Raw genomic sequence first — 55,514 nt, 5'->3', positions numbered from 1 at the left:
GACGATGAACGGGCTGCCCTGCCGTACCCGTGCATGTGAAACCCTTGCAGCCGCCACGCTCTACACGACCACGCCGGACATGTTCAGCCCCGACGAGTGGGCCCGTTTCGACCGCACGAGCCGTGCGGCGTATGCGCGCCGTTTCGGCGGCGACTGCTACGGCTACGGCATGTTGGCGGCGGGTCATATCGACGCCGTGGTCGAGGCCAACCTCATGCCGTACGACTATCTCGCCATCGCACCAGTGGTCGAAGCCGCCGGGGGCGTCATGACCGACTGGGAAGGCCGCGCGCTCGGCCTCGATAGTGGCGGTCGCGTCGTCGCCGCGGCCACGCCCGCCTTGCATGCGGCACTCATCGAATCGCTGGCCAGGGACTGATACCGGATGTTTTCCCGCGATCGTCGCCGTTTCCTCCATGCCGCGGGCGCCACCGTCGCCGCCTCGCTGGTCGCACAGGGTTTCCCGGCGGCGATCGCCCAGGCGCTGGCGACGGGTCCCGACCGGCGCACCGGCACGATCGCCGACGTGGGCCACGTGGTGATCCTCATGCAGGAGAATCGCTCGTTCGACCATCACTTCGGCAGCCTGCGCGGCGTGCGTGGCTTCGCCGATCCGCGCGTGCTGGAACTCGGCAATGGCGACCCGGTTTGGCGCCAGCCGGTGACGGCGGCGCGCACGAAATACTGGAAGGCGCGCGGCATCGGCGACGACGTGGGCTGGGTCTACCCGTTCCACCTGGACACGCGCGCCTGCGGCGATCATCACGAGGGCACCGACCACGGCTGGAGCAGCGGCCACGGTGCCTGGAACCTCGGCCGCAACGATCGCTGGATCGAGCAAAAGCAGGACGTGCTGACGATGGCGTACCTGCGCCGCGAGGACGCCGCCTTCCACTACGCGCTCGCCGACGCCTTCACCGTCTGCGACGCGTACCACGCTTCCGCACTCGCCGACACCGCCATCAACCGGATCTACCTCTGGAGCGGCACGGCCGATCCTTCCGGGCGGCTGGGTACGAAGGACAACGGGCCGGGCACCGAGGAACGGCCCGACGCGGATGGCTATACCTGGACCACATATCCGGAAAGGTTGGAGAAGGCGGGCATCAGTTGGCGTGTGTACCAGGGCGGCACCGGCGACCCGGGTTCGCCGACCGACAACTACACGGACAACTCGCTGGAGTTCTTCGCGAAGTACCAAGTGAAGGAAGGCGCCGACCCGAACGGTTCGCTCGTGCGCAACGGCGTGTCGAATCACAGCCTTCGTCAGTTGCGTGACGATGTGTTGCACGACCGCCTGCCCCAGGTGACGTGGATCGTCGCGCCGTACAAGTACAGCGAACATCCCACTTCGTCACCCGCCGATGGCGCGTTCTACATCCGCCGCGTCATCGAGGCGCTGACCGCCAATCCGAAGGTGTGGAGCCGCACGGTACTGTTCCTCAACTACGACGAGAACGACGGCTTCTTCGATCACGTGGTGCCGCCTGCGCCACCACTGGAAAGCGGCGAGGACGGGCAGGGCGTGGTTTCCGACGACCTGCTCGCCGGCCTGGGCGACGAGATCATGGACCTCGACGCCCATCCGCGGATTTCATCGCCGCTCGTGGCAGGCAGCGACCCACGCGGCGAACAGCCGGTCGGCCTCGGCAATCGCGTGCCGATGATCGTGGTCTCGCCGTGGACCCGTGGTGGCTGGGTCTGCTCGGAAACCTTCGATCACACCTCGGTGCTGCGTTTCCTCGAAAAACGCTTCGGCGTCGAGGAACCGAACATCAGTACATGGCGCCGTTCGGTATGCGGCGACCTGACCAGCGCCTTCGACTTCGCCGGCAACGCAGACCAGCGCATGCCGACGCTTGGCCTGCCGGCTGGTTCGAACGGCAAGGCCACGATCACGGTGCCGCGCGAGCAGGCCATGCCCGTGCAGGAGCCGGGCACGCGTCCATCGCGGGCTCTCGGTTATGCATGGACGGTCGAGCATCGCCTGGAAGCGGACAGCAGTCGCATCGTCTTCACCAACAGCGGCCGGCTCGGTGCGGCATTCTTCGTCTACGACGGACTCCAACGCGAAGCCCCGCCACGCCGCTATGCGGTGAGTGCGGGCAAGCGGATCGAAGACCGCTGGGCGCTGGCGAAAGCCGGCGATGGCTACGACCGCCGTATCCACGGTCCGAATGGATACTTCGCCCACTTGCGCGGTTTTGCCGATGACGGGCTGGAAGTGGTCATCGCCGGCAAGTCGGGCACCCGCGGCGTCGACGTGCGCTTGAGCAACCGAGGGGCGAGGAGCGTTACCGCTCGCATCACGGATGCTTATGGCAACACGTCACCCCGCGATCTCGAACTCGTCGCTGGACAGTCGCAGACCGTGCCGCTCGATCTGACGAACAGCGCAGGCTGGTATGACATCGCAGTCACCACGGCCAGCGCGCCACGTTACCTCCGGCGTTTCGCCGGGCACCAAGAAGACGGTAAACCTGCGACAAGCGATCCTGGCCCACACAAGACGTGAATCGTGTGGCGTCCAGGATTCCCTGGGGCTAGCGCATCGTTTCCGCCGCCTTCTCCCCACGCAAGGCGCCAGCGCGACCGGGGGCTTGCGTGAGTGCCGCCTTGAATGCCGCCTGCGCCGGTCCGGGTTGCTTCTGTGCCAGCAGCAGTTCGCCGAGTTGTTCGCGCGCGGGGACGATCGGGCCCGGTGTCACAGGGCGCTTCTCGACCCGGTCTTCCCGTTCGGCGGCATCGGTCATCAGGGCGACGGCGCCCGAGGCGTCGCCGCTGGCTTGCGCGATCCAAGCCTTTACTTCCGAGGCGAGGACGCCGGTCTGCGTGGACCAGTAGTCGTCACCGGAGGTCTTGAGTTGGGCTTCGATCTGGTCGAGGCGGGCCGCCTGGGCACGGGCTTCGTCGGGACGGCCGCTGCGTGCGAGGCCCAGACCTTTCGCCCATACCGCGATGGCGACGACGGAAGGTGGGGCGCCGGCCGGTGGCTCGATCGTGGAGGCTTCGTTCCATCGGCTTTGCTCGACGACTTCGCGAATCGGCATAGCGGTCGCGGGATAGGCGACCCCGAAGTCGTTCATGTCGAGGCCGCGCATGTTTTTCATCTCGCCGATGACCTCGCGCGCTTCCTGATCTCGACCGGTCTGCATGTAGGCATAGACGAGGTAGTCCATGGCGTGCAACTGACCCATGCTGTCGCCGTGCTCGCGCGCCGCCTTTTTCGAGGCGAGGTTGGAGCGGATCGAGTCGTCCCACAGGCCCAACCGCGTGAAGATGTGCGAGGGCATGTGCAAGGCATGCGGTGCCGAAGGCGCGATGTCCGCGTATTTCCTGGCGGCAGGCAGGCCGCGTTGCGCCAGTTCGGCGCTGTCGCAGGCGTGGATCAGGTAGTGCGCGATGCCCGGATGATCCGGATATGTGCGAAACAGCGGGTCGAGGATCGCGATGGCCTGCTTCTGCTTCGCATGCGTCTTGTCGGTCATCGAGGCGTTCGACAGCAGGGCCACGGCATAGAACACCTGCGCCTCGACGTCCTTCGGGTTGTCGCGGGCGACGCCGGCCATCGCCTGTTCGTAGGCAGGGGTGCGTTGCGCGGGTTTGATGTCGCCGCCCTGATAGAGCTGCCCGAGCGCATGGATGTAGGCCCGTTCACGCGGCGACGAGGCCGACGCCAGACGCGCCGCTGTCCTGGCCTCCGCCTGGCCGCGGGCGAAGGTGTCCGCCGGCAGGGCGGGCGTCCACACCGGGTGGAAAAAGACCATCGCGACGCCCCAATGGCCCATGGCGCATTTCGGGTCTTTCGCCACGACACCCTCGAAGGCTTCGCGGGCGGCGGCATAGGCGAACGAGTGGAGGAGGGCGACGGCACGATCGAACGGCTTCTGCACCGAGGCATCGCATGAGATCGGAAACGACACGTTGCCGAGCTTCTCGGGGATACCGTGGTCGTGCATCTCCTGGGCCCGGGCGGCGGATGCCAGGAGCAGCGATACGGCGAGGGCGCGCAGGAAACCGGTCATGCCAGACTCCGTTTACCGGGCGTCGCGTGCCCGCGGGAAAAGTCGGAATGTACGCCTGCCGGGTACCGATGCCCATCGGCAGGATGGCCGATGGCGATCGTGTGGGCCCGGACCCGGACGGCTATACTCACCCGTCAGCCCCATCGAACCCCGCCCCCGTGACCAGCGAACTCTCCTCGATCATCGATTTCATCCGCTACGGCGCCAGCCGTTTCTCGGCCGCCGGCCTGACCTTCGGGCATAGCCACGACAATCCGATCGACGAGGCGACCCACCTGGTCCTGGCCGCGCTGCACCTGCCGCCGGATATCCCGCCGGCCTATGGCGCGGGCAACCTGATCGCCGAGGAGAAAGCGAAGGTGCTGGCGCTGATCGAGCGCCGCGTGTCCGAGCGCGTGCCGGTGGCCTACCTGGTGGGCGAGACCTGGTTCGCCGGGATGAAGTTCAAGAGCGACCGCCGCGCCCTGGTGCCGCGTTCGCCCATCGCCGAGCTGATCGAGAGCCGTTTCACCCCGTGGCTCGACGACCGCCATGTGGAACGTGCGCTTGACCTGTGCACCGGCTCCGGCTGCATCGGCATCGCCATGGCCGAGTACAACCCGGATTGGCAGGTGGACCTCGTCGACGTCAGCGACGACGCCCTCTCGCTGGCCAACGAGAACATCGTGTTCCAGCACGCGGAAGACCGCGTGCGGGCGATCAAGTCGGACCTGTTCGACGGGGTGAAGGGCGAGGTCTACGACCTGATCGTGTCCAACCCGCCGTACGTGACCAACGACGAATACGCCGCGATGCCGACCGAATACAGCCATGAACCGGTCCTCGGCCTGACATCCGGCGATGATGGACTGGACATCACCTTGCGCATCCTCGACGAGGCGGCCGACCACCTCAGCGAAGATGGCCTGCTGATCGTCGAAGTGGGCGACAGCGAGCACGCGCTGGTCAACCTGCTGCCGCGCGTGCCGTTCGTCTGGCTGGAGTTCAAGGTCGGGCAGATGGGCATCTTCGCGCTGGAGCGGCGCGACCTCGTCGAACACGCCGCGGAGATCTCCGCGGCGCGTGCCGCAAGAAACTAAACCTCACCGGAAGTACCGTGTCCTCCAATACGTTCGGCAAGCTCCTCTCCGTCACCACCTTCGGCGAAAGCCACGGCCCGGCGATCGGGTGCGTGGTGGACGGGTGCCCACCCGGGCTCCCGCTCAATGCGGCGGAGTTCCGCGCCGACCTCGATCGGCGCGCCACCGGGCGCTCGCGGCATACCTCGCAGCGTCGCGAGGCGGACGACATCGAGATCCTCTCGGGCGTGTACGAAGGCGAGACCACCGGCACGCCGATCGCCTTGCTGATCCGCAATACGGACGCCCGTTCCAAGGACTACGGCAACATCCTCGATACCTTCCGCCCGGGCCACGCGGATTACACGTACTGGCAGAAGTACGGCATCCGCGATCCTCGCGGCGGCGGCCGGTCCTCGGCGCGGGAAACCACGATGCGCGTGGCTGCCGGCGTCATCGCCAAGAAGTGGCTGGCACAGCGCCATGGCGTGACCGTGCGCGGACACGTGGCCCAGATCGGCGAACTCGTGCCGCGCGGCTTCGACGCCGGCGCGATCGAGGGCAACCCGTTCTTCTGGCCCGACGCCGCGCAGGTGCCGGAGTTGGAGTCGTACATGGATGCCCTGCGCAAGTCGGGGGATTCGGTCGGCGCCAAGGTCACCGTGGTCGCCGATGGCGTGCCGGCCGGATGGGGCGAGCCGATCTACGGCAAGCTCGATGGCGAACTCGCCGCCGCCATGATGTCGATCAACGCGGTGAAGGGCGTCGAGATCGGCGACGGCTTCGCCGCCGTGGCCCAGCGTGGCACGCAGCACCGCGACGAACTCAGTGCCGGCGGTTTCCTTTCCAACCATGCCGGCGGCATCCTCGGCGGCATCGCTTCCGGGCAGCCGGTGGTCGTTTCGATGGCGTTCAAGCCCACGTCCAGCATCCTCGTGCCCGGCCGCAGTGTCGACCGGGCAGGGCAGCCGGCCGAGGTCGTGACCAAGGGCCGCCACGATCCCTGCGTCGGCATCCGCGCCGTGCCCATCGCCGAGGCGATGCTGGCCCTCGTGCTGATGGACCAGGCCCTGCGCCATCGCGCCCAGTGTGGCGACGTGGGCGAGGTGCCGCCGCGTATTCCGGGCACGTTGCAGGCATAGATGATGAGCAAGCCGATCGTCTGGATTTCCCGTCCGTTCTTCCCTGACATCGTCGACCGCCTGCGCCCCTGGTTCGAGGTGCGCGCGGAGACGGAGGAACGTTCCTTTTCATCGACCGAACTGGCCGCTCGCCTGGCCGATGCCGACGCCGCCATCGTCGGCCTGGCCGAGCGCATCGACGCGACGGCGATCGCGTCCGCCCCGCGCCTGCGCTTCGTGGCCAACCTCGGCGTGGGCTACAACAACCTCGACATCGATGCGCTGACCGAAGCCGGCATCGGCGCGTCGAACACGCCGGACGTCCTCAACGAGACCGTGGCCGACTACGCCTGGGCGCTGATGCTCGCGGCGGCCCGCCGGATCGGCGAAGCCGAGCGCTGGCTGCGTGATGGCCAGTGGCATGGTTCGCGCTTCGAAGGCTGGCTGGGCGCCGACGTGCATGGCAAGACCATCGGCATCCTCGGCATGGGCCGGATCGGCCAGGCCATCGCACGGCGTGCCTACGGATTTCAGGCGAAAGTGATCTATCACAACCGTTCCCGGTTGGCGCCGGAGATCGAGCGCGAATACGCGGCGACCTACGTGGACAAGGCCAGCCTGCTGGCCGCGTCGGACCACCTGATCCTCGTGCTGCCGTATACGCCGCAAAGCCACCATGCCATCGGCGGGCCGGAACTCAAGGCGATGAAACCCACGGCCACCCTGGTCAACGTCGCCCGCGGCGGCATCGTCGACGATGCCGCCCTGGCCCGCGCGCTGGCCGACGGCACGATCGCCGCGGCGGCCCTCGACGTGTTCGAGGGCGAGCCGAAGGTCCACCCCGACCTCATGAAACTGCAAAATATCGTGCTCAGTCCGCACATCGCCAGCGCAAGTCGCGACACACGTCGCGATATGGCGGCGCTGGCTGTGGACAATGTGCTGGCGGCGTTCGGGCATGGTCCTGACGCCGGCCGGCCGCCCACGATCCTCAATCCGGGTGTGCTGGCCGACGCCAGCTGAACCTGTTTTCCCACGCCTGACGAAAGCGAAGCATGAGCAAGAAGACGAGTTACAAGGTGGCCATGGTGGGTGCGACCGGCGCGGTCGGCGAGACCCTCCTGTCGATCCTCGCCGAACGGGATTTCCCCGTGAGCGAACTGGTGCCCCTGGCGAGCGAGCGCTCGGCGGGCGGTACGGTCGACTTCAATGGAAAACCTTACGTCGTCCAGGACCTGGCCAAGTACGACTTCGCCGGCGTGGACATCGCTTTCTTCTCGGCCGGTGGTTCCGTGAGCCGCGAACACGCGCCTCGCGCGGCCGCGGCCGGGGCCGTGGTGATCGATAACACCTCCGAGTTCCGCTACCAGGACGACATCCCCCTGGTGGTGTCCGAGGTGAACCCGCACGCCATCGCCGACTATACGGTGCGCGGCATCATCGCCAACCCGAACTGCTCCACGATGCAGATGCTGGTGGCGCTGGCCCCGATTCACCGCGAGGTGGGCATCGAACGCATCAACGTCGCCACCTACCAGTCGGTGTCGGGCGCGGGGCGCAGTGGCATGGACGAGCTGGGCAAGCAGACCGCGCAGATGCTCAACTTCCAGGAAGTGGAGACGGTCAAGTTCCCGAAGCAGATCGCCTTCAACGTGATCCCGCACATCGATGACTTCCAGGCCAATGGCTACACCAAGGAAGAAATGAAGATGGTCTGGGAGACCCGGAAGATCCTCGAGGACCCGTCCATCCAGGTGAACCCGACCGCGGTGCGCGTGCCGGTGTTCTACGGCCACGCCGAGGCCGTGCATATCGAGACCCGCGACAAGATCACCGCCGAGCGCGCGCGCGAACTGCTCGAGCAGGCCCCGGGCGTGGTCGTGCTGGACGAGCGCAAGGCGGGCGGCTATCCCACGCCGGTGGGCGACGCGGCGGGCAAGGACCCGGTGTTCGTCGGCCGCATCCGCGAGGACATCTCGCACGAGCGCGGCCTCGACCTGTGGGTGGTGGCCGATAACATCCGCAAGGGCGCGGCCCTCAACGCCGTGCAGATCGCGGAGATCCTGATCGAGGACTATCTGTAATGAAAGCCTGCGCCGCCGCCTGCCTGCTCGTCCTGCTTTCGCCCCTGGCGCAGGCGGAACAGCGCCCGCCGGCGGCTCCGGCACCCGCCACGACGGCCGCGGCCCACGCGAGGCTCGAGGCCTTGCAGGGCCAGGTGAAGAGCGAGGACGCCCAGGTCCGGCAACTCAAGGCGAAGGTCGACACGCTGGAATCGAATACGCAGGCCGCCCGCCGCGCACTGGAGGAACGCGATCGCAAGATCGCCGAACTCCAGCGCCAGTTGGAGGCGAAACAGGGCCACTGACCGGGGCCGGGACATGTAAGGGGGGCGTGTACGGGCCTCGCGAACGACTTAACGTTGTCGCGTAACTATCCGTACCCGCTATTGTTAGTTGTTGCTGGGGTGCACTACAGTGGCGCCTTCGCGGCCGATCGCCCTCATAGAGGCGCGCCGCCGGCATGGGTTTAGTTCGGGGGAAGCGAGTGATGAACCGTACGTTGAAGCTTTCGATCATGCTGGCGCTCGCCACATGGGGTAGCCAGGCCCTGGCGCAGAACCTGGGTCCGGTCCAGGTCCGCTCCACGATGGACCAGCCGTTGGCGGCGGAAATCCCGCTGACCGGCGTGTCGGGCAACCTCGACAATGTCCATGTCACCCTGGCCTCGGAAGAAGCCTTCACGCGCGCCGGCCTGAATCGCGGCGGCCTGCCCGTGGCCCTGAACTTCGCGGTAGGCAAGAACGCCTCGGGACAGCCGGTGGTCCGTGTCAGCAGCGCCGAGCCGGTGCGCGACACGTATCTCGACTTCCTGGTCGAGGTGTCTTCGGGCGGCAACAAGGTCGTGCGCGAAGTCACCATGCTGCTCGATCCGCCGGGTACGCCGGTGAATTCCGCAGCGGCCACGCCAGCGGCACAGCCGTCGCGCACTTCCGAGGTTCCCTCGCGCGTGCCATCGCGTGCCGAAGCCAAGCCTTCGCGTGCGGAGGCCGCGCCTGCCGCGGCGGCGGCTGGCGATACCTACGGTCCGGTACAGCGTGGCCAGACTCTGTCGACCATCGCCCGCCAGCACGCGGGCGGTGCCGATATGAACCAGATGCTGGTGGCCCTGCACAAGGCCAACCCGGATGCCTTCTACCGCGACAACATGAATGCGCTGAAGACCGGCGCCGTGCTGCGCATTCCCTCCACCGACGACGTGCAGGCACTGTCCGCCTCGTCGGCGCTGGCCGAAGTGCGCCGCCAGAACGAAAGCTGGCGCGCGGGTACCACGCGTGCGCCCTCGGTCGTGGCCGATGCCGCCTCGTCCGCCGCGGGCCAGGGTGAAGCAAAGCCGGCCGCTCCGGCGACCGACCGCCTGGCCATCGTTCCCTCCAAGGAAGGTGGCGACGCGGCTTCCACGCGTGCGGGCAGCAAGGGTGGCACGGGCGATGCGCAGGTCGCGGGCCTCAAGCAGGAACTGGCCACGTCGCAGGAAAGCGTCGCTTCGCTCAAGCAGCAGGGCGAGGAACTGAAGTCGCGCATCGGCGACCTCGAGGAAATCAACACCAAGAACCAGCGCCTGCTGAGTCTCAAGGATTCCGAAATCGCCGAGCTCCAGCGCAAGCTGGCCGAGGCGCAGAAGGGTTCCGGCCAGCCGGCCGTGGCGAACGCGCCGACTCCGGCCGCCGCGGCGACCTCGCCGGCAACGGCACCGGCCGCTCCAGTGGCCGCCACCAGCGCGCCGGCACCGGCCCCGGTCGCCTCGGCGACGCCGGCGGCCTCGGCCCCGGCACCTGCTTCCACCGTGGCTATTTCGCCGCTCAAGGAGCCTTCCGCGGCAACGCCAATGGCTGCCAAGCCGGTGACGAAGCATGCGCCGGTCGCTCCCGTCCCGGTCGAAGAAGACCCGTGGTACATGCAGCCGTGGGCCTGGGGTGGCGGTGCGATCGTCGTCCTCCTGCTGCTGGTCGCGGCTGTCTTCGGCCGCAAGAAGCCGAAGGCCGCGGCCGCCGCCGGTACCACGTCGCTGGCCGACCGCTTCGGTCAGGAGCACACGTTCGGCGGCTTCGGCGAGCCCAGCGAGGCGATGGACCAGGACCAGCGCGAAATACTCGACGCCCTGGCCGAGCATCCGGACGACATCGGCCTGCACCTCGAACTGGTGAGCCTCTACTACGGCCGTCGCGACGTCGAGCACTTCGAAGCCGCAGCCGAAGCCATGTTCGCCCACGTCGCCGATCCGGAGCAGCCGGAATGGCGCGAAGTGATGATGATGGGCGAGGATCTCGCACCGAGCCATCCGCTGTTCGGTGGCGTCCCCGTCGACGAGATCGACGAGCCGTACGAGGATACCTATACGGCTTCGCGTCCGCACAACGAGGACGAGGTCGCCGCGCTCGAGGAATTCGACCTCGGCAACTACGTCACCGGTCCGGACGAGGAAGAACCCCCGCAGAAGCCGGCGCCGCAGAAGCACAGCGAATACCATTTCAACTTCGACCTGACGCCGGTGCAGCGCGCCGAGGCGGATCGCCGTCCGAACGCCCCGGGCGTGTTCGACGTCGACGCCCCGGAATCGCCTTATGCCGAACCACACGAGACGACCGACAGTGCGGTCGCCGCTGGTGAAGCGGCCGGCAAGGCCGAGGAACGCTCGACCTGGTCGTTCGAGGACGAACACGACCTCGCTTCCCGAGGCCACGCCGAACCGGCCACGCCGACCGGCCACGTGCCCCGTTTCGACGAACCCACCTTCCCGGACGAAGAACCGCTCGAGGACCACGGTCCGGAGAGCTTCAGCGACGACCCGGTGGACACCAAGCTCGACCTGGCCCGCGCCTATCTCGACATGGGTGATGCCGAAGGCGCGCGCCTGATGCTCGACGAGGTGCTCGCCGAAGGCTCGCAGATGCAGAAGGACACGGCCCGCCGCATCCTCAACGACATCGTCTAAGAACCCTGTGGATGCTCCCACCATAGCGGTCCGCTACACCCCGGCACGTACCCGCTTCAGTGATTTCATCGAAGGAGTGCGACTATGTCCAAGCGTCTGCTCGCGGAGTTCTTTGGTACCTTCTGGTTGGTTTTCGGCGGTTGCGGAAGCGCGGTGCTCGCCGCGGCCTTTCCCGAACTAGGCATCGGCTTCGCCGGTGTCGCCCTGGCCTTCGGCCTCACCGTGCTGACGATGGCGTACGCCGTCGGGCACATTTCGGGCGCCCATTTCAATCCGGCGGTGACGCTGGGTTGCTTCACGGGCGGGCGTATTCCAGCCAGCGATGTACTGCCTTATATCGTCAGCCAGGTGATCGGCGCGGTGGCGGCGGGTGGCGTGCTCTACCTCATCGCCAGTGGCAAGCCGGGCTTCGACGTGGCGGCCGGTTTCGCCACCAACGGATACGGCGAGCATTCCCCCGGTGGTTATTCATTCCTTGCCGCCGTGGTCGCGGAATTCGTGCTGACCGCCTTCTTCCTGCTGGTCATCCTCGGTGTGACGCACAAGCGCGCACCGGTGGGGTTCGCCCCGCTGGCGATCGGCCTGGCCCTCACGCTCATCCACCTGATCAGCATCCCGGTCACCAATACCTCGGTGAATCCCGCGCGCAGCACGGGCGTGGCCTTGTACCAGGGCGGATGGGCGATCTCCCAACTGTGGGTGTTCTGGGTCGTGCCATTGCTCGGCGGCGCCGTCGGCGGCTGGATCCATCGGGCGCTGCTGGAAAACGACGGCTCGATCGATCGTTGAGCCGGCAGGGCGGGTGGTTTATGCCTGAAGGAGCCCCGGCTTAGGCTGGGGTTTTTCTTTGGCGGTTCCGGTGGGAACCGCCTCCGGTGGGAGCCGACCCCTGTGGGAGCCGCTTTAGCGGCGATCCCGCGGCAGCGGGCCAGTTCGAGGCAAGCACCCATCGCCGCTGAAGCGGCTCCCACAAGGGCGGGCTGCCATGAGGTCGGCACCACCGGGGTCCTACCACGCTCCTGGCAGGTTCCTACCACCTCCGCGGTGGTAATCTTTCTGGTTTCCACCGCCTCCTGAACAACTTCATGCGCATCGCCCTAGGCGTCGAATACGACGGCACCGACTTCCGCGGCTGGCAGCGGCTCAGCCATGCGAAGACCGTGCAGGGGGCGCTGGAAGAGGCGCTGAGCCGGGTCGCCCATGAGCCCATCGAGGTCACCGCCGCCGGGCGCACCGATGCCGGCGTGCATGGCCGCTGCCAGGTGGTTCACTTCGACACCGAGGTGGTGCGCGACATGCGGGGCTGGGTCCTGGGTGCCTGCTCGAACCTGCCGCACAGCGTGGCGGTGACCTGGGCGCTGCCGGTGGCCGACGATTTCCATGCGCGTTTTTCCGCGCGTGGCCGCCGGTACCGGTACCGCATCCTGCCGCGCTTCGTCCGTCCCGCGCTGGATGCCCGTTTCGTGGCATGGGAACGCCGCGCGCTCGATGCGGAGGCGATGCACGAGGCGGCGCAGGCGATCGTGGGCGAACACGATTTCTCAGCATTCCGCGCCATCTCGTGCCAGGCGGCGCACGCGCGGCGCAACGTGCGCTCGATCCGCGTGTTCCGCGAAGACATCCACGTGGTGGTGGAGATCGAGGCCAACGCCTTCCTGCATCACATGGTGCGCAACATCGTCGGTTCGCTGCTGCCGATCGGGCGTGGTGAACAGCCCGTGGGCTGGATGGCCGAACTGCTCGCCGGCCGCGATCGCGAAGTCGCCGGCGCCACGGCACCCGCGGAAGGCCTGACCTTCATCGGTCCCCTTTATGAAGCCCATTGGGGCCTGCCACGGGAAGTGACGCTATGACCCGGATCAAGTGCTGCGGACTGACTCGTGTCGACGACGTGCAACTGGCGGCGCGCTTGGGTGCCGATGCCGTCGGTTTCGTCATGACGCGCAAGAGCAAGCGCTTCGTCGATCCCGCATCCGCCGCGCGCTTGCGCGATGCCGTGCCGCCCTTCGTGACGACGGTGGCGCTAGTGATGGATGAGGACCCGGCCTATGTGGAGGAAGTGCTGCGGGTGCTGCGTCCGGACATGCTGCAGTTCCACGGCGCGGAGACGGACGCGGAATGCAGCACCTACGGCGTGCGTTACCTGAAAGCCATCGCGATGGGCGAGGGTGCTCCAGCGCTGGCGCGCCTGCGCGATTATCCGGGCGCCGCCGGCCTGCTTCTGGACGGCCACGGCCTGGGCGAGCAGGGCGGCAGCGGCCAGCGGTTCGACTGGTCGCTGATGCCGAAGGACTTTGCGCAACCGCTGCTGCTCGCCGGCGGACTCACGGTCGGGAATGTCGGCGAGGCGATCCGCATCGCCCGGCCCTGGGCGGTGGACGTGTCCAGCGGCATCGAGTCGTCGCCCGGGATCAAGGATCGGGCTAAGATGGAACGCTTCATTTCCGCCGTGCGCGCCGTCCCCAACGCGTGACACGGCCTCCAGCAGGTAACGAGAAGGCAATGACCGATATCGCGGATTTCCACGCCTATCCCGACGCGCATGGGCGCTTCGGCGATTACGGCGGCATCTACGTGGCCGAGACCCTCATGGAGCCGCTCGCGGAACTCACGGCGGCGTACGAGAAACTGCGCAAGGACCCGGCCTTCATCGCCGAGCTCGACCGCGACCTCAAGTATTACGTGGGCCGGCCCAGCCCGGTGTACCACGCCGAGCGCCTGTCGAAGCATGTCGGCGGCGCGCGCATCGTGCTCAAGCGCGAAGACCTGAACCACACTGGCGCGCACAAGATCAACAACACCGTGGGCCAGGCGCTGGTCGCCAGGCACATGGGCAAGACGCGCATCATCGCCGAGACCGGCGCCGGCCAGCACGGCGTGGCCAGCGCCACGGTCGCCGCGCGCATGGGCCTGAAGTGCGTGGTGTACATGGGTGCCGTCGACATCGAGCGGCAGAAGATCAACGTCTACCGCATGCGCCTGCTCGGCGCGGACGTGGTGCCGGTGACCTCGGGCTCGAAGACCCTCAAAGACGCGCTCAATGAAGCGATGCGCGACTGGGTCACCAACGTCGCCGACACCTTCTACATCATCGGCACCGTCGCCGGGCCGCACCCGTATCCGCAGATGGTGCGCGATTTCAACGCCATCGTCGGCCGCGAAGCGCGTGAGCAGACGCTCGAACAGTTCGGCCGCCTGCCGGACGTGATCACCGCCTGCGTGGGTGGCGGTTCGAACGCCATCGGCTTGTTCCACGCCTTCCTCAACGACCGCCAGGTCCGCATCGTCGGCGCCGAGGCGGCGGGCGAGGGCATCGAGACGGGCCGCCACGCGGCCTCGCTCGCGGCGGGCAAGCCGGGCGTGCTGCACGGCAATCGCACCTATGTGTTGTCCGACGCGAACGGCCAGATCATCGAGACGCATTCGGTCTCCGCCGGCCTGGATTACCCGGGCGTGGGTCCGGAGCATGCCTTCCTCAAGGACGCCGGCCGTGCGGAATACGTCGGCGTGACCGACGACGAGGCGTTGGAAGCCTTCCATCTGCTGGCGCGCACCGAGGGCATCCTCGCCGCGCTGGAATCGAGTCATGCGATCGCCCAGGCGATCAAGCTGGCCCGCGAGCTGCCGAAGGACGGCCTGGTCCTCGCCAACCTTTCCGGTCGCGGCGACAAGGACGTGCACACCATTGCCGCGCGCGAAGGAATCGAACTCTGATGAGCCGCATCGAACGCCGTTTCGCGGCGCTGAAGGCCGCGGGCCGCACCGGCCTCGTTCCGTTCATCACCGCCGGCGATCCGTCGCCGGATGCCGTGGTGCCGTTGATGCACGGACTGGTCGCCGCGGGTGCCGACGTGATCGAACTGGGCGTGCCGTTTTCCGATCCGATGGCCGATGGCCCGGTGATCCAGCACGCCAGCGAGCGCGCCCTGGCCAAGGGTGTCGGCCTCGGCAACGTACTGGCCTGGGTCGCAGCCTTTCGCGAGACCGACAACGAGACCCCGCTCGTCCTGATGGGTTACCTCAATCCCGTGGAAATGTACGGATACGCGGCGTTCGCCGAAGATGCCGTCGACGCGGGGGTGGATGGCGTGCTGATGGTCGATTGCCCGCTGGAGGAATCGCATGTCCTCGAGCCCCTGCGCAAGGCCGGCCTCGACCAGATCCTGCTCGCCTCGCCGACCACGGCCGAGGGCCGGCTGGCTCGGCTTTGCGAGGCCGCATCCGGCTTCCTGTACTATGTATCGTTCGCCGGCATCACCGGCGCGGCCCAGCTGAGCACCGGCGAGATCGCCGAGCGCGTCGCCGGTATCCGCGCACGGGCGAAGGCTCCGGTGGCCGTGGGCTTCGGCGTTCGTGACGCCGCGAGCGCGAAGGCGATCGGCGAATTCGCCGACGCCGTGGTCATCGGCAGCGCCCTGGTCGACCGCCTCGCCGGCGCGACCTCGGCCGACGATGCCGCCGGCAGGGCACGGGACTTCCTCGCGCCGATCCGCGCCGCGCTCGACGCGCGCTGACGGTCGGTGCGGTAGTACAGATACTCGGAGAGACACGATGAACTGGCTGCAGAAAATCATGACGCCGAAGACCCGCGCACCCAGCGCGGCCGGTGGCAAGGGCAAGGTGCCCGAGGGTGTGTGGGAGAAGTGCGCCGGTTGCGGCACCGTGCTCTACAAGCCGGAGCTCGAAAAGTCGCTGATGGTCTGCCCGAAGTGCGGCCATCACCACGCGATCTCCGCGCGCGCGCGCCTCGCCGCCTTCTTCGACGAAGGCAGCACCACCGAACTGTGGCCGAAGATGGAAGCGGTCGACGCGCTGAAGTTCAAGGACCAGAAGAAGTACAAGGACCGCGTCGCCGCCGCGCAGAAGAACACCGGTGAGAAGGACGCGCTGATCGCGATGTCCGGACGCCTGCTGGAGCGTCCGCTCGTCGCGGTGGCCTTCGAGTTCTCCTTCATGGGTGGCTCGATGGGTTCGGTGGTGGGCGAGAAGTTCGCGCGCGCCGCCGAGAAGGCGCTCGCCGAAAAGAGCGGCCTCGTGTGCTTCTCCGCCACGGGCGGTGCACGCATGCAGGAAGGCCTGTTCTCGCTGATGCAGATGGCGAAGACCTCGGCCGCCCTCGCACGCATGCGCGACGCGGGCGTTCCCTATATCTCGGTGCTCACCCATCCCACCACCGGTGGCGTATCGGCGAGCCTGGGCATGCTGGGCGATCTCAACGTGGCCGAGCCGAAGGCACTGATCGGCTTCGCCGGTCCGCGCGTCATCGAGCAGACGGTGCGCGAGACCTTGCCGGAAGGTTTCCAGCGCTCGGAATTCCTCGTCGACCATGGCGCGGTGGACGTGATCGTCGATCGTCGCGAGATGCGCGACAAGCTCGGTTCGATTCTCGGCATCCTGCAGAAGGCGCCGCGCGCCGCCGCTTGATGGTTGGTTGATCCCCGGGGATCAGACCAGCACGCGCTCCGCCCACAGCGACAACGTGCCCAGTCCACCGCCGATGGCGGTGGCTGCGAGCACGTCGCTGGGGTAGTGCAGGCCGAGCACGACGCGCGATGCGCCGACGAGGGCGGCGAAACCGATCAGGAACGGCGCCAGCACGGGGTAATGCGCCACCGCCACGACGGTGAACGACACCGCTTGCAGCGTGTGTCCCGAAGGAAAGCTGAACTCGTCCAGCGGCGGCACGTGAGCGATCACGCCGGGGCAGGTGCGGAAGGGACGCGGACGTCGCGTCCAGCGCTTCAGCACGCGATAGAGCATCAGCGCCGTGAGGCCGGTGATCGCCATCTGCACCGCCACGGCCACGCCATGCCAGCCGCCCACGAGGGCGATGACGCTCATCAGCGCATACCAGAACACGCCATCGCCCAGGCGGCTGATGGCGCCGAAGAAGATGCCGATCGCCCGGCGCGCGCCCCAACGGTTGGCGGCGAGGCACATGCGGCGGTCCAGGTTCGCCCTACGCGGCGACGGCGGTGCTGCGTTCATGGACGTGCTCCTCGGCGAGGGATTGCATGATCGATTCGAACTCGGCCACGACCGACTCCGGCGAGAGGCCGGCCACCGAATTGCGCGCGGCGACGCCCATGGCGGCGCGCACCGTGGCATCGGCGCCCAGCGCGGCGGCACGTTCGACTAGCCCGCCTTCGTTGCCCGGCGCGACACGAATGCCGTTCTGGCCGTTGCGGATGAACTCACGCGCGGCGGCTTCCGCATAGGCGACCACCGGAACGCCCGAGGCCATCGCCTCGAGTACGACGTTGCCGAAGGTCTCGGTCAGGCTCGGGAAGACGAAGAGGTCGGCGCTGGCGTAGTAGGCGGCCAGTTCGTCGCCACGGCGGGTGCCGGCGAAGACGATGTCGGGATTGGCGGCTTCGAGCGCCGCGCGGCCGGGACCGTCGCCGACGATCACGCAGCGTGCTCCGGGTGTGCGGCGGGCGAGGGCGCGGAAGGCATCGATCACCACGTGCAGGTTCTTCTCCGGCGCGATGCGTCCGACGCTGAGCAGTACCGGCGCATCGGCCGACGCACCCCAGGAGGCGCGCAGGCTTTCGTCGCGGCGTTCCGGGTGGAATCGCTGGGTGTCGACGGCGCGTCGCAGCACGCGCACGTCGTGCACGCCGAGGTCGTTGAGTTCACCGGCGAGTTGGCCGGTCGGCACCAGGGTGGTCTGGGCGCGACGGTGGAAGCGGGCGAGGTAGTGGCGCACCAGCGGCGTCAACGCGCCGAAGCCGTAGTGGCCGACATAGAAGTCGAAGCGGGTATGAAAGCCGGTGGCCACCGGGATGCCGAGGCGGCGTGCGGCGCTGACGGCGCTCCAGCCCAGGGGGCCTTCCGTGGCCACATAGATGGCATCCGGCCTGTCGGAGCGCCAGCGGCGCTCGATGCGAAAGCGGGAGGGCAGGCCGAAGCGCAGGCCGGCATAGCGAGGCACCGCGGCGCCTTCCACGGCCAGTACGTCCATCCCGGCATCGGCCAACGGCGGGGTCGCCGGGTGGATCGGGCGGACGAGGTCGACGGAGTGGCCGCGGCGGACGAGACCGCGGGCGAGCGACTGGACGGTCAGGGCGACACCGTTGACGTCCGGTGCATAGGTCTCGGTGACGATGCCGACGCGCATGGCGGTGCCCCTACTGGCCTGGTTGGCTCATGCTGGCCTTCCGCCGTGTCGCGCCGGTTATGACGGCATGACCGGCAGATGACAGCGACCGGCGTGGAAACGGGCCGTATCGGTTAAAATCGCCCGCTTGTCCGCCCGATGACCCCCACGATGACCGTCCGCACCCGTTTCGCTCCCAGTCCCACCGGCTACCTTCATATCGGCGGCGCGCGCACCGCGTTGTACTGCTGGCTGGAAGCCCGCCGTCGCGGCGGCGAGTTCGTGCTGCGCATCGAGGACACCGATCGCGAGCGTTCCACGCAGGAAGCCGTGCAGGCGATCCTCGACGGCATGTCCTGGCTCGGCCTGACGCACGACGAAGGCCCGTACTACCAGACGCTGCGTATGGACCGTTACCGCGAAGTGGCCGACCAGCTGCTGCGCGAGGGCAAGGCGTATTACGCCTACGAGTCGAAGGAAGAGATCGAGGAGATGCGCAACGCGGCGATGGCCGCCGGCGTGAAGCCGCGTTACAACGGCTACTACCGCGATCGCAACGAGCCGTTGCGCGACGATCCCAATCGCGTCATCCGCTTCAAGAACCCGACCTCGGGCAGCGTCGTCTTCGACGACAAGGTGAAGGGTCGCATCGAGTGGTCGAACGAAGAGCTGGACGACCTGGTGATCTTCCGTTCGGACGGCTTTCCCACCTACAACTTCGCGGTGGTCGTCGACGACATCGACATGGGCATCACCGAGGTGATCCGTGGCGACGACCACGTCAACAATACGCCGCGGCAGATCAACATCTACAAGGCGCTGGGCGCACCCGTACCGGAGTTCGCGCACCTGCCGATGATCCTCGGGCCGGACGGCCAGAAGCTGTCCAAGCGCCATGGCGCGGTCAGCGTGATGCAATACCGCGACGATGGTTTCCTGCCGCACGCGCTGCTCAACTACCTCGTGCGGCTGGGCTGGTCGCACGGCGACCAGGAGATCTTCTCGGTGGAGGAGATGACGGCGCTGTTCGACATCGCCGACGTCAACAAGGCCGCGTCGCGTTTCGACGTGACCAAGCTCTCCTGGCTCAACCAGCATTACCTGAAGACCGACGATCCGGCATCGCTCGGGCCCGAGCTCGCGTGGCATCTGGCGAAGATCGGCATCGACGCCACGCAGGGTCCGAATCCCGCCGACGTGGTCGTGGCGCTGCGCGACCGCGTGCAGACGTTCAAGGAAATGGCCGAGCGCGCCAAGATCTGGTACGGCCCGATCGTCGAGTGGGACGACAAGGCCGTGGAGAAGCACCTGCGCACCGACACCGCGCCGGCCGCGCTCGACGCCGCCAAGAAGGAGCTGTCGGCACTGCCGGAATGGACGCCGGAAGCCGTGCATGGCGCGGTCGAACGCGTCGCCGCCTCGCTGGAACTGGGCATGGGCAAGGTCGCCGCGCCATTGCGCGTGGCGATGACGGGCACCCAGGTATCGCCGTCGATCGAGCACACCATCTATCTCGCCGGTCGCGAGGGTGCGCTCTCGCGTATCGACGATGCGCTGGCGCGTGCCGCGGCCTGAATCCCGGCGGACGAGCGGGGGTGAGCGGTGAACGAACTGCTCGCCCGCGCCATGCAAGGCGTCGACCCGGACGATCCGGGCGCCTTCCTGCAGATATTCATGAACCTCATGGCCCTGGTTCCCTGGGGCCAGCTGATCCTCTGGCAGGTCGTTTTCGTGGTGGTCGGCGGCCTGCTGGGCTGGTGGCGGGGCCGGACCATGGCGGGCGTGGTCGCCGCGCTGATCCTGGGGCCGTTCGGCTGGGTGGTGCCGTTCCTGCCACGGCGCACGCCGCCGCCACTGCCAGGGTCGAAAAAACGCTGACCTGCCCTCATGTTACGATGACGGCCATGAGGATATGCCTGTGACGAACCACGCCGCCCACCGACACGAGCACGACCACCACGACGACGCCCGCGGCTTCGTCGCGGCGGTGGAGCATGCTTCCACGGAGCGTGGCTTGCGGCTGACGCCGCTGCGTCGCGAGGTGCTCGAACTGGTCGCTGGCGCGGGCAAGCCCGTGAAGGCCTACGACCTGCTCGACCGCTTGCGCGAGAAACACGGCAACGCGGCACCGCCCACCGTGTACCGTGCCCTCGACTTCCTGCTCGAGAACGGCTTCATCCACAAGCTTGAATCGATCAACGCCTACGTCTCCTGCCACCATCCGGCCGAAGCGCACCAGGTGCCGTTCCTGATCTGCGACAAGTGCCAGTGCGCGCAGGAAGTGTGCGACGAGCGCGTCGCCGAGTTGATCGAGGCGCAGGCGAAAGCCCTCGGCTTCCGGCCGCAGGCGCAGACGCTGGAAGTGCACGGGATCTGCAAGAATTGCCGGTGAGTTTGCGCGCCGCGATTAACCGGTGGCGCGCAACAAGATCGCCGTGATGTTGTCGCGCGCACTGCCGCCCAGCGCTTCCAGGATCAGGTGATCCACGCATTCCTGCGCGGCGATGTCGGTTCGCGAAACGATCTCGCCGATACGCTTGTCCTCGACTTCGTCGGTCAAGCCATCGGTGCACAGCAATAGCCGCGCTCCCGACGAGAGCTCTCCACGGGCCAGGCCGATGTGCAGTTGCTCGGGCGAGGTGATGCCGAGCGCCTGGGTCAGCACGCTGCGCTGGGGATGCGTCCGCGCTTGGGCCTCGGTCAGTTCGCCCGCCTCGACCAGCGCTTCCACGATCGAATGGTCATGAGAAAGGCGGGCTAACGCCCCGTCCCAGCGGTAGATTCGGCTGTCGCCCACCCAGGCGGCCTCGTAGGACCGGCCGACGATACGCACGGCGGCGATGGTCGTGCCCATGGGGCGGGAATCAGCCATGCCGCTCGAACGGGCGATCAGCGCCTCGTTCACCCGCTGGATCGCATCGACCAGCGATTGCCCGGCGGCGACCTGGGCCACGACCCCGTCACGGGCGGTCGCCGAAGCCACCTCGCCATGCTGGTGGCCGCCCATGCCGTCCACGACCAGGAACAATCCCAGGCCCGCGTCGGCGTAATAGGTGTCCTCGTTGCGCGTACGGCGGAGCCCCGTATGCGTGCCGTGTCCGAACTCGATCATGGAGACCTTGGAGAGCGAAGGGAGGGCGCCAATGCACCCGTTGCCCGGGCAGGATGCCCCATCAAAAGCCTGTTGTCACGGCAGAACAGACCCACTATCATTGCGGGCCCGGCAGGGCTCAACCCCTGCCGTCGACCGTTCACGGAGAGGTGGCAGAGTGGTCGAATGTACCTGACTCGAAATCAGGCGTACGTGTAAGCGTACCGTGGGTTCGAATCCCACCCTCTCCGCCAGTTCACAGAAAAGCCCGCCAAAAGCGGGCTTTTTTGTTGGTTCTTCATGCAAGTCCGGGGAGCCGGACGCTCGAGAATGTTCTGGTGGGAGCCGACCTTGTCGGCGATCCCGCGGCAGCGGGCCAGGTCGAGGCAAGCCCCATCGCCGACAGGGTCGGCTCCCACCGGACTTCCGCGCTACCCGTGGCGCCACGCAGGGAACTATCCTCCCGGCAACCATCCGGCGCGAAGGTCATGCAATGCTCGCTGATATCACCGAATCCAAAGCCGCCTGTCACTGCGGCACCGTCCGCTTTTCGGTCAAACTCACCGACGGGCTCCGAACCGCGCGACGCTGCAACTGTTCGTACTGCCGCATGCGTGGTGCCGTTGCAGTGTCGGCCGAGCTCGATGGCATCACCATCGAGCAAGGCGAAGATGCACTCAGCGTCTACCAGTTCAACTCTGGCACCGCGAAACACTACTTTTGTTCGAAGTGCGGCATTTATACCTTCCACCGGCGTCGTTCCAACAACGCCCAGTACGGTGTCAATGTGGCCTGCCTCGAAGGCATCAGTCCGTTCGACTTCGACGACGTCCCTGTTCTCGACGGTGTGAACCATCCCGCCGACAGCGGTCGAAGTGCGGGCACCCCCATCGGCCATCTCCGCTACATGCCCGTCGACTGACTCCTCAACGGATGAGATCCAAGTCGGTGCCCGTATTGCCGTGCGAACAGGTTTGATCTTGGCCGGCCGGAGTGTCCCCGATATCAAAGCGCACCACCTTCCCACCCTCCACCCGAAACACATGCATCACCGTCTTGTCCTTCAATCCATGGGTCTGCCCCTTCAGCGGCTGGCCGTCGAGATCGAACACGGACTGGATCACCTCGACCGAGACGACACCATCGTCTGTTTCATGAAACGCCACAGGCTCGACGTGTGGACTGACGACTGACCATTGTCGCGTCCAATAGTCTCGTAAAGCCTCATGCCCATGAACATGGCCGCCATCCATGCCGTTGGCCCAGGCAACATCATCGGCAAGCGCTATGAGCACGCCATCGATGTCCCTCGCGTTGAAGCGGTCATACAGACGCTCGATAAGTTTCGCGTGGTTTTCCGGCATGCAAAGTCCTCAAGGTGGGCGACGGTCAGTGAGCGGATAAGCCGCACTTGCCAACTCGTCCGTCAATATATATACGTACATATATAGTTGATCGTCAAGCAGGGCAGAGGATGAGTGGAATGAAAAATGACGTGCTTTCAACGCCAGGACACCTCATCAGCCTGGCGGCACGAGGATTCGCTCGCCTGAGCGAGGCACGTCTCAAGCCCTTGGGGTTCGGCGTCGGTCAGTTGCCGGTACTGATCGCGTTGCGGGATGGGAAGGCAAGCACGCAACGGGAGTTGGCGCGTTTCGCCAAGGTCGAACAACCACCGATGGCGCAAATGCTCGCTCGCATGGAGCGTGATGGATGGATTCGTCGAACGCCCCATCCAGAAGATGGCCGAAGCAGCCGTATCGTCCTCACAAAGGCGGCGCAGAACCGCATGCCTGACGCCGTCGAAACCCTGTTCAAAGGGAATCGTGATGCGTTGAATGGCTTCACCGAAGACGAAGCAAGCCAATTCGTAAACTTGCTTACCCGGCTGATCGCGAACCTCGATCAGATTACTGGCGCGACGTCGTCACCAGACAACTCATAGGGTTCAAGCGGACCACTCAGCACGCACGCAGACCGGTCGTAAGTACGCCCGCATGCTGCGCACCAAGCGCATGCAGATCCGGTGCAAACGGGCTGTCCGGAAACGTCTCCCGAAAAAGAACCCCCATCAGCATCGGCCCCATCACGGAAAACAGCATCAAGGCCGGATCGCCTGCGCGAATGCTTCCCGCTTTCTGACCACGTTCGATGGCTCCTGTCAGAACACTGGCCACCCTGGTGATGACCTCGTCGTGCCATACGCTGGCAAGGTCCGGAAAGGCACGGCTCTCAAGCAAGACCATTCGCACGATGCCCGGCAATCTGGCGTCACTCATCTTCCCGGCCACGTGCCCCAACAGCATGGGGAGAAGGGTCAGGGCGTCGACATCGGCGGCACCGGGTGTGTTCTGGATGGCCTTGAGGTTTTCGGAGGCAAGATGCCGCGCCACGGCACGGAAAAGGTCCGCCTTGGTTTCGAAATACCGGTAGATCGTTCCCTTGACCACGCCGGCCCGCCTCGCCACGTCGGTCAGTTTGGTATGGGCATAGCCCTTGGCGACGAATTCATCGATGGCGGCCTCGATGATTTCCTGGGGACGGGCGTCCTTGCGCCGGGTCCACTTCGGTTCTCTTTCAGTCACGGACGCCGCCTTGTTCCTTTCCAATCTGGTAAGAGCGCGATGTGAAGTAGGCGTCCAGCGTATCGGCCGAACCCTCGGGATCGGCCAACGCTACCCATGTATCGGGGCGAAGCAGATAGACGGCGTCTTGTTTCAAGCCCGCTTCGCCATGATCTTCGGCCCATGCAAACTGCCGCAACGTTACGCCGTTCTGGACACACCAGGCTCTTACTTCAGCGGTGGCCGTACCGTAGACATGCACCTGCCAGCCGATGACGGGCAGGGGCTCGAAATTGTCTTGCCCGTTGACGTTCACCCAGGGAAGCCGCTCGCCTCCTTGGACTTCACCGGCGCGGCCCTCGCTCAAGGCGCTGTCTTTGTACGCCAGGCCTGTCTGCGACACCATCTTGAAGAGCATCTCTCGTGTACTGCCGATCTTGAACGCCGCACCGGCGATCAATGGCACGCCGTAGCTCCGCATCAGATTGGCGAATTCGCCGTCAGCGGTGATCAAGCTGAAGACCCGGTCGGTCGTCTTCACGAGTTCGTGGGCGAACGCCTGACGTTCGGTGGCATAGGTATCGAGCAGGGCGTCGGGCGCCTGCCCGTGAATGACGGCCTCCAGCTTCCAGGCGAGATTGATGGCATCGAGAATGCCCGTGTTCATGCCTTGCCCGCCGACGGGACTGTGGACATGTGCCGCGTCGCCCATCAAGAACACGCGGCCCTGACGGAAGTGGTCGGCAACACGGTGATGCACCCGGTAGTGGGAGAACCAGTTGACCTTGTCCACGTGGATGCCGACGCTCGCCATGGCCTCGTGGCCGACGTCATCGAAGGTCAGTTTTTCCGGATGATCCGCCCGTTCGTCACGAACCGTTCCGATGAGCCTGGCCTTGCCGCTGCTGTCGTAAAACAACACCACAACGAAATCCTCGCCATTCAAGGCGACATGCGCCTCACCTGTGTTGTCGAGGCCGGAGAGATCCACGTCCGCCACATAAAACACATGCTGGTAGGTGCCGCCCTCGAAACCGATGCCGAGTTGCTTGCGAACGGTCGAGCTTGCCCCGTCACAGGCCGCCAGATACCGGGCAGAGGTGATTTCTTCCGTGCCGTCGGCATGGCGGAGGCGGGCTTCGACGTGCTCACCCTTGTCTTCAAGGGATAACAGTTCCGTGTTGCGCTCCACCTCGATACCGAAGGATTGGAGCTTCGCCACGAGCGTCTTCTCGTGGAAATCCTGGGGATACACGAGGATGTATGGGTGCGGCGAGATACCAGTGCCGATCTCTTGCAAGGGGACCCTGAGCCGATGCTTGCCCCGTGCCCACATATTCATGGCCGGGGTGCGGAAGCCAGCGGACACCACTTCGTCGGTGAGTCCTAGCTGGCGGTAGAGCTCCAGCGTTCTTGATTGCACGGCCATCGCGCGGGACGTGGTTCCCGGGCCTTCGGTCTTGTCGATGATGCGGACGTTGACGCCCTGGGCGTGCAGCCAGAGGGCGTGGACGAGGCCGGTGGGGCCTGCGCCGACTACGAGTACGTCAAGCATGGTGCACCCTCCGTCATCGTTAATGACTTGTGGGTCATTTTGGCAGGAAAGAGGGTGGCGTCAAGGGCCCGGCATAAACGAGGCGGCGACACGGCATTTACCGGCTCGGGTGTATCGGTGTGCTCTCCCCGAACAGGCATCGCCATGCATCACGTCACCGGCACCTTCCCCAACCAATTCTCCGCCGCCGCCATCGTCGACAAGATGCTCGACCGTGGCGTGCCTCGCGATCGCATCGTCGTCGCCACCGATGAAAGCATCGGCGATTCACCGGCTAGCTCAAACGCGCCGTCCAATGTCCTCTCCGATGTCAGTCACCTCGGACGCAATAGGCAGCGGCGTTCAGGCGGGCGTGGCCTCGGTTCAGACCGGTCGGTTACACCGGATGCGCCCGAAGCACTCGGAAGGTCCGTGGTGACCGTCATCACGGGCGGCGAGTGGAGCGAGACGGTGCTGCGGGAGTTGATGGAAACCGCTGGTGCGGAAGATGTGGCGATCGGAAATGATGACGTTCCGCGGGAAAACGACAGAGTCTGGCCGTCGCCTCGCGAAGGCGATGCCGTCGACGTGGAACGTGCTATCGAAGCGTCACGTCGCGGTGCGTCGGATGCGGCCTCATCAAAGCCATAGATGAGCCGCACGCCATGGCGGAATGCATGGATGTCCGGCAGTAGATGCGTAGCCGCTGGTCATTAAACAAATCGCAGCGAGAACTTCCTTTCTCATGATCGTTTCCTCACCGGCAACGGCTGTTTAAAAAAATGTCGGCTTCGGCGTCTGCATGCATGACTTCAGACGGTGAAATCTGGCTCGCCACCGCTACGCGCTCATCCAGGGAGATCAATCCCGGATACAGCACGATGAGTTCGCGCTGCAGAAGATTGGCTCCCGGTATGTCCTTGCCGAAAAGGTCGCCTCCCGAGATTTTTTGCCGGTAGATCGCGTCCATGGCGTCGACATTGCATCGCCCGGCAAGCGTGGTGAGGTAGGTGAGCGCGCGCGATCGGTAGTCGAATCGCGCCGACTTGCTACGTGCGGTGATATCGATCGTCCGCAGTTCCTGGGCGCCGGCGATAGAGAAAACATACATCGCTCGTTCATCACCTTTGTCAGCTGCCGTGGAGAGCCAAGCGCCTGCATCGGCGATGTCGCTTTCCGGCACGCCAGAGCAGTACTCGATCGCGGTCTCCTCCGGCCCGTATGCGCGTAGGGCCCTGCATCTGGATAAGCCTGCATACACCGAGGCATAGGCAGCGGGATCGCCTGCCCGAGCTTGCTTCTTCAACTTGGGAAGTATCGTGGCGAGCGGACCTTCAGGTACGGTCATCCCGCCGTAATGGCCGGCCTTGGGAAAGATGTTCGATGCGACGCCTGCGGGCGCTTGCGGCGATGAATGAACGGTTGTGCTTATGACGATGGCTATCGCCGCCGATGCCATGTGGAATTTCATGATTAAGTCCCTTTGTTGGCCATGCGCTGCGCATGCCCCCCTCAGTTCATCACCTCATCGAGGCGAGATATGTAGGGGAGGTGATAACGACCGTGAGGGCGTGACGCGCGACCGCCGAATGTGAGCACGTCCATGACGTAAAGACCACGTTCCACCAAACCGCTTCCCGCGACGCTGTCGGCATGCCGGTCATCCGACCGGCCGCCTAGCCGTCCAGGAGCGCCTCGTGAAAGACGAATCCCGCAAACACCGACCGCAATCGGCCGACCGCAATGACGATTACGTCGCCAAGCTCGACAAGCCCGCCCAAGAGAAGCGTGACAAGAAGGCGGCGGAGGGCGAGAAGAAGATGGATGAACTCAGCAAGCGTGATGAAGGCATTCGCTGACCGGGGAGCGTTTGCATGGGTAAGGCCCTGGGCGGGTTGAAACGCACGATCCTGTCCGCCGTCGACGGATTCAGCGATGACGAACTGATGACCCGTGCGGCGGCCCTTTCGTTCTACGCGGCCTTGTCGTTCGCGCCCCTGTTGCTCCTGCTGGTCTGGGCCGTCTCCGTCCTGAACCCGGCGTGGCAGGGTGAGTTGTCGGACGCCTTGGCCAGCGTGGTGGGTACGCGCGCGGCGGAGGCCTTGAACAGCGTGATAGCGAGCGCGAAGTCGCATCCACGGATCGGCGACCTGGCAGGGATCGTCAGCATCGGCGTGACGGTGTTCGGTGCATCCGCGGTATTCGCCCAATTGCAGGCCACGCTTGACCGCGTCTGGCGCGTGAAGGCGAAGCCGGGCGAGGCGGTAGGAGCATGGTTGCGTGCGCGTGCCCGGGCTTTCGCCTTGCTGTGCGGCATGGCCTTCATGCTGATCGTTTCATTCATCGTCAGCGCCTTGATCCAGGCCCTTATCCGCGGCGACGACACAACCTGGAAAGCCATCGAGTACACGGTATCCGTGCTGGTGTTCGTCGCCGCCTTCGGCGCGATGTACAAGGTGCTTCCGGACGCCGTGATCGACTGGAGCGAGGCCTTGATCGGTGCCGTGCTCACCACGGTGCTGTTCCTCGCCGGCAAATACGCCATCGGGCTCTACATCCAGTACGCGAACGTCGGCGGTGCCTATGGCCCCGCCGGTGCCATCATCGTGCTGCTCACCTGGACCTATTACTCGTCGATCATCGTGCTGATGGGCGCGGAACTCACCCGTGGCGTGGCCGATGCGCGCGGCAAGCCGATCCGTCCCAGCGAACACGCGGTGGAGATCGAGGCGGCCCCGGCCGAAGTGCCGTCGTCGCCTTCGAACAAGCCGGCGGCGCGGCTGTAGTATGGTGATGGCAAGCGGCGAAAACGCCGCCACCGCGGAGCACTGAGCATGCTTCAGAAGGCCACGCCCGAGCGGCCTGAAGAACCGGCCATGCGCGAGGTGCTCGACGGGCACCGGCGCGGGCTCTCCGCCCTGTTGCCTTTCGCCGGCCCCGCCGTGGTCGTGTCGGTCGCGTATATCGACCCGGGAAACTTCGCCACGAACATCCAGGCCGGTGCGCGCTACGGTTATGCGTTGCTCTGGGTGGTGTTGCTGGCGAACCTCGTGGCCATGCTGTTCCAGAGCCTGTCGGCGCGGCTGGGCATCGTCACCGGGTACAGCCTGGCGGAGCTCTGCCGCGCGTACCTGCCCAAGCCACTGGTCTACGTCATGTGGGTGGTCAGCGAGCTGGCCGCGATGGCGACCGATCTCGCGGAGTTCCTCGGTGGCGCGATCGGCCTCGCGCTGCTGTTCGACTTGCCGCTGCTGGTGGGCATGGGCATCACCGCGATCGTCACGTATGCGCTCTTGCTCCTGGAGGGCAAGGGTTACCGGCGCCTCGAACTGACCATCGGCGCGCTCGTGGGCGTGGTCGGATTGGCCTATCTGGCCGAATTGTTCATCGCGCCGATCGGATGGCGCTCACTCGGCCAGCAGATCTTCGTGCCCAGCCTTCCCGATGGCGCGGCGGTGGCGATCGCCGTGGGCATCATCGGTGCGACGGTGATGCCGCATGCGCTGTTCCTGCACTCTGGCCTGACCGAGCGGCGCGCGCGCCCGAAGACCACGGACGAACGGCGGCGCATCATCGGCCTGTCGAACCTGGAGGTGATCCTCGCCTTGTCGGTGGCGGGGCTGATCAACCTGGCCATGGTGGTGATGGCGGCCGGTGCCTTCCATGGAAGCCACCCGGACGTCGCGAAGATCGAGACGGCTTACCAGACCCTGGTGCCACTGCTCGGCGGCGCGGCGGCGACGATCTTCCTCATCTCGCTGATCGCCTCGGGCTTCTCGAGCTCGGTGGTGGGCACGATGGCGGGGCAGATGATCATGCAGGGCTTCGTCAACTTCCGCATTCCGCTCTGGCTGCGCCGGGCGGTCACGATGTTGCCGAGCTTCGCCGTGGTCATCGCCGGCGTGGACGCCACGCGAGCGCTGGTGATGAGCCAGGTGGCCCTGAGCATCGCCTTGCCGTTCCCGATGATCGCCCTGGTCTGGTTCACCAGCCGCCGCCACATCATGGGCGTGTTCACGAACCGCCCGACGGTCACCATCGCTGCGATCGCCGCCTCGCTCGTCGTGCTCAGCCTCAACATCGTCCTGCTGCTCGACGCCTTCGGCCTCGTCTCCCTTTGACCGCAAAGCTGGTAACCTCCCGCGCCTGACCGACCGGAGAATTCCATGAGCCTCATCCAGACCCCCGTTTCCTACGGTGAACTGATCGACAAGATGACGATCCTCCAGATCAAGTTGCAGGAGATCAAGGACGAGGCGAAGCTGGCCAACGTGCGCAACGAGCTCGAACTGCTCGAAGCCACGTGGAAGAACGACAAGGCCTCCGAAACGGATATCGCCGAAGAAACGTCGCGCCTGCTGGCGGTCAACCAGCGCCTGTGGAAGATCGAGGACGATATCCGCATGAAGGAGCGCGCCCAGGCCTTCGACGACGAGTTCATCCGGCTCGCCCGGTCCGTGTACATCGAGAACGACGAGCGCGCGGCGATCAAGCGCGAGATCAACCTGAAGCTCGGTTCCACCCTGGTCGAAGAGAAGTCTTACCAGGATTACCGCGCACCCCAGGCCTGATCAGCCCAGGCCCGACTAGCCGACAAGCGGCAGGTGGAGGTGTCTGGCGCAGGCTTCGAAGCGGTCGACCATCTCGTCGACCTGGACGAGGTCCATGACGCCTTCCTTCTCGATCTTCGTTCCCCAGGGGATCTCCGAGGCGGGTTTGCCGAGGAATTTCCGCGAGGCGGCGTCGTACTTGTCCACGCACCAGCGGCGGTCCGAGTAAGGCCCTGAGCGGTGCGGATTGCTGGCGGCGTGAAGCCCCAGCACCTTCACGCCGGCCGCGTTGGCCATGTGCATCGGCCCGGAATCGGGCGTGAGGATCATCGCGCTGCGGGCGAGCAGGGCCATGAATCGCTTCAGCGTGTCCTTGCCGGTCAGGTCCAGCGGCGCCTGCCGGACCGCGCCCAGGATGGCGTCCGCCAGCCCGCGCTCGGCCTCGGAGGGACCGCCGACCAGGGCCACGCGCATGCCACGCGCCATGGCGTGGTCGATCAGCGCGGCGTAGCGCTCCACGCGCCAGTTGCGCACCGTATGGCTCGACATCGGGCTCACCAGCAGGGTCGGCGTATTGCCCGGCAGCTGTTCCGCGGCCCATTCGTGGGCATCGTCCGGCACGGGGATGTCCCAGCGCACCTCGGTCTGTTTCAGGCCCAGCGGCTCGATGAAGCTGGCCATCGCATCCAGCACGTGTTCACCGGTGCGCGCCTCGATCCGTTCGTTCACGAACAGCCCGTGCAGGTCCTTGGAACGGGCCCGGTCGTAGCCGACGCGCCGGTCGGCCTTCACCGCCAGGCTGAGCAGGTTGGAGCGCAGGGCCACCTGCATGTGAAGCAGGGCGTCGAACCGTCGGCCGGCCAGCGCCTGCCGCACCTCGCGCACGCCTTCACGCCCCTTGCCCTTGTCGAAGATGACGAATTCCACGCCGGGCAGGTCGCCGACCAGGCGCCGTTCCAGCTTGCCGACGATCCAGGTGAGGCGGGTGGCCGGCGCCTGGGCCTGCAGCGTGCGTACCAGCGGAACGACGTGGGTCACGTCGCCGATGGCCGAGGTGCGCAGGATGCAGAGGCTGGAATCTCCCGGCGGGAGTGGACGGCTTGGTAGACTGGACACGGATCGGGTTACCGGATGAGTGGCCGCGGAAGGCGGCCGGGCAAATGACAGAGCAACGAGTGGAGGAGGGCGCGGGCGGCACGATTCTGTTCGACGCGGCCCGTGTACCTCAAGTCGACGATGGCTGGTTCTCGCCCCACCGCTGGCGAGAACGCGGTGCGTTGCGCGCGCAAGCCGGGGGCCGGGGCGGCGTGGCGATCATCGATACGCCCGCCGGCGAGGCCGTGCTCCGGCATTATCGCCGGGGTGGCATGGCGCGTCTCCTCGGCGACCGTTACCTGTTCACCGGCGCCCAGCGTACACGCAGCGCGCGCGAATTCCGCCTCCTGGTCGAACTCGCACGGCGTGGCCTTCCCGTGCCTCCGGCCCTGGCTTCGCGCTATGTCCGTCACGGCCTACGTTATTCGGCCGACCTCATCACCTTGCGCATTCCCGACGCCGCCACGCTGGCGGAACGTCTCGCCGATGGCGCCTTCAATGCCGGTTTGGCCGGCCGGGTGGGCGAGCTCATCGCCCGCTTCCATCGCGAAGGCGCCTGGCATGCAGACCTCAACGCGCACAACATCCTGGTCAATGGCGACGGGCTCTTCCTGATCGATTTCGATCGCGGACGCCTGCGCGAGCCCTCCGCCGGATGGCAGAAGGCGAACCTCGCCCGCCTGAAACGCTCGCTGGTGAAGCTGGGCGCGCGTGACGCCGCCGGCGATACCTTCGATGCCGAATGGTGGCCGGCCCTGATCGAGCAGTACGAACGGAGCCTGCGCGCATGACCTGGGACCTGCGTTTCCTCGGCACCGGCGCGGCGCATGCCGTCGAGCTCGGATCGTCGGCGGTGGTGCTCGAGCGCGACCGCCAGCCGTTGCTCCTGGTGGATTGCGGCCCCGACACGCTCGACCGTTACGTGGACACCTACGGAGTGCCGCCACCGGCCCTGTATGTCACCCACGTGCACATGGACCACGTGGCCGGCATGGAGCGGCTGTTCTTCCGGCTATGGTTCGACGAGGCGCTGCGTGGCCGCACCAAGGTTTTCCTGCATGCGGCGCTGTTGCCCTGGTTGCAGGGCAGGGTGGCCGACTATCCCGGCGCGCTGGCCGAGGGTGGCGTGAACTACTGGGAGGCCTTCCATCTCGTGCCGTGCACGCGCGGGTTCTGGCACGAGGGCCTGTGGTTCGACGTGTTTCCCACGCGCCACCACGTGCAGGGCACCTCGTATGGCCTGGCGTTGCGCGGCAGCTTCGTCTACACCGGCGATACACGCCCGGTGCCCGAGGCACTGGCGATCCACGCGGCCAACGGTGAACTGGTGGCCCACGATTGCGGCGTGATCGGCAATCCCTCGCACACGGGCGTGGACGACCTGGAACGGGAATATCCGGCCGAGGTTCGTGAGCGCATGGCCTTGTATCACTACGGTGGCGTCGAGGATGGCGAGACGCTGGTCTCGCGCGGATACCGGATCGCGCGGCCTGGTGAGTCGCTTGCGCTGCCTGAGCCGCATTTGCCGCGTCCTACGGCGGGTTAGGTCTCGCTTCGGCCGATCGCGCGCCAGCGCGCTTCCCACCTTGGAGCGGATCCGGCCCCTCGCCGCTTGCCCCGCCGGAGCGCTGACGTTATCCTTCCGCTTCTTTGCCGGACAGGAAGCCGGGGAAGAGGTTGTACAAGTGCGGAGAGGTGTCCGAGTGGTTTAAGGAGCACGCCTGGAAAGTGTGTATACGTTAATAGCGTATCGCGGGTTCGAATCCCGCCCTCTCCGCCAGTTTCACCTATCTCTCTTATGGTGGCCCTGTCGGTCCCCCCGCGACGATAGTCCGTAAACTCCGCCAGGTCCGGAAGGAAGCAACGGTAGCGGGCGATTCGGGTGCCGGGGTGTGGCTGGCAGGGTCATCGCCTTTTCGGGGGCACGCTTTCGCGACCCTCCGGTCCTTGGCACAATCCACTGTCGTCCCAAGGTACTACGCATGTCCTATCAGGTCCTCGCACGCAAGTGGCGCCCGCGCAAGTTCGCCGAACTCGTGGGTCAGGAGCACGTGGTCCGCGCGCTGACCAATGCGCTCGACTCCGGGCGCATGCACCATGCCTATCTCTTCACCGGCACCCGTGGCGTGGGCAAGACCACGATCGCGCGCATCTTCGCCAAGTCACTCAACTGCGAGCGCGGTGAATCGGCCGATCCCTGTGGCGAATGCGCCGTCTGCACGGCGGTGGACGCCGGCCGCTTCGTCGACCTGCTCGAGATCGATGCGGCCAGCAACACCGGCGTGGACGACGTGCGAGAGGTGATCGAGAACGCGCAGTACGCGCCCTCGCGCGGACGCTTCAAGGTGTACCTGGTCGACGAGGTGCACATGCTTTCCAAGCCGGCCTTCAACGCCTTGCTGAAGACGCTGGAAGAGCCGCCGCCGCACGTGAAGTTCCTGCTCGCCACCACCGATCCGCAGAAGCTGCCGGTGACGGTGTTGTCGCGCTGTCTCAAGTTCAACCTCAAGCGCCTGCTGCCGGAGCAGATCTCCGGACAGATGCGGCACATCCTCGGCGCGGAAGGCATCGAATACGAAGACGAGGCCATCGGCGAACTCGCGCATGGTGCCGACGGTTCGCTTCGCGACGGTCTTTCGCTGCTCGACCAGGCGATCGCCTACGGCGGCGGCTCGCTGCGCGCGGCCGATGTCCGCGCCATGCTCGGCAGCGTCGAGCGTGGCCAGGTGCTGGGCGTGCTCGAGGCGCTCGCCGCTGGTGACGGCGAGGCGCTGATGGCCGAATCGGATCGCATCGCGTCGTTCTCGCCCGATTTCGCCGGCGTGCTCGACGACCTGGCCACCGTGCTGCACCGCGTCCAGCTGCTCCAGCTGGTGCCGGGCTATCGCGGCGAGGAAAGCGATACCGGGCTGGCTTCGCTCGCCGAACGCATGGCGCCGGAAGACGTTCAGCTCTACTACCAGATCGCCACCAATGGCCGTCGTGAGCTGCCGATGGCGCCCGATGCCCGTATCGGTTTCGAAATGGTGCTGTTGCGCATGTACGCGTTCCGTCCGGCCGAAGCCGGGCAGGGTGTCGCGCCGTCGCGGGCACCCGCCGCACCGTCGCCAGCCGTCCAGCCGCAGGCAGCACCGCCGCCACGTCCGGCGGCGTCCGCTCCGGCATCTCGTCCGCAGGCCGCACCCGCACCCACGTCTCGTGCGCCTGCCGCACCCGCCGCGGCTCCGGCACCTGCGCCGCCTGCCACCCAGGCGCCGCCCGCGCCATCGCGCCCGATCACCGTCGACGCCAATGGTCTCCCTGACTGGCACGAGGTCGTCGAGCGCGCCAACTTGCGTGGGCCGATCGGCCAGCTGGCGCAGAACTGCTCGCTACGCGCCGTGGAGGGCGAGAGCATGGTGCTGGCCTTGATGCCCTCGCACATGCATCTGGCGGTGGAACCGCTCACCAGCCAGATGGAAGAAAAGGTCTCGCAGGCACTCGGTCGTCGCATTCGCTTCCGCTTCGTCGCCGACCACGGCAACCTCGGCACACCGGCGGAGCGCCGGGCGCAGGCACTCAGCCAGGCACAGGCCAACGCGGAGGCCTCGATGGAGGCCGACCCGCTCGTACAGACGCTCAAGCGCGAATTCGACGCGCGCGTCATCCCGCAATCGATCAAACCCGTGGAGCCAGGAACGTGAAAGGTCAAATCGGTCAACTGATGCAGCAAGCCCAGCGCATGCAAGACGAAATGAAGCGTGCGCAGGACGAACTCGCCAAGACGGAAATCACCGGCAGCGCCGGTGGCGGCCTGGTCACCGTGACGATGACCGGCGGTCATGAGGTGCGTTCCGTGCACATCGATCGCCAGGCTTTCGCCGACGATCCGGAGATGGCCGAGGACCTGGTCGCCGCCGCTGTCAACGACGCGGTGAACAAGATCGCCGAACTCAGCCGCAACCGCCTCGGCGGCGTCACCGCCGGGCTCAACCTGCCGCCCGGCTTCAAGATGCCGTTCTGACGGATAGCCGCCCAGACCATGAGTAACGGTTCCCGCCTGCTTGGCGAGTTGATCGACGCCCTGCGTTGCCTGCCGGGCGTGGGTGCGAAAAGCGCGCAGCGCATGGCGTTCCACCTGCTCGAACGCGAGCGGCAGGGCGGGCTGCGTCTGGCTTCGGCACTGGAATCGGCGATGCGCGACGTGGGCAACTGCACGCGTTGCCGCAATTTCAGCGAGACGCCGGTCTGTTCGCTATGCGCGAGCCCCAGCCGGGACAAGCACGTGCTTTGCGTGGTGGAATCGCCTTCCGATCTTGCCGCGATCGAGCAGGCCACGGGCTATCGCGGCCACTATTTCGTGCTGCTCGGCAGGCTGTCGCCGCTGGACGGACTCGGTCCGGACGAGCTGGGCCTGCCCCTGCTGGCCGAGCGCCTCGGCGAAGGCGAGGTCGACGAGATGATCATCGCGACGAACCCCACCGTCGAAGGCGAGGCCACCGCGCACTATATCGGCCAGTTGGCGAAGGCCGCGGGTATCCGCGCCACGCGCCTCGCGCATGGCGTGCCCCTGGGCGGCGAGCTGGAGTTCGTCGACCGCGGCACGCTGGCCCACGCATTCGGCAGCCGCCAATCGCTCGGCTGATCCACAAGGAAACGACGCATGTCCGACACCATCTTCGCCAAGATCGTCCGCCGCGAAATTCCCGCCGATATCGTCTACGAGGATGACGACGTGCTCGCGTTCCGCGACCTCAATCCGCAGGCGCCCGTGCACGTGTTGTTCATTCCCAAGCGCGCGATCGCGACGCTCGACGATGCCACGCCGGCCGATGCCGAGTTGCTCGGCAAATTGCTGCTGGCGACGGCTTCGTATGCGCGTGCGCAGGGCTTGGCGGAAAAGGGTTATCGCACCGTGATCAATACCAACACGCACGGTGGTCAAACCGTATTCCACATCCATGTGCACCTGCTCGCGGGCCGCCAGATGACCTGGCCGCCGGGCTGAGAATTGCCCTTCCCACCCGGGTGAGGGAGCTTGCCCTGCCACCCCTGACGCGAGGGCAAAGCCGAGCCGTAAAAAAGCCGGCTTTCGCCGGCTTTTTCGTTTCTACCTTCAGCGCGCGCGCGGCGGCGGGTGCGGGACCGGGCGCGGCACGATGATCGTGCGCGGGCGGTACCAGAACGGGTCGCCCCACGGACCATAACCGTACGGACCCCAACCCGGACCCCAGCCCGGGCCCCAGAACGGGTCGTAGAAGCCTGGCGGGTAACGAGTCACCGGAACGCGCTTGGGCCACAGGTAGACGACATCGGCCTCGACGCGAGGGTAGGCGTAGTCGAAATCGCCGACCTTCTGCGTGACCGCGCCGTGCAGGGTGCCGGTGACGGTGATCTCGCGTCCGCGGGTGAAGACCTCCGGATCGTAGAAGCCGTCGCGGCAGGCCACGAAGCGGCCCTGGCTGTCGGTCTTGCTGGCAGTCGGGCGGGCCTCGCTGTCCAGCGGCTCGGACAGGACGAAGAAGCAGGTCTGCTGCGGGCCCGGCTCGGTCTTGATGATCTCGCCGCCCCAGCGCACCTTGGCGCCCGGCGCGCCGCCTTGCTGGGCGCCGGCCGTGGATACGTCGTTGAACTGGCCCTGCAACGGCTGCGGCACCGTGGCGCATGCGCCAAGGGCCAGCGTCGCGGCGGCGATGACCAGCGGTTTGTACATGGACATGTCACATCTCCTGGAGGCACCGGGCACGGCCGATACCATGCCTGTTATTTGACCACGCGGCGCGCCTTTAATTCCTTCACCGCACGACCGAATTCGCTCACCGATTCAGGCGGCGGTTCGTCATACCCGTAGCGCAACCGCAAGTAAAGCTCGCTCAACCTTTCCAATGCATTTCTTTGCGCGGGCAGCGCGCGTGCGGCGCGCGCGAGGAAATGCTTGGGTCCTTCGCCGGCCCGTCGCGAAACACCTGCCTTCGCAAGCTTTCGCTGTAGCCGTCGCATGCACGCATCCAGTGCATCGCCTTCACGACGCTGGAACAACGCCCAGCCCAGCGCGGCCGCCACCAGCAAGGCACAGCCGACCGCAAAGACCAGCGCAAGATCGGTGACCTCGGCATGGGCGATGCCGAACGGCTGCAGCAGTCCCTGCTGGCGCAACGCGTCGAAACCGATAACGCCGCGGTTCCACCATTGGTTGACGACATCCCAGCGGTCGCGCAGGTTGCGCAACCAGGGCATGTCGAACAGTCCTTCCTCGCCGCCATGTCCCGCCGCGGCCGCGGCAGCACCCAACTGCACGCGCTCGGGCCTGACCGACGCGGTGGGGTCGAAACGCACCCATCCGCGGCCTTCCAGCCAGAGCTCCGACCATGCGTGCGCATCCGACCGGCGTACCAGCAGGTAGCTGCCCGTGGTGTTCCAGTAGCCACCCTGGTAACCCGTGACCACGCGGGCGGGAATGCCCGCCGCACGCATGAGGAAGGTGAAGGTCGAGGCGAAGTGTTCGCAGTAGCCTTCGCGCGTCTGGAACAGGAAGTCGTCGATCCGGTCCCTGCCCAGCGGGGCGGGGGCGAGCGTGTACGAGAAGTCGGCATGGAACATCGCCAGGGCGGCGCGCGCGATGGCCGCGTGGTCGGCGCCATAACGTTGCGCCCAGGATGCGGCCAGCTCGCGTGCCTTCGGCCCGGCACCCATCGGCAGTTGCAGGTTGTCGCGGCGCACACCCTCGTCCAGGACCGGTTCGAACCGGTAGCTGGTGGCGGCGAGCGCGGAGAAGGTCAGCACCTCGTCGATGCGCCGGTTGGCCAGCACCGTATGGTCCGGCCGCAGGACGGTGTCGGGCGGTGCCATCGTCGCCAGGTCGAGCATCGGCACGACGCGGTCATGGGTCGGTTCGAGCGACGCCTGGTACGCGATACGCTTGCCGTATTCGGCGTCCGACGGTGGGCGCCGCGTGCTGCGCGAGCCCGGACTCCATCCCTGGCCGTCGAACTGTTGCATCGTGTATGCGCGGAAATAACGGGCGGTATTCGGTGGCGGCGGGCCGTCGAAGCTGACGCGCAGGGCCGGCGTGTCGTCCGTCATCAGGTCGAGCATGTCGCCGGGCGACAGGCGGTTCGACAAGCCCGTGACCGCCTGGCTGTTCTGCGGCGTGCCCCACAGCGGCGTGCTGAGCCGGGGTACGAACAGGAACGCGAAGAGCGACAACGGTACGGCCGCGAGCAACACCAGCAGTACCGGCGTGAACTCGCGTGACCATGGCGTCGCTTGCGGTTCCACTTCCTCCAGCGAGCGCAACGTGGCCAGTGCCGGTACCAGTCCCAGGCTCACGAAGAGGCTGGCGACCAGGCCCTGGTCGAAGAGCAGGGCGCTCATCAAGGCGAAGCAGGCGAACGCGATGCCGACGCGTGCATCGCGCCGGTGCTCGCTCTCCAGCAGCTTGAGCACGAGCAGGCCGACGGCGAAGGCACTGCCGGGTTCGCGTCCGAACAAGGTGCCGTTCTGCAGGATGACGGCGGCCAGCAGCAGCCCGATCAAGGGCAGCTTGATCCAGAAGGGCGCGTTCCGGCCACCGCGGCGGCGCTGCTGCCAACGGGCGACGAGCACGATACCCAGGGCGGTGGTCAACCACCATGGCAGGTGCGCCGCGTGGACCAGCAGCACGAAGCCCATGGTGAGGCAGAGCAGGTCGAACGATCGTGCGTGGAGCACGGGCTCGCTGGTCGGCCGGCGGCGCAGTGACGGACGGACGCCGGTCATGGCCGCAGCGCCAGGGCGGTCATGCAACGGTGGTAGTGCTCGTCGCCCTGGGCTACGTCGAAATACCCGTCCGGCAGTTTCAGGCTCCAGCGCCTGCCGGTTTCCCTCGCCTCGTCGATCCAGCGGGCGAGGCGCGCGATGCGCGATTCGTCGTCGAGGCCATGCATGCCGTCCCAATCCAGCCGCCAGTCTTCCTGCGGGGCGGGTTGCTCGAGATCCTTCACCAACAGGCCGTGATGACGCGCGCTCAATTTCCAGGCGATCTGCCGGCGCGGATCGCCCGGCCGGTATTCGCGCAGCGAGGCCAGTTCGTCGCCGGGGCGTGGCCGTCCGCGGTCGGCGTCGCCACGTGGTTCGAAGGGTTTGGGGCCGAGCGCCTCCGGGCGTGGATAGACGAGCACGGCGCGATCGGGATTGAGCCAACTCCATACGCGGAACATGCCCAGGGGCCAGCGGCTGTGCAGACGCATGCGGGGCAGGGCCAGCCAACCGCGAAATTCCGTGGGAAGGTCGAATTCCGCGGTCGTGGCGCCGCCGGCGGGTACGACGAAAACGTGCTCCCGCCCCTGGATATCCAGACGCACGGCCATGCGTTCGCGCTGGCTTGCGCCGATGTCGAGCGATACCCGGATGGATTCGCCGGCCCGCGCGGTTCCGGCGCGAAGGCCGCCGATGGTCAGGCCGTTGAGTACACGAAAGGCCACGAGCATGCTGCCGGCGGTAGCGGCGCCAAGCAGGCAGGTGAGCATCAACGCCGCGTTGTTGGCGTAGTTGAGCGAACCCACCAGCATCACGCCGAGCAGCACCGAGAAGCCCACGCCGAAACCGGTCGGCACGATGTAGATGCGCCGGCGGTGCAGCTGGATGGGCAGGGATTCGCGTTGGCGCAACCGGGTCAGCGAAGGCAGGCGGCGTTCCGCCCAGGCGACCAGCCGCTGGGCGCGTGAGGGCATCAGGGCACCGCGGTCTCGGCCAGGATCGATCGCGCGATGGCTTCACGGTGGCTGCCACGGCCGGGGACGAGCCGATGCGCGGCCGCCGGCACGAAGACCGTTTGCAGGTCTTCCGGGATCACGTAGTCGCGACCGCTCAACAAGGCCCACGAACGCGACGCGGCGAGCAAGGCCAGGCCGGCGCGGGGCGAAAGACCGACGCGCACCTCGTTGTGTTTCCGGCTGGCGGCAAGCAGGGCCTGCAGGTAGTCGAGCAGCGCGGGGCTGACTTTCACCGACTGCGCCGCGGCATGCAGCTGTCCGATCGCCGTGACGTCGAGGCGTGGCGTGAGGGACGCCATCATGTCGCGGCGATCCTCGCCGGTGAGCAGGGCGCGTTCCGCCGCGGGGTCGGGATAATCGAGGCTGAGCCGCAGCATGAAGCGATCCAGCTGCGAATCGGGCAGGGGAAAGGTGCCAGCCAGGTCGAGCGGATTCTGCGTGGCCACGACGAAGAAGGGGCGCGGCAGTTCGCGGGTGACGCCGTCGACGGTGACCTGGCCTTCGGCCATCGCTTCCAGCAGGGCGCTCTGCGATTTCGGCGTCGCGCGGTTGATCTCGTCCGCCAGCAACAGGCTGGTGAAGATGGAGCCCGGATGAAAACGGAATTCGCCGGTCTCGCGCTCGTACACGCTGACCCCGATAATGTCCGACGGCAGGAGGTCACTGGTGAACTGGATGCGCTGGAAGTCGAGATCGAACGTAGCGGCCAACGCATGCGCGAGCGTGGTCTTGCCGACCCCGGGCACGTCTTCCAGCAGCAGGTGCCCGCCTGCGATGAGGCAGGTGAAGGCCAGCTTCACTTGGCGAGGCTTGCCCAGCAGCACCCCGTTGACCTGGGCCAGGGCGGCATCCAGGCGATGCCGGAGCATTTCATCGTGGAGTGGATTCGTCGCGGACATGATCGATGCGTCTGCCCCCCGTCCTGGCCATGTCGATGAGTGAGCGTTCGAGTGTAGCGGTGCAGGCGCGATCCTGGCGAGGAATGTTCCTCGTCCTGCTGACCGTGTCCTTCATCGCCAAGCTGGTCATAGCGTGCACGTTGTCGCCCTTCGGTGACGAAGCGTTCTATTGGCAGGAGAGCCTCGCGCCAGCGTGGGGCTATAGCGATCTTCCGCCGCTTACCGCATGGTTGATCGCCCTTTCCGAGGGCGTGCTCGGCCATGGCCTTTTCGCCATGCGCCTGCCGTTCCTGCTTATCGGTGCCTGCGTGCCGTGGCAGGTTGCCGCCATCGCAAGACGCTACGGTGGTGAGGTGGAGCGCTGGCAGGCGGGCACGTTCGCCCTGGTGTTGCCGCTGGTGGGAAGCCTTGGCGTGTTGGCGCTGCCGGACGTGCCGCTCACCTTCGCCATCGTGCTGGCGACACGGGGCCTGCTCGCGGCGTTGGAAACCGACAGGCTCCGCGACTGGGCATGGCTCGGCCTGGGGCTCGCCATCGCATGGGCGACGCATTACCGGGCCGCGATGGCGATGCTTGCCGGGGTGATCTTCCTGCTGGCGATGCCGCGTGGCCGTGCGCAGTGGTCGCGGCCCGGCCTGTGGCTGGCATCGGCGATCGGCTCCATCGGCCTGCTGCCGATCGTCTTCTACAATCTGCGGTCGCAAGGCGCGGGGATCGCGTTCCAGGTCGTCGAAAGGAACCCGTGGCGCTTCCACGCCGATGCGCTGGTGCAGCCGCTCGAGCAGGCGGTCACCTGCACGCCCGTGGCATGGGTGGTGATGTTGTGGGCGTTGTGGCGATCGTGGCGGCGGCGCGACGAGGCACCTTTCGACGCCGTGGCGATCATCGCCGGCACCTTCGTCGTGGCGTACTTCGTGCTCGGCCTCTTCGCGGACGACCTGCGCTTCCGCGTGCACTGGCCCCTGCCGGGATACGTGCTGATCTGCGCCATCCTGCCAGCGCTGCTTCGCGATGCCTCCGCGGCCTGGCGGCGGACGGCGTTCGCGGGATTCGTGCTCGCCGGTCTCGGGCTCGCGGCGGGCCTGGGTTATCTCGGGCTGGCCGCTTCGAACGACGGCGCGGTGCGCCTCGCCGGCGTCAAGGCGTTCCCCTCGAACTTCACCGGCTGGAGCGAAAGCGCGCAGACGGTCCGCAAGCAACTCGCCCTTCGGCCGGGCGCGATCGTCGTGGCCGACAACTTCATGCTCGCGGCGGAACTACGCTTCGCGCTGGGTGGTGCGCGCGAGGTGTACTCGCTGGACAGTCCCTTGAACACCAAGCATGGGCGCGCGCCGCAACTCGCGGCGTGGCGGCTGGACGAGTCGGCGCTCGCGGCGCATGCGGGGCAGCCTCTGCTGCTCGTGGTCGACGAGACGGCGCTGCGGGAACGCGAGAAAAGGGACTGGCTGGGCTCGGTCTGTTCGCGCGTGGAAGTCGCGGCGCCGTTGGAACGGGTGGATCGCTTCGATGGGCGCCGGCGTTTCGCCTTGTACGCGGCCACCGCGCGTGCGATGCGCGGTTCGTCGACCGATCCCGACGCTTGCCTGGTGTGGACTTCGGCCTATCGGGCGTCGCTGGTTCCGTAGCCTTCGCGAAAAGCTACGGAAGCACGACCCCGGCGGCGCGCAGCAATCGTGAGGTGGCGATCAAGGGCAGGCCGATCAGCGCCGTCGGGTCTTCATTGTCGATGCGTTCGAACAAGGCGATGCCCAGGCCCTCGCACTTGAAGCTTCCCGCGCAATCGAGGGGCCGTTCGCGTTCGACATAACGGACGATGTCTTCCGTGCTCAGTTCGCGGAAGCGCACCCGCGTCTCGTCGACATGCGTCGTCGCGTCCCCCCGCGGATCGATCACGCAGACCGCCGTGTGGAAGATCACCTCATGCCCCGAACTGGCCGCCAGTTGCTTGTGTGCCGCGTGCACCGTGACCGGCTTGTCCAGCACGGTGCCATCGAGGTCGGCGACCTGGTCCGAGCCGATCACGACCGCGCCCGGACGTGTCTCCGCCACGGCGCGCGCCTTGGCTTCCGCCAGGCGGGCCGCCCGGGCCCCGGGACGTTCACCGGGCAGGGCGGCTTCATCGGTGCCCGGCGAGGCTTGCTCGAAGTGGTCGAGCAGCCGCCGCAAGAGGCTGGCGCGATAGGGCGAGGTGGAGGCGAGGACGACGGTGGCTTGCGGCGACACGATCAGAACTCCTTGTGGATATGTTCGCGCACGGCGGTATCGAGCGCCGTCTGCGCATCGTCGAGGGCACGCAACCGCGGTTCCAGTTGATGCCGGGCCCGGACCAGGGCATCCACCGCCTCGTCCAGTTCACGTTGGCTGGCATCCGGAGCCCGGTCACGGATCCACAGGCGTTGCTGGAGCAGGGCGCGCAGCCCCGAGTCGACGGCTTGCTGGGCTTCGACCTCGCCCGTGGCGGGCAGGTCGGGGCTGACCGACATGACGGCGTGGGCCCGCTGCAGGCGGTCGCGACAGTCCTTGAGATCGGACTCCAGGCGGTCGGCATTGTCCATGAGATCTTGCAGGGCGCCATGCCGGCGTCGCGAACGCTGGTGCCGTACCGTCCACGCGCACAAGCCCACGGCGACGACGATCACCCCGGCAAGTGCATAATAGGCAAAGGAAAACACGCGACCTCTTCCCCCTGGTGGGCGTGCTGCGGCAAACTGGCCGGAAGGAAGCGAGTCTGCCCGAAAGTCCCGACACTGCGCAAAAGCGTGCCGTTCCTGGATGCCGGAGGCCTAACCGGTTGACTTCAAGGGTGTTGATGCCTACCATTTCACGATTATGTCCGTGACTTTGCCATCGTCCGTGGACGCTTGGCGCGAGGTTCGTGCGCGGCGTTCGTTCCAGGGTCAGCTCCCCGTGTCCGCATTCAAGCGTCTCGGAGAGGTGGTCGCGTCTCCCGACGGGGACGTGACCTACACGCTGGATTTCGGTCGCGACGAATTCGGTACCGCCTATGTGGCCGTGCTTGCGAAAGCCCAACTGACGCTGATCTGCCAGCGTTCCCTGGAGCCTTTCCAACTGCCGGTCGAGGTCGATACCCGTCTCGGACTGATCGTCGAGGAAAGTGAAGAGGCTTCGTTGCCCCCGGGCTACGAGGCGCTGCTGGTCGAACAGGACGGCAAGCTCGACCTGGTCGCGACGATCGAAGATGAACTGCTGTTGGCGCTGCCCCTGGTTCCGGTCAATCCGGACCATGAGTTGCCCGACGATGTAACCGGACCCGGCGAGGACGAAACACCCTCGCAGGAAACATCTGAAAACCCGTTCGCGGCACTCCGCGGACTCATAAAGTAATTTCGCTGGAGATTTGTCATGGCCGTTGCCAAAAGCCGCAAGACCCCGTCCACCCGCGGCATGCGTCGTTCGCACGATGCGCTGAAGACCGTGCAGCTGTCGACCGATCCGACGAGCGGCGAAGTCCACCTGCGTCACCACGTGACCAAGGATGGCTTCTACCGTGGCAAGAAGGTCATCGACACCCGCGGCGCGGTTGAAGTCGAGGACTGATCTCCCTACCTTGGGGAAGATCACAACGCAGGCGGCGCGGTAACGCGCCGTTTTGCGTTTGTGGCATCCAGCTTTTCCGGCCCCGGGACAGACACCGCCCCGGGCGAATCCTCCCTCACATGGGGATACGGTTCTGAAATACGCCCGCATCATCGGTACCGGCAGCGCGCTTCCCGAGAAAGTGCTGACCAATGCCGACCTCGAAAAGATCGTCGACACGAGCGACGAGTGGATCCGCACGCGCACCGGTATCACCGAGCGCCACATCGCGGCGGATGGTGAAACCACCGGCGACCTCGCCTTCCTCGCCGCGCAGCGCGCGCTGGAGGCCGCCGGGGTCAAGGCGTCCGAGATCGACCTCATCGTGCTCGGCACCACCACGCCCGACATCATCTTCCCGTCCACCGCCTGCCTCGTGCAGCACCGGCTGGGCGCCAACGGTTGCGCGGCGTTCGACGTCAACGCGGCATGCTCGGGCTTCGTCTATGCGCTGGGCGTGGCCAACGCCTTCATGCGCAGTGGCCAGTCGAAGAAGGCCCTGGTGATCGGCGCCGAGACGCTCACCCGCATGGTCGACTGGACCGAGCGCGAAACCTGCGTCCTGTTCGGCGACGGTGCCGGCGCCGTGGTGCTGGAGGCCTCGGACGAGCCGGGCATCTTCACCACGCGCATGCGCGCCGATGGTGGATTCAAGCACTTGCTGTTCAATCCGGTGGGCGTGTCCGCCGGGTTCACCGACGAACCCAACCATGGCGTGCGCATCAACATGCTCGGGCGCGAGGTCTTCAAGGTCGCGGTGAAGACGCTGGATTCCCTGGTGGGCGAGACCCTCGAGGACGCCGGCATGAAGGAAGAGGAGATCGACTGGCTGATCCCGCACCAGGCGAACCTGCGCATCATCGAAGCGACGGCCAAGCGCCTGAACATGTCGATGGACCGGGTCATCGTCACGGTGGACAAGCACGCCAACACGTCCTCGGGCTCCGTACCCCTGGCGCTCGATTACGCGGTGCGCTCGGGCAAGGTCCAGCGTGGCCAGAACCTGCTGCTGGAAGCGTTCGGCGGCGGCTTCACCTGGGCTTCGGCGCTGCTGCGCTACTAGGCCATCGGCATCGCCGACAGGGTCGGCTCTCGCCAGAACTCGGCTGAAACGAGTTCTGGTGGGAGCCGCTTCAGCGGCGATCCCGCGGCAGCGGGCCAGGCCGGGCAAGCACCCATCGCCGCTGAAGCGGCTCCCACAGGGTATCCGGCCCCACATATGGGTCTTTTCATGGGTAGGACCCTCCACACGCCCGCGAATGGTGCAATCGCCCATGGGTTGCTGGCACCATGCGCGGTTTGAAGTACCGGAATCGCTTCGCATGACCTCATCCAGTGCATCGCTCGCCTTCGTTTTCCCCGGTCAGGGTTCGCAGTCCGTCGGCATGCTCGCCGACCTGGCCGCGGCGCACGGGGAAGTCCGCGCCACCTTCGAGGAAGCCTCGGTCGGTGCCGGCGTCGATCTTTGGGACATCAGCCAGAACGGCCCCGAGGACACCCTCAACAGCACGGAAAACACGCAGCCGGCCCTGCTGGCCGCCAGCGTCGCCGTCTGGCGCGTGTGGCAGAAGCTGGGCGGGCCGGTGCCGGCCTACCTTTCCGGCCACAGCCTGGGTGAGTACAGCGCCCTGGTGGCCGCTGGGGCGCTCTCGCTGAAGGATGCGGCTGGTCTGGTCGCCCGGCGCGGCCGCCTGATGCAGGCCGCGGTGCCGCCTGGCGTGGGCGCCATGGCCGCCATCCTCGGCGGCGACGACGCGCAGATCGCCCAGGTTTGCGAGGAAGTCGCCCAGGGCCAGGTCGTCGCCCCGGCCAACTACAACTCCCCCGGGCAACTGGTGATCGCCGGCCACGCCGAGGCGGTGGACCGCGCGCTCGCCCGCCTGGCCGAACTCGGCGTGAAGAAGGCGGTGAAGCTGGCCGTGTCCGTGCCCTCGCATTGCATGCTCATGCGCGATGCGGCCGACAAGCTCGGGGAAGCGATGAACGCGCTGGAGTGGCGTCTGCCCTCGATCCCGGTGGTCCAGAACGCCGATGCCCGGGTGCATGCGTCCATCGAGGACATCCGTGGCGCGCTGATGCGCCAGCTCTACCTGCCGGTGCGCTGGACCGAGTGCGTGCAGGCGCTGGCCGCCGCAGGCATCGTCCAGACGATGGAATGCGGCCCGGGTAAGGTCCTTTCCGGCCTCATCAAGCGCATCGACAAGTCGATCGATGGCAAGGCCATCGGCGCCCCGGCCGACCTCGAGGCGGCGCTGTCCCCCGCGTCCGCCTGATCCCTTCAAGTACACAGGACATTCCCATGAGCTCATCCCTGCAGGGTGAAATCGCCCTCGTCACCGGCGCCAGCCGCGGTATCGGCGCGGCGATCGCCGATCGTCTCGCCTCGCTCGGCGCCACCGTGTACGGCACCGCCACCAGCGAAGCCGGCGCCAAGGCCATCGGCGAGCGCCTCGCCGCGCACGGCGGCCATGGCCGCGTGCTCGACGTGACCGACGCCAGCGCGATCGAATCGCTCATCGACGGTATCGGCAAGGAAACCGGCGCCATCTCGATCCTCGTGAACAACGCCGGCATAACGCGCGACCAGCTCCTCATGCGCATGAAGGAAGAGGACTGGAGCGCCATCATCGAAACCAACCTCACCTCGGTGTTCCGCACGTCGAAAGCGGTGATGCGCGGGATGATGAAGGCGCGCAAGGGCCGGATCGTCAGCATCGCCTCGGTGGTCGGCGTCACCGGCAACCCGGGGCAGGCGAACTACGCGGCCGCCAAGGCCGGCATCATCGCGTTCTCGAAATCGCTGGCCCGTGAGATCGGTTCCCGCGGAATCACCGTGAACGTGGTGGCCCCGGGCTTCATCGACACCGACATGACCCGTGCCCTGCCGGAAGAGCAGCGCACCGCGCTGCTTTCGGGCATCGCCCTGGGCCACCTGGGTGAAGCCGGCGATATCGCCGAGGCGGTGGCCTTCCTGGCCTCCCCGGCGGCCAAATACATCACCGGCGAGACGTTGCACGTCAACGGCGGCATGTACATGCCCTGATGGGCCAGGGCCGGAGGCAGTCGCCACCAGCCCGTTTTTGAGAGACAATCGTTATTTCGCGCCCGGCTAAGAAAAACCGGGCGTCACCCACGTGACGGCGGTGTGTTGGCGGGTTCTGTCCTTAGCCACTACAATGCCGCCGGATTTTCCCCTCGGGAGGTAAAGGCAACATGAGCACCATCGAAGAGCGCGTCAAGAAGATCGTCGTTGAACAGCTGGGCGTAAAGGAAGAGGAAGTCACCAACAACGCTTCGTTCGTCGACGATCTGGGCGCCGATTCGCTCGACACCGTTGAGCTCGTGATGGCTCTCGAAGAAGAGTTCGAGTGCGAGATCCCGGACGAAGACGCCGAAAAGATCACGACGGTCCAGCAGGCGATCGATTACGTCAAGGCCCACGTCAAGGCCTGATCGAGCGACTGGCTGTCGATCGGAGGCGCCGCCTCCCGTCGATCTCCGAGCGACACGGAAGCTGCGCCTCATGGCGCAGTTTTCGTTTGCGTCTAACGCAACCTGCGCCCGCGTATGGTTTGCGCGGAACACAGTGAAGGATGAGAACGCATGAGTAAACGACGTGTGGTAGTGACCGGTATGGGCATCGTCTCGCCGGTCGGCAACGATGTCGCCACCGCCTGGAAGAATGTCGTCGAAGGTAACAGTGGCATCGGCCCTGTGACCGCATTCGACGCCAGCGCCTACACCACCCGCATCGCGGGTGAGGTCGATGGTTTCGATGCCGTCGACGCGTACTTCGCCGGCACCGATACGCCGGACGACGAACGGCGCTCCATCGCGAAGGACTTCAAGCGGATGGACCCGTTCATCCACTACGGCATCGTCGCCGGTACGCATGCGTTCCGCCAGTCGGGCCTCGTCGTGACCGACGAGAACGCCGGCCGGATCGGTGTCGCCGCCGGTGCGGGCATCGGTGGCCTGCACACCATCGAGGGCACGGCCCTCGAACTGGCCGAGAAGGGCCCGCGCAAGGTCTCGCCGTTCTATGTGCCGAGTTCGATCATCAACATGGTGGCCGGCAACCTGTCGATCTACCACGGCCTGAAGGGTCCGAACATCGCGCTGGTGTCGGCCTGCACCACGGCCGCGCACAACATCGGCATGGCGATGCGCCTGATCCAGTACGGCGATGCCGATGCGATGCTCGCGGGCGGTGCGGAATTCGCGACCACGCCGACGGCCATGGCCGGTTTCTGCTCGGCCAAGGCGATGTCCACGCGCAACGACGACCCGGCGCATGCCAGCCGTCCGTGGGACATCGGCCGTGACGGCTTCCTGCTGTCCAACGGCGCGGGCATGTTGATGCTCGAGGAATACGAGTTCGCCAAGGCGCGCGGCGCGAACATCCTCGCCGAGCTCATCGGTTTCGGCATGAGCGGCGACGCTTACCACATCACCTCGCCCAGTGGCGACGGTGCCGAACTGGCGATGCGCAACGCGCTGCACGACGCGGGCATCCAGCCGTCCGACGTGCGCTACGTCAACGCGCACGGCACGTCCACGCCCGTGGGCGACCTGGGCGAAGCCAAGGCCATCCGCAACGTGTTCGGCGAGCACGCCACGAAGAAGGGCCAGTTCGCGGTCAGCTCCACCAAGTCGGTCACCGGCCATCTGCTCGGTGCGGCGGGCGGCGTGGAAGCGATCTTCTCCATCCAGGCCCTGCGCGAGGGCATCATGCCGCCCACGATGAACCTCGTGGACGTGGACCCGGAAGTCGCGGCACTGGGCATGGACCTCGTGCCGAACAAGGCGGAGAAGGCGGACATCGAGGTGGTCATGTCGAATTCGTTCGGCTTCGGTGGCACCAACGGTACGCTCGTTTTCCGCCGCGTCTGACGCGTTGGCTTTCGTCACGCGAACCCTGGCCGGCCGGCGCGATCTGCTCGCGCCGGCCGCGTCACATCCGGAGCGCTATGTCGCGTTGCTGGCCAGTGCGGTTACCGGTACGCCGCAGTCGCGCTTCGACATCCTTTTCGCGGCGGGCGATGCGTCCCTGACGTTGTCCGTCGATGGGTTTACCCGTGACGCGCAGGGCGCCATCGTGCCCGGCGATTTCCTCGATGCACTCGACGCTGCCTGCGCCGCGCGGCGCAAGCCGCGCGTCGACGACGGGCTTCCGTTCCATGGCGGATGGGCGGTCTACCTCGGTTACGAACTGGTCGGCCAGATCGAGCCGAGCCTGCGTCTTCCATCCACGCGCGGCGCCGCTCCCGTCGCCTTCGCGCTGCGTGTTCCCGCGGCCGTCATCGTCGACCATGTGGAGCAGCGCACGATCCTGCTTGCGGAAGAAGGTGCCGAGGACTGGCTGGACGTGCTCGCCGCCGACGTGGAAGACGCGCTTTCCGACGTGCCGCTGCCGGCGCCACGGAGCGTGGAGGAAGACGAACCGTCGCGGTTCCTCGATGGCGTACATCGCGTGCACGAGCACCTGCGCGCAGGCGACGTCTTCCAGGTGAACCTGTCGCGCCGCTGGACGGCCACGTTCGCCGAACCGCCGGCGCCGGCCCATTTGATGCAGGCACTGCGGCGCGCCAATCCCGCGCCGTTCGCCGGGCTCCTGCAGCAGCCGGGATGGGCCATCGTCAGTTCCTCGCCGGAGCGCCTGGTGGAATCGCGTGACGGCATCCTGCAGACGCGTCCCATCGCCGGCACGCGTCCACGCCTGGCCGGTGACGACGACGCGGCTCGCATCCGCGAACTCACCACCCATCCGAAGGAGCGCGCCGAGCATGTGATGCTGATCGATCTCGAGCGCAACGACCTCGGACGCGTCTGCGTGCCCGGCAGCGTGAAGGTCGATGAACTCATGGTGGTGGAAAGCTACGCGCACGTGCACCACATCGTGTCGAACGTCCGTGGCCGCGCACGCGCGGGCGTGACGCCGGGGCAGGTGATCGCCGCGACCTTTCCGGGCGGCACCATCACCGGATGCCCCAAGGTGCGTTGCATGGAGATCATCGGCGCGATCGAGCAGGAACCCCGCGGTGCGTACACCGGTGCGCTCGGTTATGTCGACGACAACGGCGACATGGACCTCAACATCCTCATCCGCACGCTGGCCGTCGAGGGCGCGCAGGTGTCGCTGCGCGCCGGCGCGGGCATCGTCGTCGATTCGGTGCCCGAGAAGGAACTCGACGAGACCCGGGCCAAGGCACGCGGACTGCTGCGCGTGTTCGGCGCGGCATGAGCACGCGCACCTCCGTCGATTTCATCGACGCCGATCGTGTTTCCGTCACCGATCGTGGCTTCACTTACGGCGATGGATTGTTCGAAACGCTGCGCGTCGCGGACGGTCAGGTTCCGCTGTGGCCGCGCCACGAGGCGCGCCTTCGCCAAGGCTGCGCCCGGTTGCGCATACCCCCGCCGGACACGGATGCGATCCTTGCCGAGATAGGCCGGCTTTCCCGCGGCCTCGCCGATGGCGTCGCCCGGGTGACCCTCTCGCGCGGTGAGGGCGCGCGCGGCTACGCGCCACCCGCTACGCCTCGTCCGACCCTGGTGGTGACGGTTGCGCCGCTGGCGCTGCAAGCGCCGCCGTATGACTCCGGCATGGCCGTTCGCTTGTGCGATACGCGGCTGGCTGCCCAGCCCTTGCTCGCCGGGATGAAGCACCTCAACCGGCTCGAACAGGTCCTGGCGCGCGCGGAGTGGGACGACCCGGCGGTGGACGAGGGATTGATGCTCGACATGGAAGGCAACGTCGTTTGCGCGACGGCCGCCAACCTGTTCGCCGTCTTCGCCGGCCAGTTGGTCACGCCGCTGGTCGATGCCTGTGGCGTGGCGGGCGTGGCACGCGCGGAAATCCTGGCCGTGCGCGACGTGACTCAGGCGCGGATGAACCCCGCTCGACTCGCCGAAGCCGACGAGGTCTTCCTCACTTCCGCCGTTCGCGGCATTCTCCCGGTTCGGGTTTTCGCGACCCGTTCGTGGCAGCCCGGTCCCGTCACCCGCGCCTTGCAGGCGCATTGGCGCGACATCGGCCTGCCGTTGCCCACAGGTTCGAAGGAATCCGATCGATGAAAGTGCGCGGCATCGCCCTCTGGCGAGTCATCCTGCTGGCAGTGCTGCTCGCCCTCATCGCCACGGGTTCCTGGCTTTGGTTCGATTGGGCGCGCTTTGCCCGTACCCCGCTGGCGATTCCCACGGCCGGGCAGAGCATCGACGTGGCGCGCGGCGCGTCGTTCAAGGACATCGTGCGTGACCTGCGCAATCGCAAGGCCAGCCGGGCCTCACCGCTGTACTGGCGATTGCTCGCGATGCAGATGCATGCGTCGGGCCGCCTGCATGCGGGCGAGTACGCCTTGCGTCCCGGCATGACGCCGCGCGACCTCATCGGCGACATGGCCAGCGGCAAGGTCATGCAGCGCAACTTCACCATCGTCGACGGCTGGACCTTCGCCGACCTGCGCCGCGCGCTCGCCTCGGTGGACACGCTCACCCACGACACCGCGAGCATGGACGATGCCGGCATCATGAAGCAGCTGGGTGCCGAGGGTGACAACCCCGAAGGCCGTTTCCTTCCGGAGACCTACGCCTACGTCAAGGGCGATACCGATTCGAGCATCCTCAAGCGCGCGTACGTGGCGATGACGAAGACACTGGACGCGGCATGGCCGGGCAGGGCGCAGGGGCTGCCCCTGGCCTCGCCCTACGAGGCCCTGATCCTCGCCTCGATCGTGGAAAAGGAGACGGGCAGGGCGGACGAGCGCCCGCGCATCGCCGGCGTGTTCGTCCGCCGCCTGCAACAGCGCATCCTGCTGCAGACCGACCCGACGGTGATCTACGGGATGGGTGCCGCCTATGCGGGAAACATCCACAAGAGCGACCTCACGACCGACACCCCTTACAATACGTACATGCGGGTGGGCCTGCCGCCCACGCCGATCGCCCTGCCGGGGCGCGCGGCGATCCAGGCGGCGCTGCATCCCGCCGAGGGCAAGGAGTTGTACTTCGTCGCCCGTGGCGACGGCAGCCACGTCTTCTCGTCCACCCTCGAAGAACACAACCGGGCCGTGGCCTGTTACCAATTGAAGCGATGCCAGTGACCTCTCCCATGCGTGGCCGGTTGATTACCCTCGAAGGTGGCGAAGGCGCCGGCAAGAGCACCTTGCTGCGCGGCCTCGAAGCGCACCTTCGCGAGCGCGGCGTCGATCTCGTGGTCACCCGCGAGCCCGGCGGCACGGTCGTCGGTGAGGCGGTGCGCGGCGTGGTGCTGGATGCCGCCAACAACGAACTCTGCGCCGAGGCCGAACTGCTGCTCATGTTCGCGTCGCGTGCCCAGCTGGTGCGCCAGGTGATCGATCCGGCGCTGGCCGCGGGCCGTTGGGTGTTGTGCGATCGCTTCACGGACGCGAGCTACGCGTACCAGGGCGGTGGTCGTGGCCAGCCGGTCGAGCGCATCGCCGAACTGGAACGCTGGGCAGCGCATGGCCTCACGCCCGACGTGACCCTGTTGCTCGACCTGCCGGTGAGCACGGGCCGCGCGCGCGCCGCGGGCCGCGGCGAGGCGGACCGGATCGAGGTGGAAGGCGACGCCTTCTTCGAGCGCGTGCGCGAGGCGTATCGCGAGCGGGCGTCGGCCGATCCGGCACGCTTCCGCGTGCTGGACGCCAGCGCGGCACCCGGCGACGTGCTCGACCAGGCCATCGCCGGCGTCGCCGGGCTCTTCGCGAAGGCCACTTCATGACGGCCCGTCCCTGGCACGCCGACGCATGGGCGCGCTTGCAGGCGCGGCGCGAGCGTGACGCCCTGCCGCACGCGTTGCTGCTTGCCGGTCCGGCCGGCCTCGGCAAGCGTGATTTCCTCGCCGCCTTCGTCAACGGGCTGCTCTGCCAGCAACCCGTCGCCGGCGTGGCCTGCGGCATCTGCCGTGGTTGCCAGCTGCTCGCGGCCGGTACCCATCCCGACCTCGTCGCCCTGTCGTTCGGCCTGCGCAAGGACGGCGTCACCCGCAGCGAGATCGTGGTCGACCAGGTTCGCGACCTGTCCCAGCGCCTGTCCATGGCGAGCCAGTTCGGTGGCTGGCAGGTCGTCACCATCGATCCCGCCGACGCGATGAACGCGGCCGCGGCCAATGCGCTGCTGAAGACATTGGAAGAGCCCACGCCCTCGACCCTGCTCGTCCTCGTGGCCGACGAGCCGGCGCGCCTGCCGGCGACGATCCGCAGCCGCTGCCAGCGGATCGACTTCCTCGTTCCCTCGCGGGAAACCGCCCTCGACTGGCTGCGCGCCGAGGGCGTACAGGATGCCCCCGCCGCGCTCGAGGCGGCGGGTGGCAATCCGGGCATGGCCCGCGCCTGGGCCTCCGATGGCGCCTTGAAACAGCGCGGCGAGGTCCGACACGACCTCAAGGCGCTCGCCGCGGGGCGGGGCGACGCCATGGAGGTCGTCAAGCGCTGGCAGGCGGCCGATCCCTCGCGCTATCTCTGGTTCGCCGCCCAGGCGGCCACCGACGAACTGCGCGCACGCGCGTCCGGCAAGGCCGCGCCGCTGGACAGCCAACTCGACGACGAGGCGCTCGACGGCTGGTACGGCAAGGCCAACCGCGCGCGCGACGCCTTGCGCGGGCCGCTGCGTGTCGACCTCATCCTCATCGAATTACTCGCGGCGTGGCGTTGACGCGCTCTTATCGCGCGTTCGGTCTTAATCGATCCGACGTTTCCGAGCCGTAAGGAGAGCCACGTGTCACGCCATCCGGTCATCGACGGCAGCACCCGCCTCCTGGTGGTCGCGCCGCACCCCGACGACGAATCCCTGGCGGCCGGCATGCTGATCCAGCGGACGCTGGCCGCGGGCGGCCGTGCCGATGTCCTGCTGCTGACCGATGGCGACGACAATCCTTGGCCGCAGCGCTGGATGGAACGGCGCCTCGTCATCGACGAGGCCGGCCGCGCCCGCTGGGGCGCCCGGCGTCGCGGCGAGGTGGCCTCGGCGCTGGCCCGCCTCGGCGTCGGTCCCGATCATCTTCACGCGCTGGGCTGGCACGACATGCGGGTGACCGAGGAACTGCGGCTGCGCCACACCGCGGCGGTGGGTGCCATCCGCCGGGTGATGGAGCGGACGCGTCCCAGCCTGGTCGTCATTCCCGACCTGGGTGACACCCACCCCGATCATGGCTCGGCCCACGTGCTCGCGCGCCTGGCCCTGGCGGCGGCGGGGTCGCGGGCCGACGTGCTCACCTACATGGTGCATGGCACGGAGCGGTCCGCGCCGGAAGACCTGCTGGTGCTGGATGTGGACCCGGAGCGGCAGGCGACCAAGATCGAGGCCGTGCTGGAGCATGCCACCCAGATGGCCCTGAGCCGCAAGCGGATGCTCGCCGTGGCCGCGCGTCCCGAACGGTTCGACCGCCCGCCGCCCGCGCCCGGCAGCGGATCGCTGCGTTTGCCCTGGCGGCCGGGTCCGCTGGCCCGTACCCGCCTGCGCCTGGTGCTGGCCGACGGGCAGGGCGTGGCCATATGGCCCTGGCGCAAGGCGCCCCTGGAGCGGGCGGGCGATGGCTGGGTGCTGCCCCTGCGCGACGCTCCCGGCCCGGCCTTCGTCAAGCTGACCGCCGACCTTTCCACGCCCTGGATCTACGATCGCTACGGCTGGACAGGGCAGGACCCCGAGCCGTTCGGGCTTGTGGCCCGGCCCGTAGCCTAGCTAGGATGCCGCTCAGCCAAGGGGATTCCACGCCATGACCGCCACCAGCTCCTCGCCGCGACAGGGCATTCTTTCCCTGAAGATCAAGGACGTGAATTCCCTGTACATCTCGTACATGCCCTATCTGAAGACGGGCGGGCTGTTCGCGCCCACCGCACAGCGCTACAGCCTGGGCGACGAAGTAGCCCTGCTGGTCACCCTCATCGACGAGAACGAGCGACTGTCGGTCGCCGGCCGGGTCGTCTGGATCACGCCGGTGGGCGCGCAGGGCAATCGCACGGCCGGCGTGGGCATCCAGTTCAACGAGTCGCCCGAGAGCGAGGCCGCACGGCAACGCATCGAGGGGCTGCTGGCCGGCACCCTCGCCTCAGAGCGTCCCACCCAGACGATGTGACTCCCGATTGCACCATCGCGATGCAGTTTTTCCCGTATTAAGGCTTGTCGTAATACCTG

Annotated in this window: 60 protein-coding genes, 2 tRNA genes and 1 other RNA gene (1 of these 63 running past the window's edge); 48 read left to right on the top strand and 15 right to left on the bottom strand. The window is 66.8% G+C overall.

The window, feature by feature from the left end; translation table 11 throughout:
• Nucleotides 1-379, top strand: the 3' portion of a protein-coding gene (hisN, locus tag AB6730_RS07625) for a histidinol-phosphatase (RefSeq protein WP_371023047.1). 413 nt of this gene lie to the left of the window's left edge; the window shows 379 of its 792 coding nt (coding positions 414-792); its start codon lies off the left edge, out of view; the stop codon is at nucleotides 377-379.
• 6 nt (nucleotides 380-385) lie between these two features.
• Nucleotides 386-2,515, top strand: coding sequence for a phosphocholine-specific phospholipase C (locus tag AB6730_RS07620; RefSeq protein WP_371023046.1), 2,130 nt, complete (start codon nucleotides 386-388; stop codon nucleotides 2,513-2,515).
• Between the two features lie 28 nt (nucleotides 2,516-2,543).
• On the opposite strand, the gene AB6730_RS07615 is transcribed toward AB6730_RS07620, so the two are convergent.
• A complete protein-coding gene (locus AB6730_RS07615; RefSeq protein WP_371023045.1) occupies nucleotides 2,544-4,025 on the bottom strand; it encodes a hypothetical protein in 1,482 nt (493 codons plus the stop codon).
• 158 nt (nucleotides 4,026-4,183) lie between these two features.
• Between AB6730_RS07615 and prmB the strand changes: the two genes are divergently transcribed.
• From prmB to accD, 12 genes are all read left to right on the top strand, one after another.
• Nucleotides 4,184-5,104, top strand: coding sequence for a 50S ribosomal protein L3 N(5)-glutamine methyltransferase (prmB, locus tag AB6730_RS07610; protein ID WP_371023044.1), 921 nt, complete (start codon nucleotides 4,184-4,186; stop codon nucleotides 5,102-5,104).
• Nucleotides 5,105-5,121: 17 nt separating this feature from the next.
• Complete coding sequence (aroC, locus tag AB6730_RS07605; RefSeq protein WP_371023043.1) at nucleotides 5,122-6,225, top strand: chorismate synthase; 1,104 nt, start codon at nucleotides 5,122-5,124, stop codon at nucleotides 6,223-6,225.
• Nucleotides 6,226-7,227 carry a 2-hydroxyacid dehydrogenase gene (locus tag AB6730_RS07600; protein WP_371023042.1) on the top strand — a complete coding sequence of 334 codons (1,002 nt, stop codon included), beginning with the start codon at nucleotides 6,226-6,228 and terminating at the stop codon, nucleotides 7,225-7,227.
• Between the two features lie 32 nt (nucleotides 7,228-7,259).
• Nucleotides 7,260-8,288 (top strand): aspartate-semialdehyde dehydrogenase, encoded by a 1,029-nt coding sequence (locus AB6730_RS07595; protein ID WP_371023041.1) that lies wholly within the window; start codon nucleotides 7,260-7,262, stop codon nucleotides 8,286-8,288.
• The gene (locus AB6730_RS07590) at nucleotides 8,288-8,572 is read left to right on the top strand and encodes a hypothetical protein (protein ID WP_371023040.1); all 285 of its coding nucleotides are present in this window, start codon (nucleotides 8,288-8,290) and stop codon (nucleotides 8,570-8,572) included. The genes AB6730_RS07595 and AB6730_RS07590 overlap by 1 nt, the downstream gene beginning before the upstream one ends.
• Nucleotides 8,573-8,754: 182 nt before the next feature.
• Entirely contained in the window at nucleotides 8,755-11,199 is a 2,445-nt protein-coding gene (locus AB6730_RS07585; protein ID WP_371023039.1) for a FimV/HubP family polar landmark protein, read from the top strand.
• A gap of 84 nt (nucleotides 11,200-11,283) precedes the next feature.
• Nucleotides 11,284-11,988: an aquaporin Z gene (aqpZ, locus tag AB6730_RS07580; RefSeq protein ID WP_371023038.1), complete on the top strand. Its 705-nt coding sequence runs from the start codon at nucleotides 11,284-11,286 to the stop codon at nucleotides 11,986-11,988.
• Nucleotides 11,989-12,284: 296 nt separating this feature from the next.
• A complete protein-coding gene (truA, locus tag AB6730_RS07575; protein WP_371023037.1) occupies nucleotides 12,285-13,052 on the top strand; it encodes a tRNA pseudouridine(38-40) synthase TruA in 768 nt (255 codons plus the stop codon).
• Nucleotides 13,049-13,672: a phosphoribosylanthranilate isomerase gene (locus tag AB6730_RS07570; RefSeq protein WP_371023036.1), complete on the top strand. Its 624-nt coding sequence runs from the start codon at nucleotides 13,049-13,051 to the stop codon at nucleotides 13,670-13,672. Before truA ends, AB6730_RS07570 begins: the two co-directional genes overlap by 4 nt.
• Nucleotides 13,673-13,701: 29 nt before the next feature.
• Entirely contained in the window at nucleotides 13,702-14,913 is a 1,212-nt protein-coding gene (trpB, locus tag AB6730_RS07565; protein ID WP_371023035.1) for a tryptophan synthase subunit beta, read from the top strand.
• Entirely contained in the window at nucleotides 14,913-15,713 is an 801-nt protein-coding gene (gene trpA, locus AB6730_RS07560) for a tryptophan synthase subunit alpha (protein WP_371023034.1), read from the top strand. Before trpB ends, trpA begins: the two co-directional genes overlap by 1 nt.
• Nucleotides 15,714-15,750: 37 nt before the next feature.
• Nucleotides 15,751-16,623, top strand: a complete 873-nt coding sequence (gene accD / locus AB6730_RS07555) for an acetyl-CoA carboxylase, carboxyltransferase subunit beta (protein ID WP_306847461.1) — start codon at nucleotides 15,751-15,753, stop codon at nucleotides 16,621-16,623.
• Nucleotides 16,624-16,644: 21 nt separating this feature from the next.
• On the opposite strand, the gene AB6730_RS07550 is transcribed toward accD, so the two are convergent.
• Both AB6730_RS07550 and AB6730_RS07545 read right to left on the bottom strand, forming a co-directional pair.
• Nucleotides 16,645-17,187: a phosphatase PAP2 family protein gene (locus AB6730_RS07550; RefSeq protein WP_371023033.1), complete on the bottom strand. Its 543-nt coding sequence runs from the start codon at nucleotides 17,185-17,187 to the stop codon at nucleotides 16,645-16,647.
• Nucleotides 17,159-18,319, bottom strand: a complete 1,161-nt coding sequence (locus AB6730_RS07545; RefSeq protein WP_371023032.1) for a glycosyltransferase family 4 protein — start codon at nucleotides 18,317-18,319, stop codon at nucleotides 17,159-17,161. Before AB6730_RS07545 ends, AB6730_RS07550 begins: the two co-directional genes overlap by 29 nt.
• A 150-nt stretch (nucleotides 18,320-18,469) precedes the next feature.
• Between AB6730_RS07545 and gltX the strand changes: the two genes are divergently transcribed.
• The 3 genes from gltX to AB6730_RS07530 are packed head-to-tail and all read left to right on the top strand — an operon-like array spanning nucleotide 18,470 to nucleotide 20,690.
• Nucleotides 18,470-19,873 (top strand): glutamate--tRNA ligase, encoded by a 1,404-nt coding sequence (gene gltX / locus AB6730_RS07540; protein ID WP_371023031.1) that lies wholly within the window; start codon nucleotides 18,470-18,472, stop codon nucleotides 19,871-19,873.
• 27 nt (nucleotides 19,874-19,900) lie between these two features.
• Nucleotides 19,901-20,176: a hypothetical protein gene (locus tag AB6730_RS07535; RefSeq protein ID WP_371023030.1), complete on the top strand. Its 276-nt coding sequence runs from the start codon at nucleotides 19,901-19,903 to the stop codon at nucleotides 20,174-20,176.
• A gap of 40 nt (nucleotides 20,177-20,216) precedes the next feature.
• Complete coding sequence (locus AB6730_RS07530) at nucleotides 20,217-20,690, top strand: transcriptional repressor (RefSeq protein WP_371023029.1); 474 nt, start codon at nucleotides 20,217-20,219, stop codon at nucleotides 20,688-20,690.
• A gap of 15 nt (nucleotides 20,691-20,705) precedes the next feature.
• On the opposite strand, the gene AB6730_RS07525 is transcribed toward AB6730_RS07530, so the two are convergent.
• Nucleotides 20,706-21,410, bottom strand: a complete 705-nt coding sequence (locus AB6730_RS07525) for a PP2C family serine/threonine-protein phosphatase (RefSeq protein WP_371023028.1) — start codon at nucleotides 21,408-21,410, stop codon at nucleotides 20,706-20,708.
• A 143-nt stretch (nucleotides 21,411-21,553) separates the two neighbouring features.
• Here AB6730_RS07525 and AB6730_RS07520 point away from each other — a divergent pair.
• Nucleotides 21,554-21,643: transfer RNA gene (locus AB6730_RS07520), tRNA-Ser, on the top strand.
• 239 nt (nucleotides 21,644-21,882) lie between these two features.
• Nucleotides 21,883-22,311: a GFA family protein gene (locus AB6730_RS07515; protein ID WP_371023027.1), complete on the top strand. Its 429-nt coding sequence runs from the start codon at nucleotides 21,883-21,885 to the stop codon at nucleotides 22,309-22,311.
• A gap of 4 nt (nucleotides 22,312-22,315) precedes the next feature.
• On the opposite strand, the gene AB6730_RS07510 is transcribed toward AB6730_RS07515, so the two are convergent.
• Nucleotides 22,316-22,753, bottom strand: coding sequence for a nuclear transport factor 2 family protein (locus AB6730_RS07510; protein ID WP_371023026.1), 438 nt, complete (start codon nucleotides 22,751-22,753; stop codon nucleotides 22,316-22,318).
• 119 nt (nucleotides 22,754-22,872) lie between these two features.
• Here AB6730_RS07510 and AB6730_RS07505 point away from each other — a divergent pair, with 119 nt between their 5' ends.
• On the top strand, nucleotides 22,873-23,334 hold the full coding sequence (locus tag AB6730_RS07505; RefSeq protein WP_371023025.1) for a MarR family winged helix-turn-helix transcriptional regulator: 462 nt from the start codon (nucleotides 22,873-22,875) through the stop codon (nucleotides 23,332-23,334).
• Between the two features lie 16 nt (nucleotides 23,335-23,350).
• Here the strand turns inward: AB6730_RS07505 and AB6730_RS07500 are convergent, their stop codons facing one another.
• Complete coding sequence (locus AB6730_RS07500; RefSeq protein ID WP_371023024.1) at nucleotides 23,351-23,974, bottom strand: TetR/AcrR family transcriptional regulator; 624 nt, start codon at nucleotides 23,972-23,974, stop codon at nucleotides 23,351-23,353.
• Nucleotides 23,967-25,508: an FAD-dependent monooxygenase gene (locus AB6730_RS07495; RefSeq protein WP_371023023.1), complete on the bottom strand. Its 1,542-nt coding sequence runs from the start codon at nucleotides 25,506-25,508 to the stop codon at nucleotides 23,967-23,969. Before AB6730_RS07495 ends, AB6730_RS07500 begins: the two co-directional genes overlap by 8 nt.
• On the opposite strand from AB6730_RS07495, the gene AB6730_RS07490 reads away from it, so the two are divergent.
• Nucleotides 25,461-26,138, top strand: a complete 678-nt coding sequence (locus AB6730_RS07490) for a hypothetical protein (protein ID WP_371023022.1) — start codon at nucleotides 25,461-25,463, stop codon at nucleotides 26,136-26,138. The two genes, AB6730_RS07495 and AB6730_RS07490, sit on opposite strands and share 48 nt — an antisense overlap.
• A 106-nt stretch (nucleotides 26,139-26,244) precedes the next feature.
• Here the strand turns inward: AB6730_RS07490 and AB6730_RS07485 are convergent, their stop codons facing one another.
• Nucleotides 26,245-26,958, bottom strand: coding sequence for a hypothetical protein (locus AB6730_RS07485; RefSeq protein ID WP_371023021.1), 714 nt, complete (start codon nucleotides 26,956-26,958; stop codon nucleotides 26,245-26,247).
• Between the two features lie 226 nt (nucleotides 26,959-27,184).
• Between AB6730_RS07485 and AB6730_RS07480 the strand changes: the two genes are divergently transcribed.
• The 4 genes from AB6730_RS07480 to AB6730_RS07465 are packed head-to-tail and all read left to right on the top strand — an operon-like array spanning nucleotide 27,185 to nucleotide 30,058.
• Nucleotides 27,185-27,346: a hypothetical protein gene (locus AB6730_RS07480; protein ID WP_371023020.1), complete on the top strand. Its 162-nt coding sequence runs from the start codon at nucleotides 27,185-27,187 to the stop codon at nucleotides 27,344-27,346.
• Nucleotides 27,347-27,361: 15 nt separating this feature from the next.
• Entirely contained in the window at nucleotides 27,362-28,273 is a 912-nt protein-coding gene (locus tag AB6730_RS07475) for a YihY/virulence factor BrkB family protein (RefSeq protein WP_371023019.1), read from the top strand.
• 48 nt (nucleotides 28,274-28,321) lie between these two features.
• Nucleotides 28,322-29,608, top strand: a complete 1,287-nt coding sequence (locus AB6730_RS07470) for an Nramp family divalent metal transporter (RefSeq protein ID WP_371023018.1) — start codon at nucleotides 28,322-28,324, stop codon at nucleotides 29,606-29,608.
• Between the two features lie 45 nt (nucleotides 29,609-29,653).
• On the top strand, nucleotides 29,654-30,058 hold the full coding sequence (locus AB6730_RS07465) for a DUF6165 family protein (protein WP_371023017.1): 405 nt from the start codon (nucleotides 29,654-29,656) through the stop codon (nucleotides 30,056-30,058).
• Nucleotides 30,059-30,073: 15 nt separating this feature from the next.
• Here the strand turns inward: AB6730_RS07465 and AB6730_RS07460 are convergent, their stop codons facing one another.
• A complete protein-coding gene (locus AB6730_RS07460; protein WP_371023016.1) occupies nucleotides 30,074-31,153 on the bottom strand; it encodes a glycosyltransferase family 9 protein in 1,080 nt (359 codons plus the stop codon).
• A 44-nt stretch (nucleotides 31,154-31,197) separates the two neighbouring features.
• Between AB6730_RS07460 and AB6730_RS07455 the strand changes: the two genes are divergently transcribed.
• The 8 genes from AB6730_RS07455 (at nucleotide 31,198) to AB6730_RS07420 (ending at nucleotide 36,119) form a co-directional block, all read left to right on the top strand.
• On the top strand, nucleotides 31,198-31,923 hold the full coding sequence (locus tag AB6730_RS07455; protein WP_371023015.1) for a 3-deoxy-D-manno-octulosonic acid kinase: 726 nt from the start codon (nucleotides 31,198-31,200) through the stop codon (nucleotides 31,921-31,923).
• Nucleotides 31,920-32,678 (top strand): MBL fold metallo-hydrolase, encoded by a 759-nt coding sequence (locus AB6730_RS07450; RefSeq protein ID WP_371023014.1) that lies wholly within the window; start codon nucleotides 31,920-31,922, stop codon nucleotides 32,676-32,678. The genes AB6730_RS07455 and AB6730_RS07450 overlap by 4 nt, the downstream gene beginning before the upstream one ends.
• Before the next feature lie 143 nt (nucleotides 32,679-32,821).
• Nucleotides 32,822-32,912: transfer RNA gene (locus tag AB6730_RS07445), tRNA-Ser, on the top strand.
• A 28-nt stretch (nucleotides 32,913-32,940) separates the two neighbouring features.
• Nucleotides 32,941-33,037, top strand: an RNA gene (ffs, locus tag AB6730_RS07440) — signal recognition particle sRNA small type.
• Nucleotides 33,038-33,114: 77 nt separating this feature from the next.
• Nucleotides 33,115-34,815 carry a DNA polymerase III subunit gamma/tau gene (dnaX, locus tag AB6730_RS07435; protein WP_371023013.1) on the top strand — a complete coding sequence of 567 codons (1,701 nt, stop codon included), beginning with the start codon at nucleotides 33,115-33,117 and terminating at the stop codon, nucleotides 34,813-34,815.
• A complete protein-coding gene (locus AB6730_RS07430; RefSeq protein WP_306847417.1) occupies nucleotides 34,812-35,135 on the top strand; it encodes a YbaB/EbfC family nucleoid-associated protein in 324 nt (107 codons plus the stop codon). The genes dnaX and AB6730_RS07430 overlap by 4 nt, the downstream gene beginning before the upstream one ends.
• 18 nt (nucleotides 35,136-35,153) lie before the next feature.
• Entirely contained in the window at nucleotides 35,154-35,756 is a 603-nt protein-coding gene (gene recR, locus AB6730_RS07425) for a recombination mediator RecR (RefSeq protein ID WP_371023012.1), read from the top strand.
• An 18-nt stretch (nucleotides 35,757-35,774) separates the two neighbouring features.
• Nucleotides 35,775-36,119, top strand: coding sequence for a histidine triad nucleotide-binding protein (locus AB6730_RS07420; protein WP_371023011.1), 345 nt, complete (start codon nucleotides 35,775-35,777; stop codon nucleotides 36,117-36,119).
• Between the two features lie 108 nt (nucleotides 36,120-36,227).
• On the opposite strand, the gene AB6730_RS07415 is transcribed toward AB6730_RS07420, so the two are convergent.
• From AB6730_RS07415 to AB6730_RS07400, 4 genes are read right to left on the bottom strand one after another with little or no spacing between them, the layout of a single operon-like run.
• A complete protein-coding gene (locus AB6730_RS07415; protein ID WP_371023010.1) occupies nucleotides 36,228-36,830 on the bottom strand; it encodes a Slp family lipoprotein in 603 nt (200 codons plus the stop codon).
• Nucleotides 36,831-36,874: 44 nt separating this feature from the next.
• Complete coding sequence (locus tag AB6730_RS07410) at nucleotides 36,875-38,869, bottom strand: DUF3488 and DUF4129 domain-containing transglutaminase family protein (protein ID WP_371023009.1); 1,995 nt, start codon at nucleotides 38,867-38,869, stop codon at nucleotides 36,875-36,877.
• Entirely contained in the window at nucleotides 38,866-39,822 is a 957-nt protein-coding gene (locus AB6730_RS07405; RefSeq protein WP_371023008.1) for a DUF58 domain-containing protein, read from the bottom strand. Before AB6730_RS07405 ends, AB6730_RS07410 begins: the two co-directional genes overlap by 4 nt.
• Nucleotides 39,822-40,763: an AAA family ATPase gene (locus tag AB6730_RS07400; protein ID WP_371023007.1), complete on the bottom strand. Its 942-nt coding sequence runs from the start codon at nucleotides 40,761-40,763 to the stop codon at nucleotides 39,822-39,824. The genes AB6730_RS07405 and AB6730_RS07400 overlap by 1 nt, the downstream gene beginning before the upstream one ends.
• A gap of 5 nt (nucleotides 40,764-40,768) precedes the next feature.
• Between AB6730_RS07400 and AB6730_RS07395 the strand changes: the two genes are divergently transcribed.
• Nucleotides 40,769-42,388 (top strand): ArnT family glycosyltransferase, encoded by a 1,620-nt coding sequence (locus AB6730_RS07395; protein WP_371023006.1) that lies wholly within the window; start codon nucleotides 40,769-40,771, stop codon nucleotides 42,386-42,388.
• A 13-nt stretch (nucleotides 42,389-42,401) separates the two neighbouring features.
• Here the strand turns inward: AB6730_RS07395 and AB6730_RS07390 are convergent, their stop codons facing one another.
• Nucleotides 42,402-42,986: a nucleoside triphosphate pyrophosphatase gene (locus AB6730_RS07390; RefSeq protein WP_371023005.1), complete on the bottom strand. Its 585-nt coding sequence runs from the start codon at nucleotides 42,984-42,986 to the stop codon at nucleotides 42,402-42,404.
• Between the two features lie 2 nt (nucleotides 42,987-42,988).
• Nucleotides 42,989-43,435, bottom strand: coding sequence for a hypothetical protein (locus tag AB6730_RS07385; protein WP_371023004.1), 447 nt, complete (start codon nucleotides 43,433-43,435; stop codon nucleotides 42,989-42,991).
• A 235-nt stretch (nucleotides 43,436-43,670) separates the two neighbouring features.
• Here AB6730_RS07385 and AB6730_RS07380 point away from each other — a divergent pair, with 235 nt between their 5' ends.
• From AB6730_RS07380 to AB6730_RS07315, 14 genes are all read left to right on the top strand, one after another.
• Entirely contained in the window at nucleotides 43,671-44,108 is a 438-nt protein-coding gene (locus AB6730_RS07380; protein WP_371023003.1) for a YceD family protein, read from the top strand.
• A gap of 18 nt (nucleotides 44,109-44,126) precedes the next feature.
• The gene (rpmF, locus tag AB6730_RS07375) at nucleotides 44,127-44,321 is read left to right on the top strand and encodes a 50S ribosomal protein L32 (protein ID WP_072321355.1); all 195 of its coding nucleotides are present in this window, start codon (nucleotides 44,127-44,129) and stop codon (nucleotides 44,319-44,321) included.
• A gap of 133 nt (nucleotides 44,322-44,454) precedes the next feature.
• Nucleotides 44,455-45,423, top strand: coding sequence for a beta-ketoacyl-ACP synthase III (locus tag AB6730_RS07370; protein WP_371023073.1), 969 nt, complete (start codon nucleotides 44,455-44,457; stop codon nucleotides 45,421-45,423).
• Nucleotides 45,424-45,682: 259 nt separating this feature from the next.
• A complete protein-coding gene (gene fabD, locus AB6730_RS07365; protein WP_371023002.1) occupies nucleotides 45,683-46,633 on the top strand; it encodes an ACP S-malonyltransferase in 951 nt (316 codons plus the stop codon).
• Between the two features lie 26 nt (nucleotides 46,634-46,659).
• The gene (gene fabG / locus AB6730_RS07360; protein WP_371023001.1) at nucleotides 46,660-47,403 is read left to right on the top strand and encodes a 3-oxoacyl-ACP reductase FabG; all 744 of its coding nucleotides are present in this window, start codon (nucleotides 46,660-46,662) and stop codon (nucleotides 47,401-47,403) included.
• Nucleotides 47,404-47,573: 170 nt separating this feature from the next.
• Nucleotides 47,574-47,813 carry an acyl carrier protein gene (gene acpP, locus AB6730_RS07355; RefSeq protein WP_371023000.1) on the top strand — a complete coding sequence of 80 codons (240 nt, stop codon included), beginning with the start codon at nucleotides 47,574-47,576 and terminating at the stop codon, nucleotides 47,811-47,813.
• Nucleotides 47,814-47,963: 150 nt separating this feature from the next.
• The gene (gene fabF / locus AB6730_RS07350) at nucleotides 47,964-49,253 is read left to right on the top strand and encodes a beta-ketoacyl-ACP synthase II (protein WP_371022999.1); all 1,290 of its coding nucleotides are present in this window, start codon (nucleotides 47,964-47,966) and stop codon (nucleotides 49,251-49,253) included.
• Between the two features lie 4 nt (nucleotides 49,254-49,257).
• Entirely contained in the window at nucleotides 49,258-50,604 is a 1,347-nt protein-coding gene (locus AB6730_RS07345) for an aminodeoxychorismate synthase component I (RefSeq protein WP_371022998.1), read from the top strand.
• Nucleotides 50,601-51,437 (top strand): aminodeoxychorismate lyase, encoded by an 837-nt coding sequence (gene pabC, locus AB6730_RS07340; RefSeq protein WP_371022997.1) that lies wholly within the window; start codon nucleotides 50,601-50,603, stop codon nucleotides 51,435-51,437. The genes AB6730_RS07345 and pabC overlap by 4 nt, the downstream gene beginning before the upstream one ends.
• On the top strand, nucleotides 51,425-52,462 hold the full coding sequence (gene mltG / locus AB6730_RS07335) for an endolytic transglycosylase MltG (RefSeq protein ID WP_371023072.1): 1,038 nt from the start codon (nucleotides 51,425-51,427) through the stop codon (nucleotides 52,460-52,462). The genes pabC and mltG overlap by 13 nt, the downstream gene beginning before the upstream one ends.
• A gap of 8 nt (nucleotides 52,463-52,470) precedes the next feature.
• A complete protein-coding gene (gene tmk, locus AB6730_RS07330) occupies nucleotides 52,471-53,103 on the top strand; it encodes a dTMP kinase (protein ID WP_371022996.1) in 633 nt (210 codons plus the stop codon).
• Nucleotides 53,100-54,035: a DNA polymerase III subunit delta' gene (gene holB / locus AB6730_RS07325; RefSeq protein ID WP_371022995.1), complete on the top strand. Its 936-nt coding sequence runs from the start codon at nucleotides 53,100-53,102 to the stop codon at nucleotides 54,033-54,035. The genes tmk and holB overlap by 4 nt, the downstream gene beginning before the upstream one ends.
• Nucleotides 54,036-54,098: 63 nt before the next feature.
• Nucleotides 54,099-55,061, top strand: coding sequence for a PIG-L deacetylase family protein (locus tag AB6730_RS07320; protein WP_371022994.1), 963 nt, complete (start codon nucleotides 54,099-54,101; stop codon nucleotides 55,059-55,061).
• A gap of 34 nt (nucleotides 55,062-55,095) precedes the next feature.
• Nucleotides 55,096-55,455, top strand: coding sequence for a PilZ domain-containing protein (locus AB6730_RS07315; RefSeq protein WP_306847397.1), 360 nt, complete (start codon nucleotides 55,096-55,098; stop codon nucleotides 55,453-55,455).
• Nucleotides 55,456-55,514 lie beyond the last annotated feature (59 nt).

Source organism: Luteibacter sp. RCC_6_2 (assembly GCF_041360655.1).
Lineage (GTDB): Bacteria > Pseudomonadota > Gammaproteobacteria > Xanthomonadales > Rhodanobacteraceae > Luteibacter.
Note: the sequence above shows the minus strand (reverse complement) of the source record. Positions and strands in the feature narration are given on the sequence as shown.

Coding starts and splice junctions, on each gene's coding strand:
- AB6730_RS07620 (WP_371023046.1), top strand. CDS start 386: ATGTTTTCCCGCGATCGTCGCCGTTTCCTCCATGCCGCGGGCGCCACC.
- AB6730_RS07615 (WP_371023045.1), bottom strand. CDS start 4,025: ATGACCGGTTTCCTGCGCGCCCTCGCCGTATCGCTGCTCCTGGCATCC.
- AB6730_RS07600 (WP_371023042.1), top strand. CDS start 6,226: ATGATGAGCAAGCCGATCGTCTGGATTTCCCGTCCGTTCTTCCCTGAC.
- AB6730_RS07595 (WP_371023041.1), top strand. CDS start 7,260: ATGAGCAAGAAGACGAGTTACAAGGTGGCCATGGTGGGTGCGACCGGC.
- AB6730_RS07590 (WP_371023040.1), top strand. CDS start 8,288: ATGAAAGCCTGCGCCGCCGCCTGCCTGCTCGTCCTGCTTTCGCCCCTG.
- AB6730_RS07585 (WP_371023039.1), top strand. CDS start 8,755: ATGAACCGTACGTTGAAGCTTTCGATCATGCTGGCGCTCGCCACATGG.
- aqpZ (WP_371023038.1), top strand. CDS start 11,284: ATGTCCAAGCGTCTGCTCGCGGAGTTCTTTGGTACCTTCTGGTTGGTT.
- truA (WP_371023037.1), top strand. CDS start 12,285: ATGCGCATCGCCCTAGGCGTCGAATACGACGGCACCGACTTCCGCGGC.
- AB6730_RS07570 (WP_371023036.1), top strand. CDS start 13,049: ATGACCCGGATCAAGTGCTGCGGACTGACTCGTGTCGACGACGTGCAA.
- trpB (WP_371023035.1), top strand. CDS start 13,702: ATGACCGATATCGCGGATTTCCACGCCTATCCCGACGCGCATGGGCGC.
- trpA (WP_371023034.1), top strand. CDS start 14,913: ATGAGCCGCATCGAACGCCGTTTCGCGGCGCTGAAGGCCGCGGGCCGC.
- accD (WP_306847461.1), top strand. CDS start 15,751: ATGAACTGGCTGCAGAAAATCATGACGCCGAAGACCCGCGCACCCAGC.
- AB6730_RS07550 (WP_371023033.1), bottom strand. CDS start 17,187: ATGAACGCAGCACCGCCGTCGCCGCGTAGGGCGAACCTGGACCGCCGC.
- AB6730_RS07545 (WP_371023032.1), bottom strand. CDS start 18,319: ATGCGCGTCGGCATCGTCACCGAGACCTATGCACCGGACGTCAACGGT.
- gltX (WP_371023031.1), top strand. CDS start 18,470: ATGACCGTCCGCACCCGTTTCGCTCCCAGTCCCACCGGCTACCTTCAT.
- AB6730_RS07525 (WP_371023028.1), bottom strand. CDS start 21,410: ATGATCGAGTTCGGACACGGCACGCATACGGGGCTCCGCCGTACGCGC.
- AB6730_RS07515 (WP_371023027.1), top strand. CDS start 21,883: ATGCTCGCTGATATCACCGAATCCAAAGCCGCCTGTCACTGCGGCACC.
- AB6730_RS07510 (WP_371023026.1), bottom strand. CDS start 22,753: ATGCCGGAAAACCACGCGAAACTTATCGAGCGTCTGTATGACCGCTTC.
- AB6730_RS07505 (WP_371023025.1), top strand. CDS start 22,873: ATGAAAAATGACGTGCTTTCAACGCCAGGACACCTCATCAGCCTGGCG.
- AB6730_RS07495 (WP_371023023.1), bottom strand. CDS start 25,508: ATGCTTGACGTACTCGTAGTCGGCGCAGGCCCCACCGGCCTCGTCCAC.
- AB6730_RS07485 (WP_371023021.1), bottom strand. CDS start 26,958: ATGAAATTCCACATGGCATCGGCGGCGATAGCCATCGTCATAAGCACA.
- AB6730_RS07475 (WP_371023019.1), top strand. CDS start 27,362: ATGGGTAAGGCCCTGGGCGGGTTGAAACGCACGATCCTGTCCGCCGTC.
- AB6730_RS07470 (WP_371023018.1), top strand. CDS start 28,322: ATGCTTCAGAAGGCCACGCCCGAGCGGCCTGAAGAACCGGCCATGCGC.
- AB6730_RS07465 (WP_371023017.1), top strand. CDS start 29,654: ATGAGCCTCATCCAGACCCCCGTTTCCTACGGTGAACTGATCGACAAG.
- AB6730_RS07455 (WP_371023015.1), top strand. CDS start 31,198: ATGACAGAGCAACGAGTGGAGGAGGGCGCGGGCGGCACGATTCTGTTC.
- AB6730_RS07450 (WP_371023014.1), top strand. CDS start 31,920: ATGACCTGGGACCTGCGTTTCCTCGGCACCGGCGCGGCGCATGCCGTC.
- dnaX (WP_371023013.1), top strand. CDS start 33,115: ATGTCCTATCAGGTCCTCGCACGCAAGTGGCGCCCGCGCAAGTTCGCC.
- recR (WP_371023012.1), top strand. CDS start 35,154: ATGAGTAACGGTTCCCGCCTGCTTGGCGAGTTGATCGACGCCCTGCGT.
- AB6730_RS07420 (WP_371023011.1), top strand. CDS start 35,775: ATGTCCGACACCATCTTCGCCAAGATCGTCCGCCGCGAAATTCCCGCC.
- AB6730_RS07415 (WP_371023010.1), bottom strand. CDS start 36,830: ATGTCCATGTACAAACCGCTGGTCATCGCCGCCGCGACGCTGGCCCTT.
- AB6730_RS07410 (WP_371023009.1), bottom strand. CDS start 38,869: ATGACCGGCGTCCGTCCGTCACTGCGCCGCCGGCCGACCAGCGAGCCC.
- AB6730_RS07405 (WP_371023008.1), bottom strand. CDS start 39,822: ATGCCCTCACGCGCCCAGCGGCTGGTCGCCTGGGCGGAACGCCGCCTG.
- AB6730_RS07400 (WP_371023007.1), bottom strand. CDS start 40,763: ATGTCCGCGACGAATCCACTCCACGATGAAATGCTCCGGCATCGCCTG.
- AB6730_RS07395 (WP_371023006.1), top strand. CDS start 40,769: ATGCGTCTGCCCCCCGTCCTGGCCATGTCGATGAGTGAGCGTTCGAGT.
- rpmF (WP_072321355.1), top strand. CDS start 44,127: ATGGCCGTTGCCAAAAGCCGCAAGACCCCGTCCACCCGCGGCATGCGT.
- fabD (WP_371023002.1), top strand. CDS start 45,683: ATGACCTCATCCAGTGCATCGCTCGCCTTCGTTTTCCCCGGTCAGGGT.
- fabG (WP_371023001.1), top strand. CDS start 46,660: ATGAGCTCATCCCTGCAGGGTGAAATCGCCCTCGTCACCGGCGCCAGC.
- acpP (WP_371023000.1), top strand. CDS start 47,574: ATGAGCACCATCGAAGAGCGCGTCAAGAAGATCGTCGTTGAACAGCTG.
- fabF (WP_371022999.1), top strand. CDS start 47,964: ATGAGTAAACGACGTGTGGTAGTGACCGGTATGGGCATCGTCTCGCCG.
- pabC (WP_371022997.1), top strand. CDS start 50,601: ATGAGCACGCGCACCTCCGTCGATTTCATCGACGCCGATCGTGTTTCC.
- tmk (WP_371022996.1), top strand. CDS start 52,471: ATGCGTGGCCGGTTGATTACCCTCGAAGGTGGCGAAGGCGCCGGCAAG.
- holB (WP_371022995.1), top strand. CDS start 53,100: ATGACGGCCCGTCCCTGGCACGCCGACGCATGGGCGCGCTTGCAGGCG.
- AB6730_RS07315 (WP_306847397.1), top strand. CDS start 55,096: ATGACCGCCACCAGCTCCTCGCCGCGACAGGGCATTCTTTCCCTGAAG.